Annotated in this window: 53 protein-coding genes (1 of these 53 running past the window's edge); 35 read left to right on the forward strand and 18 right to left on the reverse strand. The window is 42.5% G+C overall.

Annotation, left to right across the window (positions count from 1 at the left end; genetic code table 11):
• Positions 1 to 501: 501 nt before the first annotated feature.
• The 3 genes from LZG71_RS27975 to LZG71_RS27985 form a co-directional block, all read right to left on the reverse strand.
• A complete protein-coding gene (locus LZG71_RS27975) occupies positions 502 to 1,674 on the reverse strand; it encodes a PQQ-binding-like beta-propeller repeat protein (RefSeq protein WP_233826117.1) in 1,173 nt (390 codons plus the stop codon).
• A 133-nt stretch (positions 1,675 to 1,807) separates the two neighbouring features.
• Positions 1,808 to 2,155: a hypothetical protein gene (locus LZG71_RS27980; RefSeq protein WP_233826120.1), complete on the reverse strand. Its 348-nt coding sequence runs from the start codon at positions 2,153 to 2,155 to the stop codon at positions 1,808 to 1,810.
• 127 nt (positions 2,156 to 2,282) lie between these two features.
• A complete protein-coding gene (locus LZG71_RS27985; protein WP_233826123.1) occupies positions 2,283 to 2,579 on the reverse strand; it encodes a hypothetical protein in 297 nt (98 codons plus the stop codon).
• Positions 2,580 to 2,621: 42 nt separating this feature from the next.
• On the opposite strand from LZG71_RS27985, the gene LZG71_RS27990 reads away from it, so the two are divergent.
• Together LZG71_RS27990 and LZG71_RS27995 are read left to right on the forward strand one after the other, a co-directional pair.
• The gene (locus LZG71_RS27990; RefSeq protein ID WP_233826125.1) at positions 2,622 to 4,913 is read left to right on the forward strand and encodes an ATP-dependent helicase; all 2,292 of its coding nucleotides are present in this window, start codon (positions 2,622 to 2,624) and stop codon (positions 4,911 to 4,913) included.
• Positions 4,914 to 5,044: 131 nt separating this feature from the next.
• Complete coding sequence (locus LZG71_RS27995) at positions 5,045 to 6,541, forward strand: DUF4301 family protein (protein WP_233826127.1); 1,497 nt, start codon at positions 5,045 to 5,047, stop codon at positions 6,539 to 6,541.
• A 118-nt stretch (positions 6,542 to 6,659) separates the two neighbouring features.
• Here the strand turns inward: LZG71_RS27995 and LZG71_RS28000 are convergent, their stop codons facing one another.
• Together LZG71_RS28000 and LZG71_RS28005 are read right to left on the reverse strand one after the other, a co-directional pair.
• A complete protein-coding gene (locus LZG71_RS28000) occupies positions 6,660 to 7,133 on the reverse strand; it encodes an Lrp/AsnC family transcriptional regulator (protein WP_115834344.1) in 474 nt (157 codons plus the stop codon).
• Positions 7,134 to 7,313: 180 nt separating this feature from the next.
• Positions 7,314 to 8,255, reverse strand: a complete 942-nt coding sequence (locus LZG71_RS28005) for a GDP-L-fucose synthase (protein WP_310587798.1) — start codon at positions 8,253 to 8,255, stop codon at positions 7,314 to 7,316.
• Between the two features lie 93 nt (positions 8,256 to 8,348).
• On the opposite strand from LZG71_RS28005, the gene LZG71_RS28010 reads away from it, so the two are divergent.
• Both LZG71_RS28010 and LZG71_RS28015 read left to right on the forward strand, forming a co-directional pair.
• Positions 8,349 to 9,380 (forward strand): toxin-antitoxin system YwqK family antitoxin, encoded by a 1,032-nt coding sequence (locus LZG71_RS28010; protein ID WP_233826133.1) that lies wholly within the window; start codon positions 8,349 to 8,351, stop codon positions 9,378 to 9,380.
• Between the two features lie 64 nt (positions 9,381 to 9,444).
• Entirely contained in the window at positions 9,445 to 11,142 is a 1,698-nt protein-coding gene (locus LZG71_RS28015) for a hypothetical protein (protein ID WP_233826135.1), read from the forward strand.
• A 6-nt stretch (positions 11,143 to 11,148) separates the two neighbouring features.
• Here LZG71_RS28015 and LZG71_RS28020 read toward each other — a convergent pair whose 3' ends face one another.
• A complete protein-coding gene (locus LZG71_RS28020; protein WP_233826137.1) occupies positions 11,149 to 12,501 on the reverse strand; it encodes a D-alanyl-D-alanine carboxypeptidase/D-alanyl-D-alanine-endopeptidase in 1,353 nt (450 codons plus the stop codon).
• A gap of 177 nt (positions 12,502 to 12,678) precedes the next feature.
• On the opposite strand from LZG71_RS28020, the gene LZG71_RS28025 reads away from it, so the two are divergent.
• Positions 12,679 to 14,589: an ATP-dependent DNA helicase RecQ gene (locus LZG71_RS28025; RefSeq protein WP_233826139.1), complete on the forward strand. Its 1,911-nt coding sequence runs from the start codon at positions 12,679 to 12,681 to the stop codon at positions 14,587 to 14,589.
• 5 nt (positions 14,590 to 14,594) lie between these two features.
• Complete coding sequence (locus tag LZG71_RS28030) at positions 14,595 to 16,025, forward strand: DUF5723 family protein (protein ID WP_233826141.1); 1,431 nt, start codon at positions 14,595 to 14,597, stop codon at positions 16,023 to 16,025.
• 30 nt (positions 16,026 to 16,055) lie between these two features.
• Here LZG71_RS28030 and LZG71_RS28035 read toward each other — a convergent pair whose 3' ends face one another.
• From LZG71_RS28035 to LZG71_RS28070, 8 genes are all read right to left on the reverse strand, one after another.
• Positions 16,056 to 16,370: a DUF6787 family protein gene (locus tag LZG71_RS28035; protein WP_233826143.1), complete on the reverse strand. Its 315-nt coding sequence runs from the start codon at positions 16,368 to 16,370 to the stop codon at positions 16,056 to 16,058.
• A 6-nt stretch (positions 16,371 to 16,376) separates the two neighbouring features.
• On the reverse strand, positions 16,377 to 17,108 hold the full coding sequence (locus LZG71_RS28040) for an RluA family pseudouridine synthase (protein WP_233826145.1): 732 nt from the start codon (positions 17,106 to 17,108) through the stop codon (positions 16,377 to 16,379).
• Between the two features lie 27 nt (positions 17,109 to 17,135).
• Positions 17,136 to 17,954 (reverse strand): 3-methyl-2-oxobutanoate hydroxymethyltransferase, encoded by an 819-nt coding sequence (gene panB, locus LZG71_RS28045; protein ID WP_233826149.1) that lies wholly within the window; start codon positions 17,952 to 17,954, stop codon positions 17,136 to 17,138.
• Positions 17,955 to 18,015: 61 nt separating this feature from the next.
• Positions 18,016 to 19,356 carry a murein hydrolase activator EnvC gene (locus LZG71_RS28050; protein WP_233826151.1) on the reverse strand — a complete coding sequence of 447 codons (1,341 nt, stop codon included), beginning with the start codon at positions 19,354 to 19,356 and terminating at the stop codon, positions 18,016 to 18,018.
• A gap of 93 nt (positions 19,357 to 19,449) precedes the next feature.
• The gene (locus LZG71_RS28055; protein WP_233826153.1) at positions 19,450 to 20,283 is read right to left on the reverse strand and encodes a DUF4292 domain-containing protein; all 834 of its coding nucleotides are present in this window, start codon (positions 20,281 to 20,283) and stop codon (positions 19,450 to 19,452) included.
• Positions 20,273 to 22,027 carry a tetratricopeptide repeat protein gene (locus LZG71_RS28060; RefSeq protein ID WP_233826157.1) on the reverse strand — a complete coding sequence of 585 codons (1,755 nt, stop codon included), beginning with the start codon at positions 22,025 to 22,027 and terminating at the stop codon, positions 20,273 to 20,275. The genes LZG71_RS28055 and LZG71_RS28060 overlap by 11 nt, the downstream gene beginning before the upstream one ends.
• A 152-nt stretch (positions 22,028 to 22,179) precedes the next feature.
• Positions 22,180 to 24,609, reverse strand: coding sequence for a TonB-dependent receptor plug domain-containing protein (locus LZG71_RS28065; protein ID WP_233826161.1), 2,430 nt, complete (start codon positions 24,607 to 24,609; stop codon positions 22,180 to 22,182).
• A 108-nt stretch (positions 24,610 to 24,717) separates the two neighbouring features.
• Complete coding sequence (locus tag LZG71_RS28070) at positions 24,718 to 26,052, reverse strand: APC family permease (protein WP_233826164.1); 1,335 nt, start codon at positions 26,050 to 26,052, stop codon at positions 24,718 to 24,720.
• Between the two features lie 107 nt (positions 26,053 to 26,159).
• Here LZG71_RS28070 and LZG71_RS28075 point away from each other — a divergent pair, with 107 nt between their 5' ends.
• The 5 genes from LZG71_RS28075 (at position 26,160) to LZG71_RS28095 (ending at position 30,178) form a co-directional block, all read left to right on the forward strand.
• Positions 26,160 to 27,305, forward strand: a complete 1,146-nt coding sequence (locus LZG71_RS28075) for a sensor histidine kinase (RefSeq protein WP_233826165.1) — start codon at positions 26,160 to 26,162, stop codon at positions 27,303 to 27,305.
• A 4-nt stretch (positions 27,306 to 27,309) separates the two neighbouring features.
• Complete coding sequence (locus LZG71_RS28080; protein ID WP_233826167.1) at positions 27,310 to 28,005, forward strand: LytTR family DNA-binding domain-containing protein; 696 nt, start codon at positions 27,310 to 27,312, stop codon at positions 28,003 to 28,005.
• A 114-nt stretch (positions 28,006 to 28,119) separates the two neighbouring features.
• On the forward strand, positions 28,120 to 28,833 hold the full coding sequence (locus LZG71_RS28085) for an intradiol ring-cleavage dioxygenase (RefSeq protein WP_233826169.1): 714 nt from the start codon (positions 28,120 to 28,122) through the stop codon (positions 28,831 to 28,833).
• A 99-nt stretch (positions 28,834 to 28,932) separates the two neighbouring features.
• A complete protein-coding gene (locus LZG71_RS28090) occupies positions 28,933 to 29,457 on the forward strand; it encodes a hypothetical protein (RefSeq protein WP_233826171.1) in 525 nt (174 codons plus the stop codon).
• Positions 29,458 to 29,464: 7 nt separating this feature from the next.
• Complete coding sequence (locus tag LZG71_RS28095) at positions 29,465 to 30,178, forward strand: hypothetical protein (RefSeq protein WP_233826175.1); 714 nt, start codon at positions 29,465 to 29,467, stop codon at positions 30,176 to 30,178.
• A gap of 82 nt (positions 30,179 to 30,260) precedes the next feature.
• Here the strand turns inward: LZG71_RS28095 and atpC are convergent, their stop codons facing one another.
• Together atpC and atpD are read right to left on the reverse strand one after the other, a co-directional pair.
• A complete protein-coding gene (gene atpC / locus LZG71_RS28100) occupies positions 30,261 to 30,503 on the reverse strand; it encodes an ATP synthase F1 subunit epsilon (protein WP_233826177.1) in 243 nt (80 codons plus the stop codon).
• 76 nt (positions 30,504 to 30,579) lie between these two features.
• Positions 30,580 to 32,103 carry a F0F1 ATP synthase subunit beta gene (gene atpD, locus LZG71_RS28105; RefSeq protein ID WP_233826179.1) on the reverse strand — a complete coding sequence of 508 codons (1,524 nt, stop codon included), beginning with the start codon at positions 32,101 to 32,103 and terminating at the stop codon, positions 30,580 to 30,582.
• A gap of 351 nt (positions 32,104 to 32,454) precedes the next feature.
• On the opposite strand from atpD, the gene LZG71_RS28110 reads away from it, so the two are divergent.
• The 6 genes from LZG71_RS28110 to LZG71_RS28135 all read left to right on the forward strand — a co-directional run bounded on the left by LZG71_RS28110 (position 32,455) and on the right by LZG71_RS28135 (position 38,906).
• Positions 32,455 to 35,118: a tetratricopeptide repeat protein gene (locus LZG71_RS28110; protein WP_233826182.1), complete on the forward strand. Its 2,664-nt coding sequence runs from the start codon at positions 32,455 to 32,457 to the stop codon at positions 35,116 to 35,118.
• 72 nt (positions 35,119 to 35,190) lie between these two features.
• Positions 35,191 to 35,649: a hypothetical protein gene (locus tag LZG71_RS28115; protein WP_233826185.1), complete on the forward strand. Its 459-nt coding sequence runs from the start codon at positions 35,191 to 35,193 to the stop codon at positions 35,647 to 35,649.
• Positions 35,650 to 35,712: 63 nt separating this feature from the next.
• Positions 35,713 to 36,423, forward strand: a complete 711-nt coding sequence (locus LZG71_RS28120) for an ABC transporter ATP-binding protein (protein ID WP_233826186.1) — start codon at positions 35,713 to 35,715, stop codon at positions 36,421 to 36,423.
• Between the two features lie 146 nt (positions 36,424 to 36,569).
• Positions 36,570 to 37,292 (forward strand): RluA family pseudouridine synthase, encoded by a 723-nt coding sequence (locus LZG71_RS28125; RefSeq protein ID WP_233826187.1) that lies wholly within the window; start codon positions 36,570 to 36,572, stop codon positions 37,290 to 37,292.
• A gap of 66 nt (positions 37,293 to 37,358) precedes the next feature.
• On the forward strand, positions 37,359 to 38,090 hold the full coding sequence (locus tag LZG71_RS28130; RefSeq protein WP_233826190.1) for a hypothetical protein: 732 nt from the start codon (positions 37,359 to 37,361) through the stop codon (positions 38,088 to 38,090).
• Positions 38,091 to 38,141: 51 nt separating this feature from the next.
• Entirely contained in the window at positions 38,142 to 38,906 is a 765-nt protein-coding gene (locus LZG71_RS28135; protein ID WP_233826192.1) for a hypothetical protein, read from the forward strand.
• 71 nt (positions 38,907 to 38,977) lie between these two features.
• Here the strand turns inward: LZG71_RS28135 and LZG71_RS28140 are convergent, their stop codons facing one another.
• Together LZG71_RS28140 and msrA are read right to left on the reverse strand one after the other, a co-directional pair.
• On the reverse strand, positions 38,978 to 39,520 hold the full coding sequence (locus LZG71_RS28140; protein WP_233826195.1) for a hypothetical protein: 543 nt from the start codon (positions 39,518 to 39,520) through the stop codon (positions 38,978 to 38,980).
• A 144-nt stretch (positions 39,521 to 39,664) separates the two neighbouring features.
• Positions 39,665 to 40,345, reverse strand: a complete 681-nt coding sequence (gene msrA, locus LZG71_RS28145) for a peptide-methionine (S)-S-oxide reductase MsrA (protein ID WP_233826197.1) — start codon at positions 40,343 to 40,345, stop codon at positions 39,665 to 39,667.
• 147 nt (positions 40,346 to 40,492) lie between these two features.
• Here msrA and LZG71_RS28150 point away from each other — a divergent pair, with 147 nt between their 5' ends.
• The 18 genes from LZG71_RS28150 to LZG71_RS28235 form a co-directional block, all read left to right on the forward strand.
• Positions 40,493 to 41,050, forward strand: a complete 558-nt coding sequence (locus LZG71_RS28150; protein WP_233826200.1) for a CopD family protein — start codon at positions 40,493 to 40,495, stop codon at positions 41,048 to 41,050.
• Positions 41,051 to 41,297: 247 nt separating this feature from the next.
• Positions 41,298 to 42,719 carry an anthranilate synthase component I family protein gene (locus LZG71_RS28155; protein WP_233826202.1) on the forward strand — a complete coding sequence of 474 codons (1,422 nt, stop codon included), beginning with the start codon at positions 41,298 to 41,300 and terminating at the stop codon, positions 42,717 to 42,719.
• 45 nt (positions 42,720 to 42,764) lie between these two features.
• The gene (locus LZG71_RS28160) at positions 42,765 to 43,154 is read left to right on the forward strand and encodes a tautomerase family protein (RefSeq protein ID WP_233826206.1); all 390 of its coding nucleotides are present in this window, start codon (positions 42,765 to 42,767) and stop codon (positions 43,152 to 43,154) included.
• Positions 43,155 to 43,218: 64 nt separating this feature from the next.
• On the forward strand, positions 43,219 to 43,785 hold the full coding sequence (locus LZG71_RS28165) for an aminodeoxychorismate/anthranilate synthase component II (RefSeq protein WP_233826212.1): 567 nt from the start codon (positions 43,219 to 43,221) through the stop codon (positions 43,783 to 43,785).
• A gap of 80 nt (positions 43,786 to 43,865) precedes the next feature.
• Positions 43,866 to 44,855: an anthranilate phosphoribosyltransferase gene (trpD, locus tag LZG71_RS28170; protein WP_233826214.1), complete on the forward strand. Its 990-nt coding sequence runs from the start codon at positions 43,866 to 43,868 to the stop codon at positions 44,853 to 44,855.
• Entirely contained in the window at positions 44,852 to 45,442 is a 591-nt protein-coding gene (locus tag LZG71_RS28175; protein WP_233826216.1) for a Uma2 family endonuclease, read from the forward strand. The genes trpD and LZG71_RS28175 overlap by 4 nt, the downstream gene beginning before the upstream one ends.
• A 6-nt stretch (positions 45,443 to 45,448) precedes the next feature.
• Complete coding sequence (locus tag LZG71_RS28180; protein ID WP_233826217.1) at positions 45,449 to 46,174, forward strand: alpha/beta hydrolase-fold protein; 726 nt, start codon at positions 45,449 to 45,451, stop codon at positions 46,172 to 46,174.
• Complete coding sequence (gene trpC, locus LZG71_RS28185; RefSeq protein ID WP_233826218.1) at positions 46,171 to 46,989, forward strand: indole-3-glycerol phosphate synthase TrpC; 819 nt, start codon at positions 46,171 to 46,173, stop codon at positions 46,987 to 46,989. The genes LZG71_RS28180 and trpC overlap by 4 nt, the downstream gene beginning before the upstream one ends.
• Positions 46,986 to 47,636, forward strand: coding sequence for a phosphoribosylanthranilate isomerase (locus tag LZG71_RS28190; protein ID WP_233826219.1), 651 nt, complete (start codon positions 46,986 to 46,988; stop codon positions 47,634 to 47,636). The genes trpC and LZG71_RS28190 overlap by 4 nt, the downstream gene beginning before the upstream one ends.
• A gap of 9 nt (positions 47,637 to 47,645) precedes the next feature.
• Entirely contained in the window at positions 47,646 to 48,845 is a 1,200-nt protein-coding gene (trpB, locus tag LZG71_RS28195) for a tryptophan synthase subunit beta (RefSeq protein WP_233826220.1), read from the forward strand.
• 21 nt (positions 48,846 to 48,866) lie between these two features.
• On the forward strand, positions 48,867 to 49,067 hold the full coding sequence (locus LZG71_RS28200; protein ID WP_233826221.1) for a hypothetical protein: 201 nt from the start codon (positions 48,867 to 48,869) through the stop codon (positions 49,065 to 49,067).
• A 44-nt stretch (positions 49,068 to 49,111) separates the two neighbouring features.
• Complete coding sequence (locus LZG71_RS28205; protein ID WP_409013689.1) at positions 49,112 to 49,501, forward strand: Dabb family protein; 390 nt, start codon at positions 49,112 to 49,114, stop codon at positions 49,499 to 49,501.
• Positions 49,498 to 50,301 carry a tryptophan synthase subunit alpha gene (trpA, locus tag LZG71_RS28210; RefSeq protein ID WP_233826223.1) on the forward strand — a complete coding sequence of 268 codons (804 nt, stop codon included), beginning with the start codon at positions 49,498 to 49,500 and terminating at the stop codon, positions 50,299 to 50,301. The genes LZG71_RS28205 and trpA overlap by 4 nt, the downstream gene beginning before the upstream one ends.
• Positions 50,302 to 50,395: 94 nt before the next feature.
• On the forward strand, positions 50,396 to 51,133 hold the full coding sequence (locus LZG71_RS28215; RefSeq protein WP_233826225.1) for a hypothetical protein: 738 nt from the start codon (positions 50,396 to 50,398) through the stop codon (positions 51,131 to 51,133).
• A 189-nt stretch (positions 51,134 to 51,322) separates the two neighbouring features.
• Positions 51,323 to 54,646, forward strand: coding sequence for a DUF4175 family protein (locus LZG71_RS28220; protein WP_233826242.1), 3,324 nt, complete (start codon positions 51,323 to 51,325; stop codon positions 54,644 to 54,646).
• Between the two features lie 204 nt (positions 54,647 to 54,850).
• Positions 54,851 to 55,264 carry an rRNA maturation RNase YbeY gene (gene ybeY, locus LZG71_RS28225; protein ID WP_233826227.1) on the forward strand — a complete coding sequence of 138 codons (414 nt, stop codon included), beginning with the start codon at positions 54,851 to 54,853 and terminating at the stop codon, positions 55,262 to 55,264.
• A gap of 68 nt (positions 55,265 to 55,332) precedes the next feature.
• Positions 55,333 to 57,195 (forward strand): tRNA uridine-5-carboxymethylaminomethyl(34) synthesis enzyme MnmG, encoded by a 1,863-nt coding sequence (gene mnmG / locus LZG71_RS28230; protein ID WP_233826229.1) that lies wholly within the window; start codon positions 55,333 to 55,335, stop codon positions 57,193 to 57,195.
• Positions 57,196 to 57,671 carry the 5' portion of a class I SAM-dependent methyltransferase gene (locus LZG71_RS28235; RefSeq protein ID WP_233826231.1) on the forward strand. Its footprint extends 427 nt past the window's final position, so 476 of the gene's 903 nt are visible here — the first part of the coding sequence; its start codon is at positions 57,196 to 57,198; its stop codon lies off the right edge, out of view.

The raw sequence follows: 57,671 nt of genomic DNA on the forward strand, positions 1-57,671 counted from the left end.
TCAGAACTCGTTGTAGCGATCGTTTTCGCTACCGTTGTTCCCGATTGGGAGTGCAAAAGTGCAGCCTTTATTTTTAATACGCAAGTACAAGGCAAAAGTATTTTTAACTTTTTTTTAAATTAATTTTCAAAGTGCTGAAAACCAATAATGTAATGCAGAAAGTTTTTTACAAGTTTTTTTAACCCCATAACTCAACAGCGCTGATTGTGCCGAAAAACGCTGTAAAGACTGCTTCCCGGATTCTAGTCCAGACTGAATCAACAGATCGTGACATCTTATTAGTAGAACATAAATCGATGCATTCATTTATAATCCCGCCTAAAGCTACATCTCGGCGCTGAATTCCTCCTATTATATATGGTAAAGAGTTTGTCAGGTGCTAAGAAGATAAGGGATGCACATTACTTTTAAATCTGTCAAACGAAACACATCAAATAGTTTTTAAATGCAAAAAGCACAGCTCTTGATAGAAACTGTGCTTTTTTGAGAATGTGTCAATTATTATTTAGCTCCACTAGTACTAGGAAGAAACACCTTACCCGCCTTAGTAATAACAGTAGGAGAAGACATGTATTCTTTACTATCCGATTTAAATGTCCATTTGGTAGTTCCGGTTTCTCCATCGAGTGCAAACAACGAGCCATCTGGTTCATTGCAACTTGTATAAACTACATCGTTGACGGCAACTGGTGCATTAAACCTCGCCTTAAGACTTTTAGATTCAAAAACCCATTTTTCTCTACCCGCAGCTATATCGAACGCCCTTAACGACCACACAGTATTTGAAAATACACTACCATTGCTCACAATTGGGGATTCTATGGTATAGTTAACAGGAACTTTCCACTTCTCTTTTCCAGACGCCAAGTCAATAGCGTATAAGTAATCCTCGAAACTACCATGATCCACCCCCAGATAAAGAATACCATTGTTAATAGCCGGCGTGTATTCAAATGATTCCCCTGCTTCAAATATCCATTTTGTCTGTCCTGTTGCGGCATTAAGTGAATATAATTTATTTGCGTTTGTTGAAGGAATCAACAGCGCTCCATCTACATAAGCAGGTTTAAGATCATGGCCTACTGGTATGGAAACCGCCCATTTTTCTTTGCCTGTTAGCGCATCAACTGCATAGAACTTTCCATTCAAGGTTCCAAAATACACAGTACCTTCAACTACTGTCATTTTTGATATAATTAAACCATAATACTTAGCCCATTTTTCTGCGCCAGTATTAGCATCCATAGCATACAACCCGGAATTATCTGCTGCAAACACTGTCTTGTCCGCAACCGTTACAGCATCAAAGCCTGTAAATTCATTCGGAGTTTTTCTTTCCCATTTTTTTATTCCTGTGGTAGCGTCAATCGCTTGTACAACATCGACTCCCCAAACATAAACTATCCCATCACTAACTTCGGGTGCATTTTTTGCTGCATAACTAATTGGAAACTCCCACTTTTTGACACCGGTTTTGGCATCAATGGAATAAAGTTTTCCGGTGTAAGTCATGTATGCAACCCGTTTATAATCGGTAACATAAATACTTTCTGCCTCGTCTTTGACCACCTCAGGTTCTGGCTCTTTTTCTGAATCTTTCGAACATGAAAGCATACCTATGGTCATTACTGCCAAGGTCAGCTTTAAAATCTTACTGTAAAAATTGATAAGCATAATTTGTAGAGGGTAAAATGGTTTTGTAACATTTGATACACGATATAGAATTAATACGTATAAAATCGTTTAAGTCACCCAAAACCAAAATTTTTAACCTCCCCTTCCAAATTTTATGGCTCACAATCAACAATTACACCCCTTTAAAATACTCAATCACATGCATCTTCAACAATGCTTCCTGTTTTTCGATGCCGCCTTGTGGTAAGGCACGGTTTAGTGTGTAATGTGGCCAGCCGTCTTTGTCACGGCGTTCGAAGAGGTAATAGGAAGAAAGGCTCAGGACTTTACATATGCCTATATGCATGAGATCCTGCTTTTGTTCTTTGGTAAATCGCTTGGCTCCCTGGCCGAGCTCCTGTACACCTATGAGGAACAGGACGCCGTTGAGATCGGCGGGGCGTTTGCCTATTGTGTCTTCCAGGGATTGCAGCAGGTGCTCCCATTGTATATCTAGTGGTTGGTCTTCTATATCAATCATGATTTTTAGCGATTGGCTGTTTGGCTTTCGGCTAACAGCTGCATTACTTCTATTTTAAAATCTGCTTTTAACAGCATGAAAACTATACGATGTACTTTGGCCATTGGCTGCCGCTTTTGTTTTGTTTTTATTCTTCATCTGGTAATACCTCCTTACAAGTCAAACGCTGCGTGAGGGATAGAAACGGAAAGCCCGCAGCGCCGCTTTTCGCGGTGCGAGGACTTGTAGTGAATAGCCCGGCCCGCAGGGACACGCCCAAATTACAAGCTGCTAACAATAAGTCAAAAGCAGCACTATTGTTTGCTGCTACATTATATATAGTGTACAAACCAATAAGCCCGGCGGGGCGTTCTGTGTACCTCCCTTTAAATTTTTGTAAAATAACAAACATCCCATCAGGATATGGCCATTGAGGGAAAAGCATTTGAGGGTTTTTCCTAACTTTGGCTTTTGCCCCGAATGTATAATGATAGTAGAAGAGAATAAATCAGAGCGATTGAAAAAGAACGATTATTTATCGACCCTTAATGAGCCGCAACGGGCGGCAGTGCTGTATGGTGATGGTCCTTTGATGATTATTGCGGGTGCGGGATCCGGGAAAACCAGGGTGCTTACATATAGAATAGCGCATTTGATAGAAAACGGTGTTGATCCTTTCCGGATTTTGTCGCTGACTTTTACCAACAAGGCTTCGGGAGAGATGCGGCATCGTATTGAAACTACGGTGGGAACAGAGGCTCGGAATATCTGGATGGGTACTTTTCACTCCGTATTTGCCAAGATACTTCGGATAGAAGCGCGCTTTCTGGGTTATACGAGTGATTTTTCTATATATGACACTGACGATTCGAAGTCGTTGCTGAGAAGTATTATCAAGGAATACAACCTGGATGATAAGGTATATAAGGCCAATGTGGTTTTTAACAGGATTTCCGGAGCCAAAAACCGGCTTATCTCTGCGGACGATTACCTTAAAAATCCGACGATACAGGCGGATGACGATGCTGCTAAAATGAAGGAGATTGGCAGGATATACAAAACATATGCAGTGCGCTGTTTTCAGGCGAATGCGATGGACTTTGATGATCTGCTTTTTAATACCAATGTGCTTTTCCGCGATTTCCCGGATGTACTCTATAAGTATCAGCAGAAATTTCAGCACGTGATGGTGGATGAGTTTCAGGATACGAACGTTTCGCAGTACCTTATTACAAGAAAACTGTCGGCTGTGCACCGCAATATTGTGGTGGTGGGCGACGACGCGCAAAGTATATATGCTTTCAGGGGTGCCAATATTGAGAACATTCTGAATTTCTCGAAGGATTTTCCTGATGTACAAACTATAAAACTGGAACAGAATTACCGGTCGACGAGCACAATTGTGAATGCGGCGAATTCGGTAATTGCACGAAATAAATCTCAGCTCGAAAAACATACGTTTACGGCGAATGATGAAGGTTCGCTGATCGACGTGATTAAGGCGGGGTCTGACAATGAAGAAGGACGGCTAGTTGCTTCGGCGATTCTGGATGAAAAAATGCAGAAAGCGTTGCGAAATGAAAACTTTGCTATTTTGTATCGTACCAATGCGCAGTCCCGCTCTTTTGAAGAAGCGCTGCGTAAACTGGGAATCAAATACAGGATTATTGGCGGGCAGTCGTTTTATCAACGAAAGGAGATTAAAGATCTGTTGGGTTACCTTCGGTTTACAGTTAATCAACGGGATGAGGAAGCCTTTAAGCGGATTATAAACTTACCCAAACGTGGAATTGGTGACACAACCGTTGCCCGCATCACAGTAACGGCTTCGGAAAACAATGTGCCGATATGGGAAGTAGTATCCAATATTAGCAAATATGCCACCGGCAGAACCTCCACTCCTATTGAGCAATTCGCGACATTGATCAAAAGCTTCAAGATTATGTTTGAAGAAGGAAAAGATGCTTACGAGGTTGCATCTCACATTGCCAAAGTTTCGGGGATTCTCCGTGAATTGTATGAAGACAAAACCGTAGAAGGTCTTTCCAGATACGAAAACGTGCAGGAATTGCTGAACGGGATCAAGGAATTTGTAGATAACGAGGAAAATGAAGATAAAACGCTGAGTGCATTCCTGCAATCGGTATCGCTGCTTACCAACGCTGACGAACCCGATGACAGTGAGGACCACGACCGCGTGACCATGATGACCATCCACTCTGCAAAGGGTCTGGAATTCAGGAATGTGTTCATCGTGGGGTTGGAAGAGGATCTTTTCCCAAGCCAGATGATGCTTGAAAGCCGTCAGGATCTGGAAGAAGAAAGAAGATTATTTTATGTGGCGATTACGAGAGCCGAACAAAAGCTCTCTTTCTCTTATGCAGAAAGCCGGTATCAGTGGGGGCGCCTCAAAATGTGTGAACCGAGCCGTTTCCTGCTGGAAGTTGACCAGAAATATCTAAATATCTCCAATGCTTTGCGACGAGACAGTGAGCCTTCAAGCTCGCCTATGTCATTTGTAAGGAACCTGGGGCCAAGAAAACCAACCGAACCGAAACCTGTACTGGCTGCTGCTGCACATACGCCTACTGGGGATTTTGTACCAAGTGATACGCGTGACCTTGCCGAGGGAGATAAGGTGGAGCATATGAAGTTTGGGTTTGGCACGGTTTTGAAAATGGAGGTGAACGGCAATGACAGGAAAGCGACTGTAAAATTTGACAAGGTTGGCGAAAAAACACTTTTACTGAGTTTTGCCAAGTTACGAATCATAAAATAATTTCTTTATTATAGTTATAGTATGTTTCTTCACAGCTTTATCAATTGTAACTAAAATGCATCCCCGGGACTCTTGGAAACTCCAACATTCCCGGGGATGTGTAATTTCTTATTTTTTTAAACAAACTATCTATGTTTCTTGAAGCAGATCTTACGCGGATAAAAGAGCGTGGCAGTGACCCCACCGTGGTGGAACAGCAAATAGCATATTTCGTTGATGGCTTTCCGTTCCTGCAACTATCCAAAGCAGCAACTGTTGGCGACGGTATCATCAGCCTGACGGATGAGCAGATTAAAGAAGTTGTGAGTGAATTTGATAAAAGTGCAGCCGAGGGAGAAATTGCTCTTCTTAAGTTTGTACCTGCTTCTGGTGCCGCAACACGTATGTTCAAATCTCTTTTTGGCTTTTTGCAGGAAGGTAAAAAGGATAAGTCCGTAGATGAGTTCTTTGCGAGGTTGCGTGAATTTGCTTTTTACGAAGATCTGAAAACTGCCATGGCAGCCGACGGACAGAATATAGAAACTGCTGACGAAAATACCATAGCCTCCTATTACCTTACCAACAAAGGACTCGGATATGGCGAACTTCCAAAAGGACTGTTGAAATTTCACAACTATCCGGAACGCTCCCGTACTCCATTGGAAGAACATTTGGTTGAAGGTGCCAGATATGCGAATGCGGGTGGACAGGTAAAAATACATTTTACAGTTTCACCGGAGCATCGCGACAAATTTGAAAAACTTGTTGTGGAAGCGCTCCCGGGTTATCAGAGCAAGTTTGGGGTTAAGTATTTTGTTTCTTTTTCTGAACAGAAAAGCTCCACCGATACCATTGCTGTCAACCTGGACAACACTCCGTTCCGTGAGAAAGACAACAGCATTCTTTTCAGACCGGCGGGACATGGCGCTCTGTTAGAAAACCTTGCTCAGTTGGATGCTGATGTGATCTTTATTAAAAACATCGATAACGTTGTACCTGATAACATTAAGGAAGAGACAATCACTTACAAAAAGGCGTTGGCAGGAATTGTTTTGAAATATCAGAAACGCATTTTTGATTACCTCAACCAACTTACTGACTCGACAGACGAAACATTATTGGAAGAACTTGACACATTTTTCAAGGAAGAGCTTTGTGTGGTTCCGCCAGCCAGCTTCAAAACCTGGGGTGCCGCAGAGAAAAAAGCATATTTTCTTAAAAAACTTGACCGGCCATTGCGTGCGTGCGGTATGGTGAAAAATCAGGGTGAACCTGGTGGCGGACCGTTCTGGGCAGAAAATGCAGATGGTTCTTCTTCATTGCAAATAGTAGAATCTGCTCAGGTGGATGTAGATGATGCAGAGCAAAACAGTATTTTCAAGAACTCGACACACTTCAATCCGGTAGATTTGGTATGTGCTGTGAAAAATAACCTGGGTGAGCTTTATGATCTGAAACAGTTCAGGGATCCACTTACAGGATTTATTACAGGAAAATCAAAAGATGGTAAAGAACTGAAAGCGCAGGAATTGCCGGGATTGTGGAATGGCGCCATGGCCGACTGGAATACCCTTTTTGTAGAGGTTCCATTGATTACTTTCAACCCTGTGAAAACAGTAAATGACTTGCTGCGCGAACAGCATCAATAGCTCTTGGCTGTTAGCTTATAGCTATTAGCCTTTTACTTCTGAAATTACAAGTAACAAAAAAGGTCGGTTCCATTTCGGTTCCGACCTTTTTAATGTTTTTTAAGCTTCAATATTATTCTCAAGGAATTGGCAAAACCTTCGTTTCCTTGAACGTAGAGAGGATTACCATCGTTTGCGTACTGGCAACTTCTTCAATTTCATTGATTTTTTCCAGCATTAGCTTTTGATAGGTGCTAATATCTTTGGAAATAACCCGTAGAAGAAAATCTCCTGTGCCTGTAATATGGTGGCATTCTATAATTTCTGGTATTGCATGTACCTTCTCTACAAATGACTCGGTTACTGCTTTTCTGTGTCCAACCAAAGATATCTGAACAAAAGTACTTACACCCAAGCCTACTTTATCCGGCTCCAACTGGGCGTGGTAACTTTTAATGATTCCCGACTGTTCCAGTTTTTTAACCCTTTCCAAAGTTGGAGCAGGTGACAGTCCTATTTCCTTAGATAGTTGAGCGTTGGTTATTTTGGCATTTGTTTGTAAAATCTCCAGTACTTTACGGTCTATCTGGTCTAATTTTATTATCGACGACATTTTTTGTGACAAGTTTATAGTATAGCCATTAAGGCGCTGCAAAACTAATTAGAATCCCGAAGATTCTGTTAATAATATACTGAAATTTTGTCAAAAAAAAGAATTATCGTAGGTCAAACGAGAATTTAGTATGGAAATATTAGGTTTTAGCCAATTTGTAACCCATTCATCACACAAAGTTTATACTGCGTAGGATTCAATTTTTTGCAAAAAATCCTGATAAGTTACTTTGATTCCCTCTTCCAATTCCATGCTGTGTTTCCAACCCAGCGCATGTAATTTGCTTACATCCATCAGTTTGCGGGGTGTACCGTCAGGCTTCTCCACATTCCAGTTAATGCGTCCGGTATAACCCACTATACGCTGTATCATTTCCGCAAGCTCTTTAATTGTAACGTCATGCCCCACACCCACGTTAAGAAACTCAGGACTGCTGTAATTTTCCATCAGGAAATAACATGCATCGGCCAGGTCGTCGGCATGTAGAAATTCACGCAAAGGAGATCCGGTGCCCCACAGCTCTACAAATGCTTTATTTTCCTCTTTGGCTTCATGAAACTTACGGATCATGGCTGGAAGCACGTGAGACTTATTCAGATCGTAATTGTCGTTTGGTCCGTATAGGTTGGTTGGCATTACAGATATAAAATCACAGCCATATTGACTTCTGTAAGCTTCACACATTTTTATACCAGCAATTTTCGCAATTGCATAAGGCTCGTTTGTCGATTCCAGCAGGCCGGTTAGCAAAGAATCTTCATGTAAAGGTTGCGGTGCCAGTTTTGGATAAATGCAGGAAGAACCCAAAAACATTAATTTTTTGACATCATTCCTGTAAGCAGAGTCGATTACGTTATTTTGTATCTGAAGATTTTCATATAGAAATTCAGCACGATAAATGTTGTTGGCCATGATGCCCCCTACCTTAGCCGCTGCAAGAAAAACATAATCAGGGCGTTCGCTTGCAAAGAATTCACGTACGGCATCCTGCTCACGTAAATCCAGCTCAGACGATGTACGAACAACAAAATTTGTGTAGCCTTCCTTAACGAGCTTACGATGAATTGCCGAGCCAACCATTCCTCTGTGTCCGGCAATGTAAATTTTAGCGCTTTTTTCCACTGTGATTGTCTAAATTTGTAGGTTCAAAATCAATAACGTTGAGACGAATTCGTTACAAAAGTAACAATCTTGCGCTTAAGAAAATCTATATACATGCAAAGTGTTATTCTGATCCTGTGCTTTTTAACGGTTTTTTTACCGGCGGTAGCTCTCGGACAGTCCGAACAAAAAGAAACGCCACCTGCCTGGCTTCCTAAGGAGACAGTAAAAACAGATACAGCCGGTGCGCGCAAAGGCCGTTCCAATGATCTGAAATCTTTTATTTCCGGGCTGGATCCCGTTGTTGGAGCTTCGTTACCCGGCGGTAATGGCAAATCCGGCACGCTTTCCAGTTTGTTTGGAGAAACTATTCCGGACCTTGGTCTCCGGGTGAAAGATTATAAAGACCAAAAGGAAGAAAGAAAGCAGAAGAAAGAAAAAAAGAAATTATCCAAAGTACAGTACGAAGGCATCCAGATGGAAGCCATGTCGATAAAGTTTGGAAGCGGCGACAGGGCAACCATCGAAAACTTCCACGTTCTGAAGGAAATCAAGCCATTAAATCCTTATGTAAGAGCTGCTGAAACGAGATATTATGATAAAAAAACGAAACGTCTGAGTTCCTCTTTAATCAAAGAAAAACAAAATGCGCTTCTTCTTCATGGCTCTTACCGGAAGTATAGTGGGGAAAATCTCATAGAAGAGGGTTTTTATTACATGGGTACAAAAGATGGCCGCTGGGTGAAATACGATTCTAAATTTAACCTGATCGATAAGTCTGTCTGGAATAGAGGATTCCCTGCGGAGTCACGCATCACCTATTATGACTCAGCGTATACACAGGTAAAGGAAGTTCTTCCGGTCACGTTCGGGAAAGTCGAAGGCGAGTATCTTGAATATTACAAAGAAGGTCAGCTTATGGCCAATGGAAAATATGAAGCTGGTAAAAAAGTGGGTCGCTGGATCGAATATTACCAATTCAGACGTCAGCGTAAAAAGGAGATTCAATACCCTAAAAGCAGCTGGGATGAAGAATTTGAGCCATTTGTACTGAGAGAATGGGACGACAAAGGCAAGTTGCTTTATGATTATACCAAAGATCCCCGTGCATCGGTTGAAGAAGAAACCGAAGTTGAAAATCCCTGAAGTTGAAAATCACCTTCTGCCAATACTTTAGCGTGTTTATCTTCAAACACGAATTTATCCGCTTATGAGTCAATCTATATCAGGCTTTTTTAAGAACAATACTTTTCTAGCAGTTCTATTATCGTTTATTCCCCTCATTTTATATATTCTGGCATTCAACACCATTGCACTGAATGTCAATTATGTTGCTTTCGACGATATTCTCATTCTTGGGGTTATTCCGGGATTCGGAGAAGCTTCATTGCTTGAAAAATGGCAACGGCTCACTGACCTGTTTCCTGAGCACCGTCTGGTTTTTTCCAGATCCATCATTTTGCTACTTCATTCGATATTCGGGCGGCTCAATCTGGTGTGGGCAATGGTTATTGCCAACTTGTGCTGGGCTGGTTGTGCGTTTGTTTTTTACAAAGCTTTCAAAAAGTTAGACTTATCGCTTTGGTATTTTGTTCCGATCATGTGGTTGTGGTTCAATTTCCAGTCCTTCGAAAACATTTTTTGGGGGGTAAGCTCTCTTTGTAATTTCGGTGTACTGCTGTTTGTAATTACATCATTTTATTTTGCGGCATACCATCCTACTCGCATTGTTTATGCACTTCCTTTCGCTCTGATTGCCACCTTTACATACGGAAATGGGCTCATGTCATTCCCCGTTATAGCCGTTTTGAGCTTACTTTCCGGCCAAAGAAAAGCATTCTTTATTACATTGGCTATGATGGCCATTGTTGCTTTTATCTACTTCATTGATTTTACACCTATTACCCAAAATCTTGATTTCTCAGATCCGAAAGAAGTAAAAGAAGGTTTTATGGGGTTTTTCGGATTCATCGGATCCATTACAACGCTAGCTGCCTATACAGCCGATCCGATAAAACTCTCAATTGCAGTAGCGACAGGAATCATTATGCCAGTCGGTCTGCTATTGTTTTTTAAAAATCAATGGACTGCTTTGTGGCAGGCAGTCTGGTGTAACAAGCCTTATCCAAACAAAACTGCATTATTTGCCATTGCGCTGGCTATGTTTATCGCCATCACATCGCTGGCACTGACTTACAAGCGTATCCCGACAGATCATTTTGAAGGAATGTTTAAAGGCCGGTACAGAATGTACTCAACGCTCGCCTGCATTGCCCTTTATTTCTGCTTTCTTTCTCTTACCCGTCACACACGCAGGGAGAAAAGCTTGCCATTCATTATCGGTCTGACAGTAGTTCTAAATCTGGTTATATTACACAGCAATTTTGCGGATGCGGTTACAAACCGTCGCAGTGCTGTTACTCAGGAGTTCAATGCCCGTTATAACGCTGACTGGCTGGGAACCAAGATGTTTTCAATGGATAGAACACATCTTGAAAAGATCAGATCCTATTATTCGTCCGAAGACCCGCTGGCTACCAATTGGCATCCTGCTGCGCTGTCGGTTTCGGTTGCATGCGATAGTACCTATAATCCCGATCTGATTGTCTTGGAAAACGATCATTTAAGAATCAGTTATAGCGAGGATTTCTTCCCTGCGACCAAAGATTATACAGACGGAGGATATGTTATACTAAAATCAGATGGACACACTTATACTGCTCCTCTTAATCAACAGCCTGTTCCGCTGAAAACAACACTTAGAAGACAAATGTATTTTGCCAAAGGCGGACTTGCAGATTTCCATGTGGCTAACATAGAACCGGGTAATTATTCAATTTATTTGCTCAAACGGCAAAATGGTGTAAACCGGATTTATTGCACCCAAAAAACCTGGAAAGAACAGTAGTACTTTTTAGAACTTATCGTGAATTCCTGTTAAAATACGCTCCACTTCCTTTCTTACTTCGGAAGTTGGTCTGGTAAAATTGTTATTCATAAAACTAAATACCAGCGTTTTTCCCTTCTTTGTTAACAGATAACCGCTCAGATTGTAGGTATTGCTCATGCTACCGGTCTTAGCAAACACAAAAGGGACTTCTGATTTGAAAGAATTTTTAATCGTACCCGATTTCCCCCCCGCAGGAAATATCTTAAACAGCCTTTCGCGAGGAACTTTCTTATAGGTCTTTTGCAAAAGTGCCACTATGGATCTCGGAGTAAAAAGGTTGTAACGGCTTAATCCTGAACCGTCTTTCCATATCGGCTTGTCGGGCAAGTCGGCTAAATGTTGGGTGATAGCATGCCCGATTGCCTTTTCTGTATTCAATGGCAAACCATTCGCCGAAGCATAAATGAGCATCAGTTGCTCGGCAAGCATGTTATCGCTCACCTGCATCATCAGTGTATATAAGGAATCCGAAGGGATACTATAAACCTTTTGCAGCTCAATGTTAAGCGGAATTTGAATGGTTTTAATCTCCTTCTTTAATGTATCGCTCAATAATTCCACCAGGAGCTGATCCGACATCCTAACCGGTAGATCCTGATTTAAGCCCTCAGGAATTACAAACTGAGAATGGTGGAAGACATTTTGAAACTCATCCCGCACAATACCTGATGTAACTGTATCTTTCACCAAAAACTGCGACCAGTGCTTTGGCGACACAGTGAAACGCTGAGATGCCTGACCCGAAAATCTTGCTATATTTCCATATACAGGCATCGGACTGACCTCTGGCTGATAGTAATCGTTATAATCGTCCCAGGCCCATCCGGGACCAAACCTTTTATTTTCGAAATGCGCCGGCGTATAAAATATCTGTTCCTTTCTTCCTTTCAAAAAGTCATATACCCGGCTGTGAGGCAGGTCAGGATGCAACAGAGACGGATCTCCCGTTCCTCTTATCAAGAGTAGTTCTCCCCATTCCAGATACTCCAGCCCGGGAATAGAATCTCCCAAAGCACTTATTCCTGCATAAAAACTAAAAAGTTTTGTGTTGGAGGCCGGGTTGAAATATTGCTTCTCATTGTAAGCTGCCAATGTCTTTTCCTCCCCTACCTTTTGCAACGCAATACCAGTATGTTGCTGAGTTAAAACCTGCGAATTTTTTATCTCACGATTCAGATAATGAGAAACAGAACATCCGGATAAACTGATAACTCCGGCAAGCAACAATAGTGTGCGCATAAAATTAATTGGCATTATGTAAAGGTCGTAGTGCGTGCTCATCTCCACAGGATCGTGTTTGTTTTCCCTTAATAACATCCTGTTTTGTAGTCATATATCAGGCATCAAAAGCAGATTATGAGCACTTCCGTAAAGTTAATAGTTTCGTTTTAAAAGTAAGAAATTGAAGTGCTGTTTTCCATAATTGAACATCAGATCACATTTTCCCCAGCCAGAATGCGTTATTTTACATTCTGTTTACCACATTAATCTGAAATGAGCGATTTGCATGCTGTACTGAAACAATATTGGGGCTATGACCATTTCAGGCCTTTTCAGGAAGATGCTATCCGTTGTGTTTTAGGTGGTATTGATACGCTGGTTCTGCTTCCTACGGGCGGAGGAAAATCGATCTGTTTCCAGGTACCCGTCATGGCCATGGAGGGCGTTTGTATCGTGGTAACTCCACTCATTGCGCTTATGAAAGATCAGGTTGAGCAGCTGAAACGGCGACACATTCCTGCGGCGGCGATCCATTCCGGCATGAACAAGCACGAAATTGATATCACGCTTGATAATTGTATTCATGGCATAACGAAGTTCCTTTACGTTTCCCCGGAAAGGCTCCGTACCGATATCATGATTCAGCGTGCCAAACAGATGAAAATCTGCCTTTTGGCTGTTGACGAGGCGCATTGTATTTCTGCTTGGGGGTACGACTTCCGTCCGTCCTATTTACTTATTTCCGATTTCAGGGATATACTTCCCGGTGTTCCGGTAATGGCGCTCACCGCTACCGCTACCGAGGAAGTAAGGGCAGATATTCTGGATAAGCTTAAAATGAAGTCTGCACGGGTTTTCAAACAATCCTTTGCAAGGGCCAATCTCTCCTACTCTGCCTTTTTGGAGGAAAACAAAGAGCGAAAACTTGTTCAAATATTAAAAAATGTACCGGGAACGGCCATCGTATACGTTCGTACCAGAAAACGGACAAAGGATATTGCTGACTCGCTCGGAAGGAATGGCATAAAGGCGCTCAGCTACCATGCGGGATTGCCATTTAAAGACAGAAGTGACCGACAAATGGGCTGGATTAAAAACCAAACCCGTGTTGTGGTTGCTACCAATGCTTTTGGAATGGGAATTGACAAGCCGGACGTTCGCTCAGTAATTCACTTTGACCTGCCAGAAAACCTTGAAGCGTACTATCAGGAAGCAGGAAGAGCCGGAAGGGATGAGAAAAAAGCTTATGCTGTTGCCCTATTCAATAAAATCGATCTGGAAGAGCTGGCTGAAAGTGTTGAAAGAAAATATCCATCTTTTGAAATCATCCGAGGAGTTTATCAGGCGTTAGCCAATTATTATAAAATTCCTGTTGGCGGTGCAGAGTTTGCAAGCTTCAGTTTTGACATACAGGATTTTACAGGAATTTTCGGTTTACCTGCAAGCGAGACACATTATGCACTCAAATTGCTTGAAGAAGAAGGCTTTATTCAGTTAAGCGAAAGCTTCAACGAGCCCTCCAAACTACATTTTATTGTTGACAACCGGCAATTGTACGATTTCCAGATACGCTACAAGGAGCTGGATTCGTTTATCAAAGTGTTGCTGCGCTTATACGGTGGAGAACTTTTTACTGAGTATGTAAGAATATCTGAAAGTGAACTGGCGCAAATATACTTTGCCCCTCAACAAGAGGTAGTTAAAAAACTACTTTTTATGAAGGAACGTGACATTCTGGAGTACGAGCCAAGGAGAGACAAGCCTCAGCTAACCTTTCTGACTCCCCGATACGATGCGGCTCTGCTTCCACTTAACGTTGTGGAAATTGAAAAAAAGAAAGACCGGGACAGGCAAAAGGCAAAAGCAGTGGTAAATTATGCTTCGCATACACAGCGTTGCCGCACCTTACTCCTTTTGGAATATTTTAATGAATTCGATGCTGATCCTTGCGGAGTATGTGATATATGTATAGCAAACAAAAAGCGGGAGCACAGCATAGATGAGGAGCTCGGTAAGGCAATTTTAAGTTATGTAAAACAGCAGAGTGCGGTTTCGCCCAGAGAATTGAGCATTGCATTTGAAAATGTAGCGGAAAAGATCCTGTTGGAAACGCTGAAAGATCTGATTATAGAAGAAAAAATAGAGTACGACGCCTCAGGGCTACTAACAATAACACACGCATAAATATTTTGAAAAAAGTAAAATACATCACCGCGCTATTATTATCAATTTATGCTGTTTCTGCGTATTCACAGCAAATTCCTGGCTTGCAGAGCAGCAATTATGGAGGATTGTACAGAGCAACTTATAACCCTTCCGTTATAGGCGGATCCAAGCACAAGTGGCAGATCAACATTGGTACCCTTGGTGGAAGCATCAACTACCGTTATTTTGTCTTTCTGGGTAAAAATTCATTGTTATATCCACTACTGGCTTCTCATTCCACCAAGGAGTTATATGGTCGCTCCCGTACGATGGGTTCGCTAACTGAAAAACCGCTCTATCTGGTGAGTGAAATCCGCTGGCCTTCTGCCATGTTTTCCATTGACGACAGGCAGGGTGTTGCTCTGCAATTCAGAACACGGGGTTTTGTAACTGGCAATAATCTTCCCGACCCGATCCGAAACATGTATTTCCGGCGCCTCGACACGGGTGAAACGCCACCAATGAGCGCTCAGCCATGGGGACAATTTAATCTTGTACAACAAAATTTCTCCGAAGTAAGCTTTACCTATGGTATACAACTTCTGGATACAGATGCCCATAAACTTCGTGTTGGTGTGACAGGAAAAAGAGTTTTTGGTGCCAGAATAGGCTATATCAATGCATCCGTAGATCAATTTTCTATTTCGCCCGAGACGGCGAATACTGAAATGAGTGAGTTGCATTTATCCAATTTCACATACGAAAGCGGATATAGCCGACCAACCGAAAAACTGAAACTTGGAAGCCTGTTTGATGCTGATGTAAGTGGAACAGGATGGGGTTATGATCTTGGGGTGACCTATGAACTCGGGAAGTTCTGGAAGAACACCACAGAGCAGTTTGATGAGAACCCACAATATATTTTAAGAGTTGGAGCATCCCTGACTGACGTAGGTAATATACGTTACAAAACAACCGATAGCAGAGTTGTGAGTGGGTTTCAGGAAAAATATATGATGAATCAAGCTGCTTTGGAGGTCATAAGTGACCATGGTCCGCAAGGATTTATGGAACTTTTACCGGCACAGACAGACACTACTTTTAACACTACTGTAAGGCTTCCTCAGGCACTACATCTGGAAGCGGATATTCAGCTTGTAAAAGGTTTTTTCCTTAATTTGTCACAAACCAAACGGTACAAACCCAGGAACAACGAGATCTTTGACATATATCAGCCGGATGTATTTACAATTACACCGAGATTTGAAGACGAGGATTCCGATTTTGCCTTCCCCATTTCCTTCATTCAAGGCAACAAACGTCCTTCCATCGGAGCTGTCGCGCATTTTGGTCCGGTGTTCCTTGGATTTAGTAATATCAATGGGTTGATCAAAAAGACAGGTGCCCGGGGAAGTATGGTCTACTTAGGCTTCACTGCATGGAAACTGAATAGGACGAAGGATAAAAAGCAATAGGTTCTAAAAGGATTTAGCCTGAGTTCCCAATCAAACCTCTTTGCTCTTCTTGCTGAACATAGAGCCTATGCGCGAAAACAGTCGCTTTTCGAACTCCCAGAAGAAAGTAAATTTGCCCGAGATCCAACCCCAAATAAGCAAAACGACCTGATAAAGAGGTAGGATAATGAGGATATTGGCCGTCCAACGCAGCCAGGCAGGAGAAGTATCTGTGAGCCCTACAAAACCGAATAAGGCGCGTTTTATATAAAGAATAGAAAAACCGGTACAGGCAAAAACAATCAAAATGATTAGAACATCCCAACCATTTTTCACATTCCAACGCTGTTTCAGTTTTTCTATCATTGGGTCTTACTCATAAAGAAAACCAAGATTCTCCGGCTTAATTTCCTCCTTATCCAGCGTCAAAAATTCCTCCCAGAAAGGGTCATTAGGAAGTCCGGCCTTACAAATGATAGGCTCTTTTTTTACAGGATGTTCAAAAAATAAGCGTCTTGCATGAAGGTTTATACTTCCGTCCGGATTACCCTTGGGAAAGCCGTATTTGACATCGCCACGGATAGGGCAGTCCATCGAAGCAAGTTGCACCCGAATTTGATGCGGTCGACCGGTTACAGGCGTTACCTCAAGCAGATGAAACTTGTTTATTTCACCCATCCAACGGTAGGAAAGCTCAGCTCTTTGGGAACCAGGCACTTCATAATCATGAGCGGTGGTCACATTTCTTCGCTCGTCTTTGGTAAGCCAGTGCACCAGTTTGCCTTTTTTCTCAGCAGGTTTGTGCCTTACCACTGCCCAATACGTCTTCTGCACGTCCCGCTTACGGAATATCTCATTCATACGCTCCAAAGCTTTGGAAGTGCGCGCAAACACCACTAAACCACTTACCGGACGGTCAAGACGGTGAACTGTTCCCAGGAAAACTGCTCCTGGTTTGTCATATTCCTCTTTGATATAGTCTTTCACCATATCCAAAAGACATTTGTCGCCCGTGGAATCACCCTGAACCAGAATCCCGGGTTCTTTATTGACAATAATGAGGTGATTGTCTTCGTATATAATTTGAAATGGACGCTTCGCCATATTATTAGTTTTATACTTTTTAAAAGGTCAATAAGATTCATCCTTATTAGGAAATGACTTGCTCTTCACATCCTTGATGTAATTTCCTATTGCGTCATGCATGATATCATTCAGCTCAGCATATCGTCTTAAAAACCTCGGTTTAAATTCTTTATTGATTCCCAACAGGTCATGAAGGACCAGAATCTGACCATCTGCATCCGGACCGGCACCAATTCCAACGGTGGGAATACTTATACTTTCCGATACCAGCTTGGTTAGTTTAGAGGGGATCTTTTCCAATACAACAGAAAAGCAGCCCACTTCTTCCAGCATACGCGCGTCTTCTAGTAATTTGGCCGCCTCAGCCTCTTCTTTTGCCCGCACGGTATAGGTGCCAAACTTATAGATTGATTGCGGTGTGAGCCCTAAATGACCCATTACCGGGACGCCCGCGCTCAAAATCCGGGTAATCGAATCCTTTATCTCCAAGCCACCTTCCAGCTTCACTGCATGAGCCCCGGATTCCTTCATAATCCGGATAGCCGAACTAAGCGCTTCCCGTGAATTTCCCTGATAGGAGCCGAATGGCAAATCCACCACAACCAGCGCGCGCTTCACAGCTCTCACCACGGATGTTGCGTGGTAAATCATCTGATCAATGGTGATGGGTAGGGTAGTCTCGTGGCCCGCCATCACGTTGGAAGCGGAGTCGCCCACCAAAATCAGTTCCACACCAGCCGCATCCACAATGCCTGCCATGGAGTAATCGTATGCTGTAAGACAAGAAATCTTCTCTCCGCGAGTTTTCATTTCCTGAATCACATGGGTTGTAACTCGCTTAATATCAGTTTTATGTACAGACATGTTTCGCTTTAAATAATTGTAGAATACAACTTAGATCGAAATCTCAGCTTCGCGCCGAACGCTATCTTCTTATCAACCAGCTTTCCGGGTTTAGACGGGAAGTATTTTTCCAGATCTGGAACTGGAGTTCAGAGGTTCCGTCGCCATCAGTAGCCACACGGCCAATATTCTCACGGGCCTTCACTTTCTGTCCGGGACGTACCGTTACACCGCTCATTTTGGCATAAATCGTCATGTAATTACCATGTTGGATCGCTACAACACTTCCCATGCCCGGCATTTGCGTTACATCCAGTACAACCCCGTCATAAACAGACCTGACAGGATCGCCCGCAGATGTCTGTATATCAACACCCAGATTATCAACCATTACGCCTTTTAAAACAGGGTGGGGGCGTTGCCCGAAGTGTCCTGAAACGAATCCATTTACAGGCCACGGCAGTCTTGCTTGCGAAGCCATAAACGATGACGCCAATGTCGATTCTTCCTCGCTCATACCTCCCGAGGATACAATTGGCGCTTCTTCTTTCGGTTCTTCTGCCACAGCAGCTTCACCTTTCTTTTCCCTCTCTGCGTTTTCACGTGCAATCCGTTCACGTTCTGCCTTTCTTCTTGCCTCTCTTTCTTCACGTTCCCTGCGCTCACGTTCCAGCCTTTCACGCCTTTCTCTTTCTGCAATTCTTCTGATATTGGCTTCAAGCAAATCTGTCGCACGCTTGTTCTCGGCAATTTGCTTTCTCAACTCCACTTCTTTTTGCGAAAGCTCCTTAATTACCTCATTCTGCTTGGTTTTGAGCCCTTCCAACTTGGTATTTTCAGTTACCCGGGTATCCAGAACCGTTTTCTGTTGTGTCTTTTTAGAAGTGATTCTCTGGCGTTCTGCACGAAGTTTGTCTTCAAGCACTTCCATCTCCTTAACCTGGCCCTGCCTTGCCTCCGTGTATTGTTTCAGGTATTTATATCTCAAAACAAACTGGTTAAAAGTACCAGCTGAGAACAGAAACACCAATTGATTCATATAGGCATTTCTTTTGGACGCCTCGTAGATCATGTGTCCGTATTCTTGTTTTACCTTGGCCAGACTTGCAGCAAGTTCCTGCTGTTTCTTTTGCAGCACTCCCAGTTCCTTATCAAGCAACGCAAGGTCATCCGAAAGCAGGTCTATTTGCTTCTTGTAGGTATTGATCTGTTGATTAAGGGCTCTCAATTGACCCAAATTGACATTTTTCTGTGATGAAGTCTGCTTAAGAATGTTTTGAATCTCTCTGATCTTTCCCTGGTTTTCGGATTTTTCACGTTCCAGCTGCTCACGGGATTTTTGTGCAAAAACACTAAAAACCGTACAGAACGAGAAGATCAGTACTAAAATTAAACGACGATAGTGTGATTTATAAAGGGGCATATTTTTTTTTCTTGCGACCTAAAATACCTGAACGGCGGGCAAAGTTAAACAGACTTAACGTTTTGCCCTATTATTTGGGAAGACAATATGGATTTACATCTTGCGGGTATAACCCGAAGGTACGCTGAAAGGGAATCCCGGACTCTGTGACACGAGATCAACTTTGGAATGTTTCAGTGTAATTTTGGTTTCTGAGTTTTGCTGATCTTGGGGTAACTTCACATTCAAGGTAACCAGACTTGTAAATGGGAAAAGCGCATCGCTAATGGTTCGAAAGTCGGCATATTGCAACGTAAAAGTATTTTCCTTACCCGTTTCAATAGCTTTCAGGCTGGAAAGTTTCAGATTGTCGGAAGCGATGTAATTGTTGACACCAATTCGACCCGCATTTTGATTCAGTACATAGAAATTATCCTCCTTTGTAAAAGTATCGCCCACTCCCGGCGGAAAAGGCAGATTCCCGATAATAATCGATTGGAGCAAGGAAAAGTTAAGTTCAAAGTTGAACCTCTTACTCAATTGCTCATAAGTAAATACAAAGTAGTTCTTGTGAAATTTATCCATGAATACAATCGAATCCCGTGTGATCAGTCCGCGCGCCACTTCAAATCCTACGCCTGTCACTGAAATCCAGATCAGGCTGTCCTTTTTCATCCGGATGTTGACATTGGTATTGTCAAAATTCTGCTTTTTACTATCAAATGAAAACTTTGACTTCGCTGTCAGGTATTCAAATGAAACTTCATTCACCTTCACCGGCTCCACTGTTTCTGCCACTGCAACAGAATCTCTGCGGGAAGAGTCGACAGCAACAACTGTTGAATCTTTAACAATCAGACCTGCCGTTTTTGAAGTACGGTTTTTATGACATGCCGAAAGCGAAATGACGCTTAACAACATAAACCATACCGTTATTTTATTGCTCATGTAGTGCTCCGGTTGCTATTTTTTTATCAAGAAGTTCGGTGGTTTCACCCATCTTTTTGGCCTTTCTCCACTGAGCCACGGCATTTTCCCGTTCGCCAAGTTTAAAAAGCACATCGCCATAATGCTCAACAATTGTACCACTCACAGCAGCACTGTCAGTCAGCATTGCCTTTTCCAGATAAGTCTTTGCCTTTTTATAATCTTTAAGAATATACAACACCCATGCATGCGTATCCAGATAAGTAGGATTGTCTTCATGCATTTGAACCAGCTTCGACGACATTTTCAGAGCCAGATCCAGTTTTTCTTTACGTAACGACAGGAAATAACTATAATTATTCAGCACATGGTCGTTATCGGGATTTGCTTTTAATGACAACTCATAGGCTTCATCAGACTTGGCGTGATTTCCCAAACCATTGTAAGCGTCGCCCATTTGAGCATGTATAAAAGGCACCATATCCGGTTTGTCTGTGATCAATTTCAGGCTTTCTTCAAGCGATGAGATCGCTTTGGCATAATCCTTCTTCATCAGATGTGCGGTACCGTTGGAATACCACAGCATTCCCTGATTCGGAAAGACTTCCAGCGCCTGTTCTGAGTGTACAAGCAGGCTGTCAACCTGGTTAAGTTCGCCATCCAGCTGCAACACCGCTCCCCATATTTCGTATACGGATCCATCGAGCCTGGTTGCTTTGGCATACATGTCACGTGCCTCCGCTTTTTTGCCGGTACGCATGAGCATATCCGCATAAATAACATTGGTTTTAGACTCGTTAGGGTGTGTCTCAACCAGCTGTCGGGCCAGTTGCAGCGCATCCTTCATTTCCTCCTCGGTTTTAAGCATTTTCAGATAGCCCGACAGAACTCTGATTTTTGGTTCAGCCTCTAAGTTCGAATTTGCAAAAACCAGTTTCAGCTCCCTATTGCACTTTTCAACATCTCCGTTTCTGCGATAGATATCGGCAAGCAGCACATGCGCCTGAGCCTCATCCGGATTAATTTTCAGAGCTTCTTCAAGCGGAACAATTGCCTCTGCCAACCGATCATTGGCGATCAGTATTTCGGCCATTTCAACCCTGTAACTTACTTCGCTTGGCTCCGCCGCAATCAGCTTTTTGGATTCGGAAAGAGCCTTTTCCAAATTGTTTTGTCGTAAATAAAGTTGCTGTTTCTGCCGCGTAATTTCTTCGGTAACACCTATTGATTTTTCCAGACGGTCATACGTAGCAATGGCTTTATCAAACTGGTCATTAAACACATAAATTGCCGCAAGCTCAATTCCGTATTGCAGATTTTCAGGACTCTTCCCTGCCAGAAATTCATATATCTGAGCAGCTTCCGCATATTTTCTCTTTTTGGCGTACAATTCAGCAAGTTGCTGCGCGTAAAATATGTTTGTTTTATCAAGATCATATGCCTTTTTCGACGCCACAATGGCATCATCCGCTCTTTCAAGTTTTATCAAAGCGGTGGCAAGCATGTAATGACCTGCACCTTTACCAGGTGTCTTTTCTATGAGTTTTTCGAATATTGGGAGGGCCTTGGCCGGTTCATCTTTCATCATGAACTTCATCCCTTCGGTGGCAAGAGACTCTTCTTCTAAAAGCTGCTCCATACTCCCGGAAGTTTCAGGCTGCTTTTCCTTTTCTTTGCCACGCCGTTGCGCACTGGCAATCTGATCGATTCCGGAGGCGATAAACAAGCCGGTCAGTAGGAATATTTTAAAGAGTTCTGTCCTCATAATTTATCTTATCGCCAATCAGATAGTGAGACAGATCGGCCGTTTTCTGGTAAACAGCAAAGGTATCAATTTTTGTTCTGTTTGATCCGTAAACGGACTCATAAACAAGAATAGTAACGACAAAATATGCCTTATTCTTGTACTATAATCCACTATTGGACAGAATACTCGTACCGGACAGCCCCAACACGTCCATCGCTGCTCAGCACATTCGCTCTTACATCCATGGGCGCCACCGCGTCGCTGCCGAAATAAGAAACCTTCACCTTGCCGTCTTTGCCGGTGCGAAGCATAGGCGCCCAAAACACAGTTGAACGGAAATCAGGGCGGGCATCTTCCTGCCGGGTTACATCATACCGAGGCATATAAAACACCCTGGGCGTATTGTATCCAGCAATGGAGGTGACCAGTACACCCGGGACAACTTCCTGTGAATAGTCGTAATTGACGTTGCCTCTTTTTGTGTAGATGGCAATGACACCGTTTCCGCCGCGACTACCATAAATAGCCGCCGATGCTCCCTTTAACACATCTATTGATTCTATATCATTAACATTCAGCGAAGTAACCAGATCCTTTTCGACAGGCATTCCGTCCAGTACAAATTGTGGTTCTCCCTGATTACCCCGAATAGATACCGAGGCATTCATGCCCTGCCCGGTTACCTGCACACCGGCAACTCGCCCGGCAAGCATATCGAGCACGCTAAATGCACTGGAAGCCATCTGTTGGGTCACTTTAATTGTGGCGTCCGCATTGCTGTATAGTTTTCGGGTATCCCTTTCAACCTCTTTTTTACCTTTGATTGTCACTTCATTCAGAAGCTTTTCCCTGTTGGCTCTCACCTTTCTGACAATTTCCTGATATTCCTCTGCTCTTTTCAGATAAGCCTTCAACTGCTCGGCTTCTACCGTTACCGGATAAAAAGGAACTTTTACAATTGTGGTTTTGGGTGGCTCAAAAAGATTTATCAAAAACGATAGATTTTGGTTTCCCTTTTTATTCATTCCCTGCAAACGTGCAGATAATGAATCAGTAAAGATCATATTGTGAATTTCGAAAAATCCCATTTCGTTGGTTTCCTGTGCAAGCATGGTGCTCACGCTATCGCTGTATAAGAATATGGACAGCATCACTTTTTCAGAAACTGCCCGATTATTCCGTTTCACTTGTCCGGCCAGTGTGATTCCCTGTTCCACATATCTTTTTGGTGCCGGGAGCGAGTCCCGCATCACATCCTGCCAGGTAAAACGGCTCCATCCCTGCGTCATCATCAGATAGTCCATATGGAGCTTACGCTCCGTTTTGGTTTGGTCGAAATAATAGGAGGGTTGTTCCACAAACCCCTTAAGGTCCGAAGTGAGCAGCAAGTAAGAAACCAGGTCGTTGCTGAACGGCTGCTGCGCAATTTGTCCGGCATCCGTTACGGCAACAGAAAGGTTTGCCTCCACCGGATTGCCCGACGTATCCGTAACCATAATTTCCATTTCGGTTTTCTCACGTGGTTTGTATGATTTTTTATCCATATTCACCTTGACCTGTAAACGGCTGTTGTGATCTATGAAAACCAGCCTTTCGCACACGGGCCTGTTCTGATCGTCAAACAGCGTGAGATGGGTAATACCTTCGGGCAGGTCTTTTTTATTGAGATTTAAACGCAGACTTTTTGATGAAACCTTTCCTTTCGCCACAAAAGCAACGATACCTCTGGAATGGCCAACCACGTGCACATTCCGTTCTTTTCCGTCAGGAGCATTGTTATAGACCAAAATGCGCATAGCAGATGGGCTTGAACTATTGTCCACCAAAAGCGCGTACCCATTGTCGGAAACCTGCGGGAGCTCAAATTGCTGTAATTGACCACCTTTTTTTCGAACATAGGCGGTATATTTCTTTCCCTTTTCCGGCGTAAACTGGATCCTGCCCAATCCCAGATGTTCGCTCTTAAAAGAAACAATGGTATCCTTATTCTGGTCAAAAATAAAGCCATTCACGTCCGCCCCAAGTCCATTGCCATTGACAGCCTTAAAAGCCAGTCGACTGCTTATACCCGACAAAAGCTGCCCTCCCTCAGGGAAAAACTGTACATCAAGTACTTCATTCGAGACAGGTTCAGGATGAATTTCATTGTCGAAAATGTAGATGTCTTTTTCAAAAAAATAATCTTCCGAAAAGTTGCGCATCCAGTTGGTGTAAGCACGAATGGTATAGGCGCCGTAGGGCAGGGGAGCAGCCAATGTGATGTCTCCATAACCAACTCCTCCATCCAGCCTCACTCTTCTCTGCGCTACATTTTTACCCGTACGTTGTTCGATCAGATCTACATATAAAACCTGGCTCGCGCTATCGGATTGATGCAAGGCACCATCCACAAGATATCCTTTAAACCAAAGCGTATCGCCTAGTGTATAATAGGGTTTGTCGAGATGCAGATACGCTTTTTCCTGAGGATAAACAGCTCGAAACTTTTGAAGCTGTTCTGTAATTCGCCGTCCGAAGTCTTCATCAGCATATTGAAATGCAGTGAATAACAATGCAACGATTGGTATAAACCAAAGCTTTTTAAGGCGGAGGAATGACATATTTTTCTGGCTATCTAAACTATTTTATGCATTCATACAAATATCAGCACTCATGCATTTTCCAGTAAAGTAATTGAAATCCTGATGATACTCCTGGTTACTTCACTTTTATCTATTCAACTTCCTCACCAACAAATACACCGGATAACTCACAATAAGAAACAGCAATGCGTACTGACTGCTGGGCAAATCCTGCACTACTGCGCTTACGAGAAATGCTATGGATAAAATAAGCATAATAACGGGCAGTATAGGATAAGCCGGAACTTTCCACGGACGTGGAAGCAATGGTTCTTTTTTGCGCAAAGCCAAAAGTGATGCAAACCCGGATGTATAACCCAACACGAAAAAGAAAGTAGCAATATCAGAAAGCTTTTCACAAGCTTCTTTCCCTACCAAAATCAGCGCAATAGCAACGCAGGAAGTAATTAACATCGCTTGCGAAGGCGTACCACCTTTGTTGACTTTGGTGCCTCCTTTCAGGAAAAGTCCGTCGCGGCTCATGGAATACAAAACCCTCGGATTAAAGAGCAATTGCGCATTCACAATACCAAGTATGGAAATCATCAGAAACAAGGTAACGATCTTACCAGAACCTTCACCAAAAATCAGCCTGATTGCATCCGCCGCTGCCAGTTTAGACTGTGAAAGTTCATTCATGGGCAGTACATATAAAATCGCCAGGTTACAAAGCAGGTAAATCACGATGATTAGCAAAACCCCGCCAATCATGGATTTCGGTAGATTTTTGGACGGATCCCGGTCTTCCTCAGTAAAATAGGCCGCTGTATGCCAACCATCGTAAGTGTAAAAAATGGCTTGAAGAGAAAACACAACGGGCGCAATCCAGCTTCCGCTCTGAATAATCCGGCTGGTAGTGAGCTGCGCTTCTTCTGGTGAAATTTCTTTGCCGTAGATGTAACAGATCGCTACAAAAGCAAATAATCCCACACCTTTCAAAACGCTCATTACATTTTGAAACGTACTTGCCAGCGCCAGTCCGAGCCAGTGTACACCGGAAAGTGTCGTTAAAATTCCTGCTGCTACATAAGGTTCGTATCCAACGAGCGACGGAATGAGCAAAGCCAGATATTCACTCATGGTATAAACGCCAAAACCCAAGGCAGAACAGGTACCGAGCCAGCTATTAATACCTACAACAAATCCGGCATAATTGCCAAATGCGCGCTGAGCATAAACATACCATGCACCAGCTTTTGGCACCGAAGTCCCCAATTCAATGGTACATAGTGTTCCTAAAAATGCATACAGACTCACAAGCAACCACAAACCCATAATGAGCCACGGATCGCCAAGTTGTTCAGCAATGGGACCTGGTTTACGGAGTATACCGGTTCCGATGGTGCCACCCACAGTTACGGCAATACCGAAACCCACACCTAAGATTTTGAATAATTCAGTTTTTGCAGAAGGTTGTGACATTTAAAGGGCGTGATTGTGCTTTCCGAAAATAGCAAAACTTTTTGTTTTTGTAACCCCTATATTCGTCAGCAGATCAGCAACTCAAAATAGAAATTAAAAATAAGCAGATGTTCCGGCAAAAAAATCCCTGGATGCTTCATGTAATCGGATGGTTTTTGTTTATCATCCTGCCACTCACAATTATTTCCCGTGAGCCCGACGCTGACCTCATTGCGTTGCTTCTCAGGTCAGGATGGTTCTGGACGTTCTTTCTGATCTATCTGATCGTTTTTTACGGGAACATTTTTGTACTGATTCCAAAGCTGTTTTTCAGAGGTAAATACATTGCTTACATCAGTCTGTTTTTATCCGGAATTTTGTTCGTATTCTATTTCCAACCTTTTGAAAATCTAATATTTAAACGATTTCATCAGTCGACGTTCGAGAACTTCAAAAATGATGGTGAACAACGGCCAAAACCTCCGCCACCTTTCGAAAGTGCCCCGGGAGAATTGCGTAAACGACCTCCACGCGCAGAAAGACCTGAAAGAGACGATTCTCCGGCAGTTGATTTTGTCAGTCTGATCCTATTCATTTTCGTATGGGCGGTGGCGATGGCTACCAAAATTTCTGAGCAATGGAGACTTTCAGAAAAAAGAGTCATTCTGTCGGAAGCAGACAAAGCGCAGGCAGAACTAGCTTTTTTCAAAGCACAGATTAATCCACATTTTTTATTCAACACGCTTAACAATCTATATTCACTTGCCATAACCAAAAGTGATCACACCGCTCCGGGTATTCTGAAACTTTCGCAACTCATGCGGTACATCACCGAAGAGGCAACCGCAGACTTTGTTGCTCTGGAAGATGAGATAAAATGTCTGGAAAATTATATCGATCTCCAAAAACTCAGACTGAACGCAAAAACAACTGTAAGTTTTTTGGTCGAAGGAAAAATAACAAACCAGCGCATTGCACCACTGGTATTTATGACTTTTGTAGAAAATGCATTTAAATACGGAATAAGCAGTAGGTTCGATAACCTGATCGAAATCAAAGTTAGGGTAGGGGAGAGCCAGATTTTCTTCTCCAGCAAAAATCAGATTTTCGACAGAAACCAGGAAGCGGAAAGAGAAGGAATTGGTATTGCCAATACCAGAAAGCGACTCAACTTCCTATATCATGATCGGTACGACCTAAAAATAACAGACAAGGAGAATCGTTTTGAGGTCGGGTTAAATCTAAGGTCAGATGTTGTAACAGATAAAAGCTAATCTCATGAAATGTATAGCCATAGACGACGAACCGCTGGCTTTGGAATTACTGAAAACATACATTTCCGGGTATCCCGAACTTAATTTGTTGCAAACCTTTGACGACGCTTTTGAAGGTGCCGATTATTTGAAAAACAACGCAATAGACTTGCTTTTCATTGATATCAATATGCCGGATATTTCCGGAATTGAGCTTGTTACAGCACTTGATAAAAAACCGCTTATCATTTTCACAACAGCCTATAAGAAGTTCGCCCACCAAGGATTTGAGCTGGAAGCGATAGATTATTTACTCAAACCCATTACTCCTGAACGATTTCAAAAGGCAGTAAGCCGCGCAACGCAGCAATATCATTTCCAAAATCTGGAAAAACCAGTGGTTTGGGAGCCATTTATCGTCCGGTCTGAATATAAGATGATCAAGATTGAACCGGCTCAGGTTGAGTACATTGAAGCCATGCAGGATTATATCAAAATTTTCCTGAAAGGTGTCACACATCCCGTTCTGACTTTGATGTCACTTAAAATTATACTTGAAAAGCTCCCACAAGAAGGTTTCAGCAGGGTACACCGCAGTTTTATTGTAGCCGATAGCCAGGTAAAGTCTATTCTGAACAAAAAAATACGAATGATAACTGGCAAAGAGATCCCGATCAGCGATAGTTATCTCGATTTTATTGACAGGTGGAAAAGCCATTAATTTGATGTTTCGCCGATACATAGCTGCTATTCACCGATACATCGGTTCACAGCAGCAACATAAAGCACGTTTGTTTCGATAAGGTAAGTAAATACACCTTGAACACGAAAACAGATGGAACGCAAAGAATTTTTAAAGAGAGGTTTTTCAGCACTGGGCTTTGCTGCAATTGTGAGTTGCTCCAATAACTCCATAGATCCGGTCGAAACCGCAGAAACAGCCACTGGCTCAACAGGATCTGGCGGAAGTTGTACAATAACGGCCTCGGAAACGGCAGGACCATTTCCAACAATTGTTCCGGGAAATTATGTTCTGAATGACATCACTTCTGACCGCACGGGGAATAAATTAACGGTAAAAATTACCATCCAGAACAAAAACAACAGCTGTACGGCTTTGGCTGCTGCCCTGGTTGATATCTGGCATTGCGATGCAACAGGAAACTATTCTCAATACGGCGGGAGCGGAATGCAGTCTACCAATTATCAAAAAGTCAATTTTCTGAGAGGTCGCCAAACGACCGATGCGAACGGATTGGTTACTTTCACAAGTATTTATCCTGGCTGGTATTCTGGTCGTGCTCCGCACATTCATGTACACATTTACAATGCGAGCGGGAAGTCGTTATTGGTAACGCAAATCGCATTTCCGGAAGCCACAAGTGCACTGGTTTATGCGCAGGGCGTGTACAAAAGTCACGGACAAGCCGACACCACCAATGCACGCGACAACGTGTTCGGAGATGGCGTTTCTACCGAAATGGCAACAGTTACAGGAAGTGTTACAACAGAATTTGAACTGACGCACACCATTGTGGTGAGCGCTTAATCAGGCGTTAGCTACACGCAATTGGCTTAAAGCTTATTCTATCATTGTCCAACATAAAGGAGTTCACAGCTAAAAGCCAGTGGCTCATCGCTAAAAGCTATGCATCGCATAATTCGTCTCTGTTACCGCAAAATCATTGACAGCAACTCCCGGCAACCCTGGGATGTAGCGGTTTTTAATGCGACCCATCTGGAATTTTATATGCAGGCACAGCGTATGGATCCGGATGGGATGTTCACCACTTTTCAGGAATTCAGCACAGACGAGCAACAAGCAGAACAACTGCAATATCTTACCAGTGCAGGTGCAATAGGGTATATACGGCAGTTAAATGACATTATGCCTGATATCGCCAATACCTATGAGAAACTCTGTTTACCATTCAGAAATTTTAAATTCGAGATCATCCAGTCTCACATTGAAAACAAATCACAGCACCGTGTTGCGATCTGGTTTTACAGCGAACCCATTACCTGGATTGATACCGTAGGAAGCCAATTGCTCATCGCATACGGCGATCACTCCGAATCTTTTCGTAGTGGCAAAGAAATTGAAACCGAAATGATAGAATTAGTGCCCTATTTAAGTATTTCCCACATAAATCCGGTAGGAACAGAATCCTGAAACGAATATGCTAGTCCAAACAGAAGCACAGATTTATCTCGCAAACCGGCGAGGAACGACCAAACACGAAGGATTTCGTAGTTTTCACACACTTAATTTGGGGGAGTATTTGACCGAAGGAAGGGAGCCCGTTGGCCGGCTGATCGCATTCAATGATGAAGTCTTGACGTCCGGACATAGTACCCAAGTTAAGGTGGACAACCCAACCGAAATTATCCTGCTACCGACCGTCGGCGGACTGGAACTGATTGATAATTCTCAGGAATCAATCTTTGTCAGCGCAGGAGAATCATTCCGGTTTATTGCTTTTCCAGAGAGTGCTTTTAAAATAGTGAACCCCTACCCGACTGAAACCATTGGCTATTTACAGATTCACCTCAAACCGGATCTTTCCCGCGAAGTCTTAAACAACCTGATGGACGAGACTCCATTGAATTCGTTTTCTTTGGACGAAAAGAATCACCTTGTCCCGGCATTTACCAGCACCGCAAAATCTGTTTCGGCTTGGGTAGGACAATATGATGGCAGAGTGGAAGGTATATATTCTACGATAATGCCCGAAAACGCTATATTCACTTACGTCATCAGCGGCGCATTTGAAGTGCAAAACAGACTGCTTGAAACTGGGGACGCGCTTACTTTGTGGAACGCAGAGGAATTGGAATTTGAGGCGTTATCGAACGGTGCGGTGATATTGGTGATGGAGGTGGAAGCAAGTTGATTATCTGTTAGAATTGCCACACATAAAAAAAACAGAGACCACTTTCGCAGTCTCTGTTCTCAAAAAAACAAAAATTTATTCGCTACAACACGGCCTCAGCAAGAACCAATACTTTGTTGTTCAGCACTTCTACAACGCCGCCGTCGATGGTGTAAGTTTGCTTTACGCCGCTTACCTCTACCACCACGTCGCCTTTGCCCAGGGTGCTTACCAACGGTGCATGACGGTTCAATATCTGAAACTGTCCTTCGCTACCCGGTAGTGTAACAGCAGTTGCTTCGCCGTTGAATACCTTTTTATCGGGTGTAATGATATCTAAATGCATATTCGTTAGCTTTTAGCTGTCAGGCATGAGCTGTTAGCTACGCGCCAACTGCTTACTGTCAACTGTTTACTTAAAACTATGACCTGTTGCTAGCTTCTGCAAGCATTTTCTCTCCTTTTGCCTGTGCATCATCAATGGTTCCAACAAGGTTGAACGCCATTTCAGGAAGATGGTCATAATTACCATCCATGATCAGGTTAAAGCCTTTGATTGTATCAGCGATATCAACCAATGTACCTTTCAAACCTGTGAATTGCTCTGCAACAAAGAAAGGTTGTGACAAGAAACGTTCAACGCGACGAGCACGTGAAACCACAAGCTTATCATCATCAGAAAGTTCTTCCATACCAAGAATCGCAATGATATCCTGCAATTCTTTGTAACGCTGCAAAATATTTTTTACACGCTGTGCGCAATCGTAATGAGCATCACCAAGTGTTTCTGCATTCAGGATTCGTGAAGATGAATCCAATGGATCCACAGCAGGGTAAATACCTTTTTCAGAAACTTTACGGCTAAGTACAGTCGTTGCATCTAAGTGAGCAAACGTTGTAGCAGGAGCCGGGTCAGTCAAGTCATCCGCAGGTACGTAAACAGCCTGTACAGAAGTAATAGATCCACGTTTTGTAGATGTAATCCTTTCCTGCATCTGACCCATTTCAGTAGCCAGCGTTGGCTGGTAACCTACCGCCGAAGGCATACGTCCCAAAAGAGCGGATACCTCAGAACCCGCTTGTGTAAAGCGGAAAATGTTATCGATAAAGAAAAGAATATCACGACCCTGACCTTCGCCATCACCATCACGGAAGTATTCCGCCATAGTAAGTCCCGAAAGAGCCACACGAGCACGTGCGCCAGGAGGTTCGTTCATTTGTCCGAAAACGAAAGTTGCCTGAGATTCTTTCAAAGTGTTGTAATCAACTTTTGAAATATCCCAACCGCCTTCTTCCATGCTGTGTTTGAACTCGTCGCCGTATCTGATGATACCTGCTTCGATCATTTCACGCATCAGGTCATTTCCTTCACGGGTACGCTCTCCAACACCTGCAAATACAGAAAGACCTGCATAAGCTTTCGCGATGTTGTTAATCAGTTCCTGAATCAATACCGTTTTACCTACACCGGCACCACCAAACAAACCGATTTTACCACCCTTTACATAAGGAGCAAGCAAATCGATCACTTTGATACCTGTGAAAAGAATTTCAGTAGAAGTTGCAAGATCTTCGAATTTCGGAGCTGCACGGTGAATGGAAATACCATTGCCGGTTTTATCAATAGGAGCAAGGCCGTCAATTGCCTCACCGATTACGTTGAACAAACGCCCTTTGATGGCTTCTCCCGTTGGCATCTGGATAGGAGCCCCCAATGGAGTAACTACCATACCACGCTGCATACCTTCGGTACTATCCATAGCGATCGTACGAACTCTGTCTTCACCCAAGTGCTGCTGGCACTCAAGAACTACTCTTTGACCGTTTGTTTTGATGACTTCTAACGCATCAAGAATAGCAGGGATGCGTCCGCTGTCTTCAAACGATACGTCTACAACTGGTCCAATTACCTGGGTAATTTTTCCTGTATTTGTTGCGTTTGCCATTAATATGATTTAGATTATCTTCGATGAGGTTATTTTCAGACCGCAAAAGTAGGAGATAATTTGGTCAGTACCAATAGTTGCCCTATTGATTTATAGGATATTTTTTAGAAAAATGCCGTTTTTTGCAGAAAACTGTATTCTAATTTTCAGAAAACGCAGTTCTAAAAAGAATGCGGGGAACTTTTTTGATCAAACTATCCATCATTCCCCGTGTTTCGGGACACGTTACCCCCTCAAAAGCGCCCCATTTTATAAAGGATTGATGTCTATAAATATTTATAATCAGAAACTTTATAGAAAAACGCTGTATTCTTGCGTTGCTTATTTTCAAATCCGGTCTTAACAAACTTTATGAAGGAATATTTTTTCTGGAAAGTATGGTCTCTTTCAGAACGCCGCACCACCATTGCGGCTCTTGTTCTTATATTTTTAGCGCTTGTCTTTTTTGTTTTTAACAGCATTGATCCCCTTTCCAATGTAATACAATGGAACGTGCTCAGCGAAGTCGCCGAGATACCCACCGTTGTTGACATTCTCCGGATTGACCAATGGCAATATGGCGTTTCCGTTCCTTCTCAGCTCGTTACAGAAAGTTTTATAGCATCTGTAATGGAAACTGATCTGAAAATGGTCGCAATATTCTGGGTTTTCGCGCTTACGGGACTTTCCTTTCTTCTGGCATCTCTCACCACTTTACCCCGGTTCTGGTATCTGGCCGGAATGATTCTGTTTATCCTGCTATTGGCTTTTTCAAGACTTGAAGCGCTGGGTGTATTTGGGGAAGGAAATAAAACCCTGTTTTTACTAACAGCCATTCTTTATGGCGGAGCCAGCTATTACTTCCACGCTTTCCGGCAAGACATCGGTATGAGTATTCGTGTACTCGCTATGGTTGGGATTTCGGCTCTGCTTTCAATTCTGATCATTTCAGCATCGCCTTTACCATATCCCGGTTTGGCGGCTGCCGCTTATTCCATGCCATTTTGGTTATTGCTGACTATCGTCTTTCTGTTTGTCATTTCAACTGAGATTATGGCAATGTTTGTCTGGATCAGCACAACCGGATCCGGTAAAAAAGGAAAACCGGGACTTATAAACTTTTTGGTAATAAGCATCTTATACCTTTTGATGCTCACATTGCAATACCTGCGTAACACAAAACAAATAGACTGGAACCTTACGCTAATCGGCCCGGCTTATCTGGCATTAATCGCAGCGATTGCAGGTATATGGGGTTTTAAAAAGAGGGCCAATTCTACGGACGGACTGATGCCTTTCCGAAGCACTGGCTTTTGGTTTTATGCTGGCTTGTTTATCATTGCCTTGTCATTCACCGCTTTTGTCTCCGGCACGGCCAATGATCCTTTATTGGAAGTGTTGGAAGACGTTGTCGTACAAGGACAACTGGGCATGAGCCTGCTCTTTTTTTTCTATATCCTTGTCAATTTTTATCCCCTCTTTAAACAAGGGTTGGAAGTTCACAAGGTATTGTACAAACCTTTGCGTTTCGGTCTGACACAAACGCGACTTTTCGGAGTCGTTGCCGTTTTTGTTCTCTTCTCAATACAGAGATTACTTCCCCTTAACCAGGGCATTGCAGGTTATTTTAATGGTTTGGGTGATTTGTATAGCCATACCGGCGAGTACACGCTCGCTGAACAATATTACAAGATGGCTTTGCAGCAGGAGTTTCAAAATCATAAATCCAATTATGCGCTGGCCTCGCTGGCATTGCGACAAGGCGATAACAACGCAGCTGCCTATTATTTCCGTCAGGCGCTGCTCAAAAACCCATCAACTCAGGCATATGCCGGACTTGGCTCTATTCTCGTTCAGGAAAATCTGTTTTTTGATGCAGTACATAGTCTTCAGGAAGGATTAGGCCAGTTCCCTGAAAGCGGTGAATTACTTAATAATCTCGGAATGTTATATTCCAAAACGAATGTGGCGGATTCGGCTTACTATTATCTCGAAAAAGCAGAAAGAAATACACCACGCCACGACGTTCCGGCAACGAATCTACTTGCGATTTTTGCCAAAAACACTGATCCTCGTCTGCTTGACTCACTAACCCAGAAATCTGATGAACGCGCCTACATTTCCTGGCAGGCAAACTGGCTGGCTGTTCAAAATCTAAGACAGGATTTCTCCAAAAGATCATTTTCTTCAAAAGCTATTCCGTCAGATTCTCTGTTAAGCGTTTCATCATTCGCATATCTTCAAAATTATGCGCTCAATCAGGCCAGAACAGATAGTATGCCTGCTCAGCTTTTGCCCAAACTTGCCGTAAAAAATCCGCTATTATCTCAGGATCTCTCGTTTGCTGCTTTTTACCCGGAATTTTACAGCGGAAATAAACTAAGAAGTATAGAAACGATATCAGCGTGGGCAGAGGAAGATGGTGACAAAAAGAATTTGTACGAAAAAGTGGTCGGGCACTGGTTATTGCAGCTTGGGTTATATCAAAAAGCAATAGAACACCTTTCGCTTGTGGAGGGAATTGAAGGAACGCTTGGCATGGCTGTTGCCAATGCACTATCCGGAAACGAAGCAGTGGCAGGAATTTTACTGGAAAAAATTCAGGAAAAAGAACCCGTCACCGCCATTGAGCAACTGCGCAAAACCTTATTTTCCGGTACCAAGCCGAAAATGAAAGCCGACAGTTTGTTTCAGGTTGCTCAAAAATCTCCTTCGGACCGCAACTTTGATCTTGCCGTACGTGAAAATCCTTTCAGTGGAACTATCGTTTCTGCCGCCGCAGATTGGTACAGACAGAAAAAGCAAACTGCCAAAGCTTACAATATGGTGATTACTGCCCTCCGTTTCAATGATTATTCACCAGAACTTTGGGAACAATACACCTATCTGAGCCTTGACCAGGGACTGACAGAACAGGCAGATGCAGGAGAAGCCAAGGTGCAGCAATATGCGTTGCCTGCCGGTTATCAGCAATTTATGAATCGCTATCAGCCTATGCGTGCTCTCATCGAAAAACAAAGGGCAGAGTTTAAATGATTTTTTAGTTTAGCAGAATAAAGCTGGCTGTATTAAATTTTCGCCATCCATTCCTGAATTCCATAAGCCAAAATGATGACATTGACCTGGAAGAAATCGTTTGCCGGAAATGAAATTCGAATTTTTCGTGAAAAACTGATTGCAGGCATATTAAAAACCAATACCTGGAATGCAGGTGCCTACGGTGAGCTAAATGGATACATGCTTACTTTCAAGTCGCTGGGGTTTTGGAAAACAGGTACTAAAATTCTGGATATAGAAGGTAAAACAGAACTTGGCAATATCTCATATAAAGTTTGGAAGCAAAAAGCTGAAATTACCTATTCAGGACAAAGTTATATATTCAGTTATTCTTCCTGGATGCACCAGAAATGGGAAGTGAAGGACTCTCAAGAAACCGCAATATTTGAATCGAAAGGATTTTGGAAAACAGAGGGAGCTATCACTTATGACGATATTCCGGGAGCTGTAATATTGAGTGCTTTATATGTTCACAATTACTTTTCGCGCATGAACTCCGCTGCCATGTAGTGGGGGGAATTGTTTACAACCATATTATTTTAGTATACCATTGAGTTTCATACGAATTGTACCATGAGAATTATAGAAACTACTGACATTTCGCGACGTTATGTGATGGGCAGCGAAGTGATTCAGGCACTTAAATCTGTTACCATTTCTGTGAATAAGGGAGAATATGTCGCATTTATGGGACCGTCCGGTTCAGGAAAATCGACTTTGATGAACATCATTGGTTGCCTTGATACACCTTCCACAGGCCGCTACATTCTTAATAACAAGGATGTGAGTGACATGACTGAAAGTGAGCTTGCAGAGATACGGAATAAAGAAATTGGCTTCGTATTTCAGACGTTTAACCTCCTTCCACGTATGTCGTCACTGGATAATGTGGCGTTGCCGCTCATCTATGCCGGACTGAGCAAAGCGGACAGAACTGAAAAAGCCATGCTTTCGCTCAAGAACGTAGGTCTTGAAAACAGGGCAGGACACCGTCCCAATGAACTTTCAGGGGGGCAGCGGCAGCGTGTGGCCATTGCCCGTGCACTTGTGAACGACCCGAGTATATTACTTGCCGATGAACCAACAGGTAACCTCGACTCGAAAACATCATACGAAATTATGGATCTTTTTGACCAGCTATATAGCAAAGGGAACACAATCGTAATGGTTACCCACGAAGAAGATATAGCACATTACGCGCACCGTATCGTACGTCTGCGGGATGGTCTTGTAGAATCGGACACGATCAATCCAAATCCTACGAAGGTGAGTCAGTTGGTGTAAAAGAGGAGGTTAACAGCCAAAAGAATTAACTATTCCCTACCTTTGCACCAGAAAAACCGTCAGAGGTAAAACAGATAACAAATAAGTGAATCCGGATAAATTACTGATGCAGGTAATTTATCCGGATTATTTTTGGTTAAAGATTTATGAAAATCAATTTTAAAGACATCATATTATTTGAAGACGACGATTTTCTTCTCGTCAACAAACCTCCTCACCTGGCAACACTGGACGAACGGACGGCAGACAGGGGAGGAAGCTTATTGCGGCTTGCAAAAGAATATAATCCGGAACTACAGGCTGCACACCGACTGGATAAAGAGACATCGGGCGTGCTGGCATTTGCCAAAAACCCCGAAGCGTACCGGCACCTCGCCATGCAATTTGAACACAGGGAAGTGACAAAACGCTACCACGCTGTGGCTAACGGAATTCACAATCTGGATAGTATTTCGGTATATCTTCCTATTCTGGCACTTAAAAACGGAACCGCGGTGAAGATTGACCGGGCGGAAGGAAAAGTGGCAGAAACCATTTTTAATTCACTCAAAGTGTATCGTGGCTACACACTTATCGAATGCATTCCGATAACCGGCAGAATGCACCAGATTCGGATTCACCTTTCCTGCCTGAAAGCTCCGATCGTGTGTGATCCGCAATACGGAGGCGAACCAATATTCCTGTCGAGCCTGAAACGCAAATTCAATCTTAAAAAGGATACAGAAGAACAACCTCTGATTCAGCGGGTTGCGCTTCATGCTTTTTCTCTTTCATTTGCCTTGATGAATGGCGAACCAGTACGCGTGGAAGCACCTTATCCGAAGGATTTTGAAGTGCTTGTGAAGCAACTAAATAAGTTTGGTGTGTAGTGTTAGCATGATTTTAGTAGAGATTGGCTGTAAAATCAGCCAATTTTTTTACTTAAAATTATCGCTATGCAATCAAGAAAACTGCTCATTATATCCTTTTTCTCAATTTTTACTCCGCTGTTATTATGTGGAGTACTACACGCCCAGAATGCTCCCAAAAATGATGTGATTTTGAAGCGTGACAGTACCAGAATTCAGGCACTGATTACGCAGATGACCAATGAAAAGATCAACTATCGTGACCTGGGAACGGCAGATAGTGCCAAATCTTACATCTACATGGATTTGGTAGCAAAGGTTTATCTGAAAAGCGGGAAGATTCTGACTGTTCGCGATTCTGTTTTAGCAGGCCCTACACCACCTGATTCAGTTGGTCAGTATGCCGACATGGCCAATTTACCAACTAATGAGTTTGAAAGAAGCGTTGTAATGGCCAATTCGGATCAGTTGAGAGATAAATTCCGCTACTACAATGACAAAGCGATAGACGGAAAAAGAGGTGCAATCATATTTACTTCCATTGGTGCCGCTTCTCTGATTTCGGGGCTAATCATCGCAAATTCCGGCTCGGAAATCGATAACAAAAAAATAGGTAACTCATTGGCGATTGCCGGAACTGTTGTTGGAGGGGGATTGGGACTTCTGACCTTCAAAAACCACAAAAAAAATAGCCGTAAGGCGAAGGTGGTGCAAACGGAACTGGAAAGGAGAAATCAACCGCTTACCAGTATAAAATTGAGTCCTTCATACAATCCATTCAACAATTCAGGAATGCTGGCATTAAGGTTATCTTTTTAATTCTTGTTATTTTTACAAAAACCAAAAATTTATCCTTCTTATCAGATTTTCATGAAAAACCTCTTTAATCAACTGTTTTTGAGTGCTTTCCTATTAGTTTCCATTCTTTCATCAGTTTGTAATGCGCAGAACTTGCGTAAAAATGATGTGATCAAATTGCGGGACAATACCAAACTGGAGGTTGTGATTAAGGAAGTTCAGGAAAATGTGATCAAGTATAAAAAAATATCGGACGTTGACGGACCACTGTTTTCAGTGAACAAATCTGAAATATCGTCGATTGAATATGGTAATGGAGAGGTGCAAAATTTTGAAGTTGCCGTGGAAGTGCCTAACTATTATTCTCCTAATCAAAAGACTCCTCCTGCGGCTGTAAGTCGGGCTCCCATACCTAGAAATAAGTTTGAAGAGGATATTCAAAAAGCGACGCCTGAGAAACTGAGAGTCATTTATAACTATCATAAGGTCAAGTCCAAAAATGGCTTGGCGATAGGTATTGCGGGAGTTACGGTAGGCGTACTGGTTGCAGGAATTGGAACAGGGATAGTCGTTGGAGCAACTGACCCAAACGGTCAATTTAAATCTTATCAAGATGAACTCAGGGCAAGAAACGGGGCATGGATGATGATTGGGGGTTTTGTTGGCGCTACTACATTCGGCACAATCGGCTTCGTAAAAGCTGGTAAAAACGGCTCCAAAGCAACCAGAGTCAAAAGAGAATTGACCAGGAGAGGAGAATCATTATCGTTCAATATCAACCCTGGGTTTAACGCTGTGAGTAGAGCAGGTTATTTAACATTGAATATGAAATTCTAGAACAACACATAAAAACAACGAGGCCGTAAGAAAATCTTACGGCCTCGTTGTTTTGTAATCTATGTGAGCAATTAGAATTTGAAGCTCACCCCAATTTTAAGCGGGACAAAAGATCTGTTACCTCCTCCAACTTCAGCAAACACTGCCGTAGTTGGTTTGAAATAGTAACGAGCTCCAGCAAATACTCCAACTGTTACACCACTGCCATAGTCATCTACATATGAACCAGTATAACCGGAATTGTCTTTATAATTTGCAATGGTATAGCCCAAAACTGGTCCAGCATATAGATCCAGGTTATCCATTTTTAAGAAATGCTTACCGTAGTGGTACGAACCCCTTGCGGCGATCGTAAAGAAGTTATATTTCCATTTATAACCCCATGCTTTGTTACTCCAGGTAACAAAATCTGCCTGACCACCAACACTGATAAAATCGTGTATTCCTTGCTCATAAGAGGCTCCAACACCAAAACCACCACCAAAACCATTACCACCACCAAGGTTGATACCTGCATTCAATAATTTATCCCCTTTTTCATACTGGGCAAAAGCTTTGTCCGATGTTACGCTCAGTACAGCAGCAACAAAAAGCATTAATAGAGTCTTTTTCATGTTAATGGATTGGTTAATTTAATAAATAACGGCACAAATTAAAGTCATTTATTTCAATGTCTCAAAACTTGTGCCATTCTTACTTATTATTCGGGGATATTTTATGATGAACGGCAAGACTTCATTTAGCTCTGACCCGTGTAATCAAATATTTTTCCTCAGTTTTTCCTTAAAAACCTTTTTGAACTTATCCAGTTTTGGAGCGATCACAAAGGCACAATAGCCCTGATCGGGATTGTTTGCGAAATAATTTTGGTGATAATCCTCAGCAACAAAGAACTTTACAGCCGGGGTTATTTCGGTCACAATTGGTTTTCCGTAAGCCTGCGACTTGTCCAGTTCCAGTTTTGCTTGCTCCGCTTCTCTCTTCTGCTCTTCGTTATGATAAAAGATCACGGATCGATATTGGGTGCCCACATCATTTCCCTGGCGATTGAGCGAAGTAGGGTCATGACTGCGGAAAAATGCTTCAAGCAAGTCCGTGTAAGTAATCACTTTGGGGTCATAAGTCACTTCCACGCACTCGGCATGGCCTGTTTCTCCTGTGCAAACTGCCTTGTATGTTGGATTAGGATCGTGCCCACCCGAATATCCGGAAACCACTTTTTTGACTCCATCCAGAGATTCCAAAACGGCTTCCGTGCACCAGAAACAACCTGTGCCAAAAGTCGCTATCTCCATACCAGCTGTTTTTACGTTGGTCTCATCGAGCGTAACTGTTTCCTTACTCATTTTATTCTTTTGTTTTTTGTCCGACTGTGCGCAGGAAATGACAACCATGCAACACAAAAATAAGAACGTGAAAACCGGAATGGTCGTTTTCATTGCTTTATAAATTGAATTTTATAATGATTAACGCCCGCAGATCAAAGAAAGTTTATTCTGCTGGTGACGGATTATTTACGAAATTTGGCCCAGAAACGATCAATACCGGCTCCGACTGGCAACAGGCGACCCATCTTTACCCATAATATGACTTATCTTCATTTCAAGGCGCTTCACATCATATTTGTAGTCAGCTGGTTTGCCGGCTTGTTTTATATTCCAAGGCTATTTGTTTACCACACCGAAGCAAGGGACAAACCTGAACCTGAGCGTAAGATATTGACCTCTCAGTTTGTAAAAATGGAGATGCTGCTTTGGAAAGCCATTATGGTACCGGCTTGCTGGCTTGCTTTGATCTTTGGCGGTATTCTGATTTACATCACTCCTTCCTGGCTGCAACAAGACTGGATGCAGCTCAAATTACTTTTCGTGGCAGGATTACTTGGTTATCATTTCTTCACAGGAAAAATACGGAATGAATTGAAGGAAGGAAAGTTTCGGTTTACCTCATTTCAACTTAGGCTTTTTAATGAAGTTGCCACCATATTCCTGTTCTCAATCGTGTTTCTGGTTGTTTTAAAGAATACGGTTGACTGGCTGTGGGGAGTATTAGGGCTCGTTATTTTTGCCGTTCTGATGATGACAGCGGTGAAAATGGTAAAACGGATCAGAGAGAAGAAAAAAGATAATTCTATTGAGGGCTAAAAATTTAGCAGTTCTTTCTTGAAATTCTCAAATCGGTTTACCTATCTTTGTAACCATAAGAAAAACCCGTCAAAAGGGTATTTATACAAACATGAAATTCACATTTAATACTATTGGTTGGTGGCGCGGACGTCTTAACAGGATGGACCGATAACGCTATTGCATGGTATAAAATATACTTTCCTTGCGGCTCGCTGTCCTTCCGACAGCGAGCCGTTTTTTTGTTATTTATAATTCAAATTGCGAGATGAAACCTTTGACAAAAACCTATCAGATATCAACCAGTTACAAAAAACTGCTGGCTGATACACTTACCCCGGTTTCCATTTATCTAAAACTTCGAGACCGTTTCGTGAACACCATTCTTTTGGAAAGTTCGGATTACCACGGTAACGAAAACTCATTTACATATATCTGCTGCGATCCGGTGGCGTCCTTCAAGCTGAACAACAGCGTTGTAAACCTGCATTTTCCGGATAATCGCAATGAAGAATTTACACTGGAAAACCCCAAAGACGCTGTACAGGCATTGTATGGTTTTGCTCAAAGTTTTGTATCAGAAAAGAACAAATTCCCTTTTATCACCAACGGGCTTTTCGGGCATATGACTTACGATGCGGTGTCTTATTTTGAAGATATCGAAATCCAACCTTCCAGTCCCGAAACAGAAATTGATCAGATCGTATATCAGGTTTACCGCTATGTGATTGCTATAAACCATTTTAAAAACGAACTGTACATATTTGAGCACCACTACGAAGGTGGCGATGAAGGAACGGGACTTGAACAAATTGAAATTCTGATCAAAAACAGAAATTTCCCTAAATATGATTTCAAAATTACCTCGGACGAGACTTCGAATGTGACTGACGATGAAATGCGAACCGTAATTCAAAAGGGAATTGATTACTGCCTCCGCGGCGATGTGTTCCAAATCGTACCTTCACGACGTTTCAGCAGAGATTTTCAGGGCGACGAATTTAATGTGTACCGCGCTCTGCGGTCAATCAACCCTTCTCCATATTTGTTTTATTTCGATTACGGCAATTATAAAATATTCGGTTCTTCTCCTGAAAAACAGATATTTATTAAAAACGGGCAGGCAGAAATTCACCCGATTGCCGGTACATTCCGCCGCACCGGCGACGACCAGGCTGATGCCGAAGCAGCTCAGAATTTGTTAAACGATCCAAAAGAAACAGCAGAACACGTTATGCTGGTAGATTTGGCCCGTAACGACCTCAGCAGGAGTTGCGATGCAGTAAAAGTAACCAACTACAAAGAGGTTCAATATTACTCTCACGTGATCCATTTGGTGTCGAAAGTAGTCGGAAAAATGAACGAAAATGTGAATCCATTACAGCTTGTAGCGGATACTTTCCCGGCCGGAACACTATCTGGTGCCCCCAAACACAACGCCATGAAACTGATTGACGGAATGGAAACCACCAACCGCAGTATTTACGGAGGAGCAATCGGATTCATGGATTTCAATGGAGATTTCAACCACGCTATTGCCATCAGAACTTTTCTTAGCAAAGACAATACGTTGTTTTACCGTGCCGGAATGGGCGTTGTGGCCAAATCCGTTGTAGAAAGTGAATTACAGGAAATCAATAGCAAGCTGGCCGCGCTTCGCAAAGCGATAGATTTCGCGGAAGAAATCTAGAAAAGTAATGAGCTTCTAGCTGTCAACTATTTCAAATGAATAACAATGTCACAGATCAAAATATACGGTTTAAGCTCACATTTGAAACCTTTGCGAGAAGCGCTTTCTGATGTACTACACTCATGCATTGTAGATGCTTTTAAGTATCCGGAAAACAAAAGGGCGCATCGCTTTTTTTATCTTGATCAGGAAGATTTCTATTATCCGGCAGGTAGAAGTGAACAATATACAATCATCGAGATCTCACTGTTTGAAGGTCGTTCGGTTGAGTCAAAAAAGACATTGTATCAATTTATCTTTCAAAGGTTTGAAACCAATTTGGGAATTTCAAAAAACGATGTGGAAATCACATTAACCGAAACACCACTTCACAATTGGGGTATTCGGGGAAAATCAGCAGATGAATTAGTATTGGATTACAAAGTTCAGATCTAAGTAATTGAGGTAAAAAATTATCAATCAAGAATAACACAGGCTGACAGCCAATAGCTTACTAAATATGAAAATCCTTGTTATTGACAATTACGATTCTTTCACCTATAATCTCGTGTACATCCTGCGGGAACTGCACGACCAGGTCGATATTTTCCGTAACGACAAAATCACGCTTGAAGAGGTAGGAGAATACGATAAAATCCTGCTTTCTCCCGGACCAGGGATACCATCCGAGGCCGGCATTTTGCAGGATGTGGTACGTATGTACGGACCAACAAAAAGCATTTTGGGCATCTGCCTTGGTCATCAGGGAATAGGTGAAGTGTACGGAGCGGAACTCGAGAACATGACCGACGTACTGCATGGAATTAGCGACACTGCCTTTGTTACGGATCCTACGGACAGGATTTTCAAAGGTCTTCCGACGGAAATTAAGGTAGGTCGCTACCATTCCTGGACGGTAATTCCTGAAACATTTACAGAAGATATGAAGATAACTGCTCTGGATGACAAAGGCAGGGTGATGGGGCTTTCTCATAAAACTTATGATGTGAAAGGCCTGCAATTCCATCCTGAATCGGTATTGACAGAGCATGGTAAGGAAATGTTACAAAACTGGTTAAGCATATAAAAACGGAGTGCGGCGAATATCAAAGAATAATTATTCGTAAAAATCCGTGTATCCGTGGCAAAAAACATTACATACAATAAATGAAAGCGATTCTTAGTCACCTTTTTGAATATAAAGTTTTAACCAAACAACAATCCAAGGAAATCCTTATTGGGATTAGTTCAGGCCAATATTCCAATTCTGAAATCGCGTCTTTTTTGACGATCTACGCCATGCGCAGCATCACAGTAGAGGAACTGGAAGGCTTTCGCGATGCCATGCTGGAAATGTGCCTTGCCGTGGATCTCTCCGGATATGATCCTATTGACGTCTGCGGAACAGGTGGAGATGGAAAGGACACTTTTAATATCTCCACGCTTTCTTGTTTTGTGGTAGCTGGTGCAGGACAAAATGTTGCCAAACATGGGAATCATGGTGTGTCATCGCTTTGCGGCTCCTCCACGGTACTGGAATATCTGGGTGCAAAGTTTACCAATGAAAAAGATATACTGGAACGCCAGATTGCTACTGCGGGCGTGTGTTTTTTACACGCCCCTTTGTTCCACCCGGCCATGAAAAACGTTGCTCCTGTGCGCAGGGAATTGGGCGTTAAAACCTTCTTCAATATGCTTGGGCCGATGGTGAATCCTGTATCCCCCAAAAAACAGTTGGTAGGGGTATTCAGCCTTGAATTAGCACGCCTTTTTGCATATCTTTACCAACAGACTGACAAGCAATTTTTGGTTCTCCACGCATTAGACGGGTACGACGAGGTGTCATTAACAGGAGCATTTAAGATCATTACAGCTCATTCCGAGCAGGTTTTGACTCCATCTCATTTGGGGCTGGATACGCTGCGCGCCGAACAGCTTTCCGGAGGAGAAACGGTTGAAGCTTCTGCGAAAATTTTTATGAATGTTTTGAATAATGAGGCAACCGATGCGCAGAAACAAGCCGTGCTTGCTAATGCATCGCTGGCTCTGTATTGCGCCAATCCGAAACAGTCGCTGACCGACGCTGTGGCTATGGCACGGGAATCGCTGGAAAGCGGAAAAGCACTGCACAGTTTCAAAAAATTGATTGAACTATGATAACAAGCCTGGATCAACTGGATATTAACAAAACTTACAGCTACGCCGACTACCTCAAATGGCAGTTCGAAGAGCGTGTGGAGTTGATAAAAGGGAAAATCTTTAAAATGTCGCCGGCTCCTGCAAGGAGACATCAGCGTATTTCAGGCGTTTTTCAGGGAGAACTATACAAATTTCTTGATAACAAAAGCTGTCAGGTATATTCTGCTCCATTCGATGTAAGACTTACACCGCTGAAAGGCGATCAGAAGAATAAGATTTATACCGTTGTCCAGCCGGATATTTGTGTGGTTTGTGATCAATCAAAACTGGATGATAAGGGTTGTGTGGGAGCTCCCGACTGGATTATTGAAATTCTTTCTCCGGGAAACTCTCAAACCGAAATGAAAAACAAATTTGAGGTTTATCAGGAAAACGGAGTAAAAGAATACTGGATCGCAGATCCTACAAGCGAAGTGATTTTTTCATATGTTCTGAATGAAGTAGGAAAATATGTTGGTTTACAGCCATTTGTCTTGGAAGACAATGCGACAAGCCATGTTTTCCCCGATTTTAAACTGAGTGTTGCCGATATTTTTAAAGATTGAGTGTTTATGATAATCCGTTTTATTGCCTTTTTCTTTTTTGCCTTCACTTTATCTTTTGTATCAAAAGCAGAAGAAACAACCGCTGACGGCACCAGGAAGGAAAGGAAAAATTACGGTTACCTGTTGTATCTGCCCAAAGATTACCAGACATCCAACAAAAAATATCCGCTTGTAATTTACCTGCATGGAGGCTCTCAGAAGGGTAAAGATCTTAACAAACTAAAAGCATATGGCCTGCCTCAGCTGGTAGAACAGGGTGCCAATTTTGATTTTATCATTGCTTCGCCACAATGCCCTTCGGAAGCGTCACTTTGGTCAACAGAAAACTGGTTTGATCCTCTTTTTGAAGAACTTACCTCAAAGCTCAAAATTGATACGGATCGGGTATATCTTACCGGGATAAGCATGGGAGGCGGCGGAACATTTGAAGTTGCCAAAGAAAATCCGGATAAATTTGCTGCATTGGTTCCTTTATGTGCCTGGCAAAGCGCTGCAACTGATATTTGCAAACTTAAAAGCATCCCTATATGGACATTCCATGGTGTAGCAGATGACATAGTACCCATTTCTCAGACAACTGAGAAGGTGGACAAATTGAACGACTGCCAGGGAAATATAAAATTCACTCAACTGGATAACGAAGGACATGCCATTCAGTGGTTATATGGGGATAAGGATAAATACCGCATTTTGGACTGGATGTTAAGCCATAAGAAAAAACAAGGCAAATGAATATTTTAGAAAAAATTGTTGCCCGTAAAAGGGAAGAAATAGCAGAAGCAAAAAAGGTAAGGACAATTTCCGACCTGGAAAAAGAGCCATTATTTGCTCGTAAAACCGTTTCTCTTGCTGCTTCACTAAAAGCTGCTGACAAACCTAAGATCATCTCCGAATTCAAAAGAAAGTCTCCTTCCAAGGGTATTATCAATGATTCTGTCGATCCCGCTTTGGTAACCGCCTCTTATGTACAGGCCGATGCCGCGGCACTTTCTGTACTTACAGACGTCGATTTTTTTGGTGGCTCCTTTGATGATTTTGCAAAAGCACGTGAAGCCAATCCGCACATTCCTATGCTGCGAAAAGATTTTATGGTTGACCCGTATCAGCTTTATGAAGCAAAAGCAATTGGTGCAGACGTGATCCTGCTTATTGCAGCCTGTCTTACTCCTGAAGAGGTAAAATCATTGAGTGAAAAAGCGCACGAACTCGGACTTGAAGTTTTACTGGAAGTACACAATGCAGAAGAATTGAAAGAAAGTCTATGTGAAAGCGTTGATATAGTTGGAGTTAATAACAGGAACCTGAAAACGTTTGAAACGTCTATCGAAACTTCCGTCGCGTTAAGTGAACAGATCCCTGATTCTTTTGTTAAGATATCAGAAAGCGGGTTAAAAGATGCTGAAACAATTAATCGTCTGTTTCAGCATGGTTACAAAGGTTTTTTAATTGGCGAAACATTTATGAAAACAGTAAATCCGGGAGCCGCACTTGCAGATTTACAAAATGATCTATCTCAGTTTAGTAATCCAAACCCACTGGTTCTATGAAAATAAAAGTTTGCGGAATGCGCCAGCAAGGCAACATTGAAGAATTAGTGACACTAAGGCCTAATTTTATCGGGTTTATTTTCTACGAAAAATCACCCCGCTTTGCCGGAGAAGAATTGAATGAAGAGTATATCAAAACAATTCCCAATGACATTAAAAAAGTAGGTGTATTCGTAAACGCCAACCCAGGATATATACTGGACATGGTTAAAAAATACAATCTGCAATATGCTCAGCTGCATGGCAACGAAATGCCTGATATTTGCAGAAGTCTGCGTCAGAAGGGTGTAAGTATCATCAAGGCTTTTTCGATTGATGAAAATTTCAACTTCGCTATGCTGAACAATTACAAATCTGTTTGTGACTTGTTTTTGTTTGATACCAAAGGAGATCAGCCTGGGGGCAATGGCATGCCATTTGATTGGAAGTTGCTTAGCAAATACGATAATGAAAAGCCATTTTTCCTAAGTGGTGGTATCGGTCTTGATAACATTGATGACATCATAGCCCTATCAAAAAAACTCCCGATTTACGGCATTGATGTAAATAGCAAATTTGAAGTTGAGCCAGGTTTAAAAGACATACCAAAGCTTGAAGAATTGTTCGGTTTGGTGAGAGTACAAGAGCAGGAGGAAGCAGAAGTTTAAAAACATAAAATGGAAGCAGTAGCAGAAAAAAACTCGTTTCAGGTTAACAACCGCGGATATTACGGAACATTTGGAGGTGCATTCATTCCTGAAATGCTGTATCCAAACGTTGAAGAATTGCGTGAAAACTATCTTCAGATTATCGCGGAGCCTGCATTTCAAAAAGAGTACAACGATCTTCTTCGTAATTACGTGGGAAGGCCAACTCCGCTTTACAGAGCAAACAGGCTTTCTGAAAAATATAAAACCAATGTTTTCCTGAAAAGGGAAGATTTGTGCCACACCGGAGCGCACAAGGTGAACAATACCATCGGGCAGATATTACTTGCCAAAAGGCTTGGAAAACAGCGCGTGGTGGCAGAAACCGGTGCAGGACAACACGGAGTGGCTACCGCAACTGTATGTGCCCTGATGAACATTGAATGCATTGTGTATATGGGCGAGCTGGATATCGAACGCCAGGCTCCCAATGTAGCTCGTATGAAAATGCTCGGCGCCGAAGTACGTGCAGCAACCTGTGGATCAAAAACGCTGAAAGATGCTACGAACGAAGCTATGCGTCACTGGATTAACAACCCGATTGATACGCATTACATCATCGGATCTGTGGTAGGACCGCATCCTTACCCGGATATGGTTGCTCGTTTTCAATCCATTATTTCGGAAGAAATGCGCTGGCAGTTGAAAGAGCAAACTGGTAGCGAAACACCGGATTACGTGGTTGCTTGCGTTGGCGGCGGAAGTAATGCAGCGGGAGCATTTTATCATTTTTTAGATGATGAAAACGTTAAACTCGTGGCAGTGGAAGCAGCTGGTCAGGGTGTTAATTCCGGTCATTCGGCAGCTACAACAGCTTTGGGTAAACCAGGTGTTTTACACGGAAGCCGCACCATATTGATGCAAACAGAAGATGGACAGGTAACTGAGCCATATTCTATTTCAGCTGGTCTGGATTATCCCGGCATTGGTCCGCAGCATGCTTATTTGTACGACAGCGGACGTGGGACTTTCCTTTCTGCAACAGATGAGGAATCTGTACAGGCGGCTTTTGAACTGACGCGCCTTGAAGGTATCATCCCTGCTTTGGAATCGTCTCATGCGCTGGCTGTTTTAGGACGTCTGGGAGCTTCTGAGAATGAAACCGTAGTCTTGAATCTTTCCGGTCGAGGAGATAAGGACATGGCCACTTACATGAAATATATTGATTGATCACATATAAACGATTACCGCATGGCCACACTAACATTACCTGAGGTATTTGATGTCCGCCTTAAAATTCAGGAATTGGAAGCAAAAGTAAATTCTGGTGAGCTATCGCTTTTTGAAAGATGCGACATGGAGGATGAAATTCTTGAACTGAAGGAAAAACTGGGTGAATTTGACCGTTTGAAATTCAGTGATGAAGGTGAATGTCTCAATTGCTCCGCCTAGTATCAAAACCACATTTCTTTTAAACCATAATCCTTACCTACAGCATGAGAATAAAAATGCTTTTCCTTGCCGGCCTTGTTCTGATGGGCTCAATGGCTTTTGTTTCACCTAAAAATACGCCCCCAAAGAAAATGTTACGCCACGTTGTTTTATTTAAGTTTAAAGATTCAGCTACGCCTGCACAGGTAAAAGAAGTGGAAGATGCTTTCCGCGCGCTTCCTTCCAAAATTAAAGAAGTGAAAGGATTTGAATGGGGCAACGAAAATAGCCCGGAAGGACTGTCTCAAGGCTTTACACACATTTTCTTTGTGACTTTTAACAGTGAAGAAGATCGCGCTGTGTATCTGCCTCATCCTGAACACAAAGCATTTGTAAAGGTACTTGAACCCCATTTGGATAAAGTATTGGTTGTTGATTACTGGACTAAAGAATGAACCGGATAACAAGTCTTTTTAAAAATAAAACGAGTGACGAAGGCCTGCTCAATGTGTATTTCACAGCAGGGTTTCCGAAGCTTAATGATACCCTTAACGTGCTTACTGCGCTTCAGGAAGGCGGTGCCGACCTTGTAGAAATTGGCATGCCTTACTCGGATCCTGTTGCAGATGGCGAAACCATTCAGAAAAGCAATGACCAGGCTCTTGAAAATGGCATGACAGTGCGTATTCTTTTTGATCAGCTTAAAGACATGCGTAATACCATTCATGTGCCTGTTTTACTGATGGGTTACGTGAATCCGGTACTCCAATATGGTATCGAAAATTTCTGTAAAAAGTGTGCAGAGGTGGGTGTAGACGGTCTTATTTTGCCTGATATGCCTATGGATGTATATGAAACAGAGTACAAGCAAATTTTTGATACCTACGGCATTCTTAACATTTTTCTGGTTACGCCGCAAACTTCGGAAAAGCGAATCAGACAGATTGACGAGGTGAGTGAAGGTTTCATTTACACCGTATCTTCTGCAAGTGTTACAGGCTCAAAAAGTGGTGTTAGCGGAGATATGGAATCCTATTTCAATCGCTTAAATGCAATGAATCTTAAAAATCCAAGGCTGATCGGTTTTGGAATCAAAGACCATGCGACCTACAAAAAAGCATCTGACTATGCTGCTGGTGCAATTATAGGAAGTGCTTTTATACGTGTTCTGGAACAGAGTACAGACCTTTCCAATGATATAAAAACATTTGTGAGGGAGGTTAAGAACGAACCGTTGGAGGTATTATCTGCTTAGAAATACATTTTCTTCAAAGAAAATATTCCTGGCATCAATTTTGTGAGAGCAACCCATCAACGGGTTGCTTTTTTCATTCAGAAACTTGATTGTTATGATTCACAAAATAACTTTTACACTTGTCTTTCTTGTTATTTCAATATCAGCGCTAGCTCAATTTACACTTGACCTGGAAGGAGGATTGGTTTTTGGTACAAATTATAACAAGGTGAGAATACCCAATACCGGCGGAACACTTGTTAATCTGGCAAACGAACTTGAAGTTTCCCCAAAGGTCTTTTATAGATTGAGAGCGGGTTACACCATTGCAAAAAGACACAATATATCGGTGTTATATGCTCCACTTTCCGTATCATACAATGGATCTTTTAATAGAGACATCAATTTCAATAACCTGATTTACAATGCCAATGAACCATTGGAAGTAATTTATAAATTTAACTCGTACCGGCTGACCTACCGTTATGATTTTATTTCAACAGGCAGATGGAAAGTGGGAGCCGGCCTCACCGGAAAGATCAGAGATGCGGATGTTCGTTTCAAACAACCGGGTAAGGACACCCATTACGATGATCTTGGTTTTGTTCCTCTCGTTAATTTCTACGCAGCATACAAACCGTCTTATCATTGGTCATTCATCCTGGAAGGAGATGCACTTGCGTCTAAATTCGGGAGGGCAGAAGACATATTTGCCGGTGCCGCATATCAGATCAATTCCCGCCTTGCTGTAAAACTTGGCTACCGTGTAGTAGAAGGAGGTGCCGACGTGGACAAAATCTATAACTTCAACTGGATTAATTACGCTTCCACTGGAGTACTGATTAACTTTTAGTTGTATCCTGAGGTGAAAAGATCGATCATTTTAGCGAAACTGAAAACCAAATGGTGAGGTAAAAACATAAAAATTGCTTAAATTACTTCGTTTTAAGCATGATTGGTACATCGTACTTTTTCATAAAGCTTAACGTTATAAAAGCAATCAGGATTTAGCTAAACCACTATGACACCTTTCACCCCGGCGATGGAAGGCCTGCTTCTACGAATTCAGGAATACCGTCAGAAATACTATCAGAACAAGTTAATGAAAGGCACCATATTTTCGGTGGCTTTATTGCTTACCGTATTCTTGTTTTTCAATACACTTGAATATTTCGGGAGGTTTAGCTCCACGGTTCGCGGAATGCTTTTCTTTGGTTTTCTGGCCATACTGGTGTTTTCTTTTATCCAATGGGTAATTCAGCCACTCATTCACTTAACGGGTCTTAAAAAGCCGATTTCTGACGAAGAAGCTGCTACACAGATAGGCGAATACTTCCCTGAGGTTGGAGACAAACTGGTAAATACTTTGCAACTGCGAAATCTTACCGGAACACAATCGGACTTGATAGAAGCAAGTATACAGCAGAAATCCGGGCAGTTGCTGATCGTAAAATTCTCGGATGCGATACGCTTCAATGAAAACAAAAAGTGGCTTCGTTATGCCATTTACCCTGTTGCAGCTATTGCCGTCATCTTACTTTTCAATCCTTCATTTTTTACTTCCAGTTCTGATCGTATCATACACTTTCAGAAAAATTATACTTACGCGCCATTTTCATTTATCCTGGAAAACAAAAAACTTAAAGCATTCCGGAATGAAGACTTTGTACTGAAATTAAAACTAAAGGGCGAAGCTTTACCCCAGGCAGTGTATCTGGTGCAAAATGGAAGCCGCTTTAAGCTTAATTCAGAAGGAAACGAAAACTATTCCTATACATTCAAAAACCTTCAACGTGGAGTAGCATTCTCGTTTGATGCCGCTGGTTTTACCTCAGATGAGTACAAAATTGATGTTGTAGAAAGGCCGTCATTGCTTTCATTTGACGTAAACCTGCATTACCCGGCATATCTCAACAAACCTTCGGAGGGACTTAGCAATGTAGGTAACCTGTCGGTACCGGAAGGCACAACCATAGAGTGGAATTTCAATACCTCCTCTGCAAAATCACTTGGTATAAAGTTTGAGAACGATTCGGCGCTTTATAAAGCCAAAGAGAGTGGGGGAGACCATTTTGAAATCCGGCGGTCTGCCAGGAATTCGGCACAATACCAGGTTTTAATGCAAAATGACGAAGCGGAAAATGCTGATAAGATCGGTTATTACATCAATGTCATACCTGATAAATCCCCGGTTTTAAACATTGAAAACTTTCAGGATACAACGCTGTTCAATTACCTTGTTTTAGGTGGTTCTATCAGCGACGATTACGGATTTTCGCAGTTGAAACTGTTTTATTCTGTTCAGCGTGAGAAGGACAAAGCGCCTGCACCTCCGAAGGGTATCGCGATTCCATTTAACAAAACTGTGAATACACAGAGCTTTTACTTTCAGTGGTATGTAGATAGTCTCAGGCTGGCTCCTGGTGATAAAATTGAATACTATGCCCAGGTTTGGGATAATGATGGCGTAAACGGACCTAAAAGCGCACGTTCACGTTCAATCCAGTTTACCGTACCATCCAAAGAAAAGATGGAGGCTGAGCTAAAAAAATCGGAACAGGAAACGGAGAATCAGATGCAGTCGGCAATGAAAAAAGCCCAAAGCCTGCAAAAGGACCTGAATAATCTTGACAATAAACTTAAAACCAATAAAGAACTTGATTTCAAGGAGCAAAAGCAGATTGAGGAAGTACTGAAAAAACGGGAGGAACTGATGAAGGAACTCCAGGCTTTGCAGGAAAAGCATCAGAACCAGAATGAAAAGTCGAAGCAATTCAATAAACAAAGTCCAGAGTTACAATCCAAAATTGAACAGCTTCAGAAGCTGATGAATGAGCTGAACGACAAGCAAACAAACAAGCTTTACGAAGAATTGAAAAAACTTCTTGAGCAAAAGCAAAGCGAGCGGATGAACTCCATGATGGAGAAACTCAAGAACAAAGAACATAACCTTGAAAAGGAGCTGGAAAGAACCATGAAACTTTTCAAACAAATGCAGCTTGAGCAAAAAATGGAAAACCTTACTGAAAAGCTTGACGAGCTGGCGGAAAAGGAAGATGAACTGTCTGAAAAGTCTCAGGAAAATGATAAAAATAAAGATGGCGACGATAAAAAAAGCAAGAATGAGGATATAAAAAAAGAGCAGGAAAATATTCAGAAAGAATTTGAAAAGGTAAAAGAAGAGTCGAAAGAGGTAGAAGAACTCAGTGAAGAACTCGAACAGCCGGTAGATACTGAAAAGGAAGAGCAAAAAAGCGCTTCTGAGCAGATGGAACAAAGCAAGAAGGATTTAGACAAGCAGCAAAACAAGAAAGCCTCAGAGGCTCAAAAAAAGGCGGCTAAATCGATGAAACAAATGTCGAAGTCTATGGCGGAAGCTATGGCAGCAGCAGAAATGGAGCAGATGCAGGAAGATATGGACGCTCTAAGGGATATTCTTGAAAATCTCATTACGCTTTCCTTCGATCAGGAAGCGCTTATGAAAGATTTTAGAGGTGTAAATCTCCAGGATCCAAGGTTCGTAAAACTGGGACAGCAGCAGCTGAAACTAAAAGATGATGCAAAGGTGGTTGAAGACAGCTTGTATGCACTGGCAAATCGTGTGGTTCAGATACAGTCTTTCATCACCCGTGAGCTTACCGACATGAAATCCTACATGGATGAAAGTGTAAAGGGAATCAAGGATCGTCAGATCAATGTGGCTACATCCAAGCAACAGTTTGCTATGACCTCCATGAATAACCTTGCACTCATGCTAAGCGACGTGTTCAAACAAATGCAGGAACAGATGGCCATGGCAATGCCTGGCGCCGGAAAAGGCAAAAAAGGAAAACAGAAGGGAGACTCGCCGGGCATGGGAGAACGTCAGGAAAAGCTCAATGGACAGATGAAACAGCTAGGGCAGGGGGGGAAAGAAGGACAGGGAAACAACTCCGAGCAAATCGCAAGAATGGCAGCAGAGCAAGCGGCTATCAGAGAACTTGTTAAAAAGCTGGAAGAATCGCTTAAAGGGACTGAAGCCGGAAAACAGTTCGGAGAAGAGTTACAGGAGATTTCAGAAAAAATGGATGAAACCGAAACGGATCTGGTAAACAAAAGAATTACTCCAGAATTGATCAAACGAAATCAGGAGATTACTACACGGTTGTTGGAATCGGAGAAAGCGATGAAGGAACAGGATGAGGACGACCAGCGCAAGGCGCACACAGCAAAACAACAACCAAGGCAGCCACCGGCAGCCTTTGAGAAATACATCAGAGAAAAAGAAAAGCAAACCGAATTACTTCGCACCATCCCACCGACATTCTCGCCATTCTATAAGCGGGAAGTCGATACTTACTTCAAAAAGTATCAGGCTAAAAACTAATTCTCTGCTTCAACGTTAAATAAACTTAATGTTGAAGCAGGTTTTTGTACACTGATTAACTTGCATAAACTCTTACCGAAAAGACCTGTTGGATATCTTATTCAGATACTTAGTATCTTTGCGGGTTATTTACAACGCTGAACATAAATATTGCCTAAACAATCTTTATGTATCTATTGGTTACATAATTATTATCATTGAAGTATGCTCAAGTTCTTCCCTGAGGAAATCGATTTTAAGGTTCCACAATCTTTAAAAACGTCGAAATGGATTAAAACTATCTCACAATCAGAAGGTTACAAAGTTGGAGATCTTAATTATATCTTTTGTTCGGACGATTATTTACTGGAAATCAATCGCCAATACCTGGAACACGATTACTATACTGACATTATCACGTTCGATAATAGCGAAGAAGAAGGTAAACTTGAAGGAGATATTTATGTTAGTGTAGATAGAGTTAAGGACAATGCAGAAAGCTTAAACGTACCTTTTGACACAGAATTGCGTCGTGTTTTGATACACGGCTTGCTGCATTTGATTGGTTTTGAAGATTCGGATGACGAGTTAAAAAAACAAATGAGGGCTAAGGAAGATGAATGTCTTCTCTTATTTTAAAATATTTCCACGTGGAACACTTTAATTAAAGTACTTCAACGTGGTTCACAGAGAATAAAGATCAAATTATGTTTCCAGAATATGATGTGATAGTAGTGGGTGCAGGACATGCAGGATGCGAAGCGGCGGCAGCAGCAGCAACCATGGGTTCGTCTGTACTGCTTATCACAATGAATATGCATACAATCGCCCAAATGTCGTGTAACCCTGCAATGGGGGGGGTGGCAAAAGGACAAATTGTGAGAGAAATCGACGCGCTCGGCGGACAGTCGGGAATTGTGAGCGACAAAACCATGATACAATTCCGTATGCTGAACCTCTCCAAAGGACCAGCGATGTGGAGCCCGCGCTGCCAGAGTGACCGCGTGCTTTTCGCTCAGGAATGGCGCAACATTTTAGAGAATAATCCTAATGTTGATTTTTGGCAAGATACCGCAAAAGAAATTTTAATAGAAAATGGCCAGGCTCGTGGTGTTAAAACCAGCCTGGGTGTTGAGATCAAATCAAAGTCTGTTGTACTTACTAATGGTACATTCCTAAATGGGCTGATCCACATTGGAGAAAAAAACTTTGGCGGCGGCAGAACAGGAGAGAAGGCAGCAACCGGTATTACCGAGCAATTGGTAACACTTGGATTTGAAGCTGGCAGAATGAAAACCGGAACACCACCAAGAGTGGACGGGCGATCACTTGATTATTCCAAAATGGAAGAGCAACCTGGCGATGAAAATCCAAGCAAATTCTCCTATACCGACACAGCACCTCTAACTAAACAAAGAAGCTGCTGGATTACCTATACCAATTCAGAGGTACACGAAGTGCTTAGAACGGGTTTTGAAAAGTCTCCCATGTTTTCTGGTCGAATCAAAGGAATAGGTCCCAGGTATTGCCCGTCTGTGGAGGATAAAATCAATCGTTTTGCTGATAAGGACCGTCACCAAATATTCGTTGAACCGGAAGGTTGGGATACTGTTGAGGTTTATGTAAACGGATTTTCAACCTCTCTTCCGGAAGATGTGCAGTACGCGGCACTCCGCAAAATACCTGGTTTTGAAAATGCAAAAATGTTTCGCCCTGGTTACGCAATAGAGTACGATTACTTCCCACCGACACAATTAAAGTCAACCCTGGAAACACACCTGATAAAAGATCTCTTTTTTGCAGGTCAGATTAATGGTACCACAGGCTATGAAGAAGCAGCGTGCCAAGGGCTAATGGCGGGTATAAATGCCCACCGGAATGTGAACGCACTTGAGCCGTTCACGCTTAAAAGATCCGAAGCTTACATCGGCGTTTTAATCGACGATCTCATTAACAAGGGAACAGAAGAGCCATACCGCATGTTTACGTCCCGAGCAGAATACAGAACGCTGTTGCGTCAGGATAACGCTGATATCCGGCTAACGGAAAAAGGATACAACATCGGCCTGGCCAGTGCAGAAAGATTAGCTAATGTTCAACAGAAGCAGAAAGAGGTTGAAGAAATAATCAACTCATTTTCCTCAACGAAAATTTCTCCCGAAGAAATTAACCCTGCATTGGAGGAAATAGGGACAGCACCAATACGCGAGAAAATAACCTTAACACAACTTCTTAAACGCCCGCAAATCTCAATTGAACAACTGGCCGCGGCCAGTCCGAAAGTTGTAGATATTATTCAACCTTTCACCACTGATTCGATACAACAAGCACAGATCCATCTGAAATATGATAGCTATATTGAAAAGGAAATGCTACTTGTTGAGAAAATGAATAGGCTGGAAGATCTTATGATCATTGAAAATTTCAATTATGATTCGGTAAGCTCTCTTTCATTTGAAGGAAGGGAAAAACTGAAACGGACAAAACCAGCCACAATTGGTCAAGCCTCCCGAATTAGTGGCGTAAGCCAATCCGATATATCCGTATTAATGCTTTTTATAGGTCGATAAATGCCATTAGAAACTCTCAAAAATTGCCCGGTATGCAATGCATCCAGTTTTAGTAATTATCTCAATGTGGAAGACTATACTGTTTCACATAAAGAATTTACAATACAACAATGTAATGCCTGCTACTTTCTTCTAACCAATCCTCGCCCACCGGCTGAAGAGATTGGCGCATATTATCAGTCAGAAGAATACATTTCGCATCACGATGAGTCCAAAACCATCATGAGCAGAGTGTACACCTCAGTTCGCAATCACACGATCAAAGGGAAAGTCAAACTGATCAACGAGCTGCAAAACAAGAAGGGCTCGCTGTTAGATATTGGTTGTGGTACAGGAAATTTTATTCAGGCTTGTAAAGAAAATGGTTGGCACGTAAACGCCACCGAACCAGATTCAGGAGCTCGTGCTGTGGCAGAGAAAAGGGTGGGGGAAACCGTTTCGGAAACAATTAATGCACCCGCATTGCACAACAAAAA

It is taken from the genome of Dyadobacter sp. CY312 (genome assembly GCF_021390535.1).
In the GTDB taxonomy this organism is placed as follows: Bacteria; Bacteroidota; Bacteroidia; order Cytophagales; family Spirosomataceae; genus Dyadobacter.

What these genes read in the sequence shown, in the direction of transcription:
- LZG71_RS28050 (WP_233826151.1), bottom strand. Translation starts at nt 19,356, where the DNA reads ATGCCCCTTTATAAATCACACTATCGTCGTTTAATTTTAGTACTGATC.
- ybeY (WP_233826227.1), top strand. Translation starts at nt 54,851, where the DNA reads ATGCTCAAGTTCTTCCCTGAGGAAATCGATTTTAAGGTTCCACAATCT.
- LZG71_RS28220 (WP_233826242.1), top strand. Translation starts at nt 51,323, where the DNA reads ATGGAAGGCCTGCTTCTACGAATTCAGGAATACCGTCAGAAATACTAT.
- LZG71_RS28155 (WP_233826202.1), top strand. Translation starts at nt 41,298, where the DNA reads ATGAAACCTTTGACAAAAACCTATCAGATATCAACCAGTTACAAAAAA.
- LZG71_RS28175 (WP_233826216.1), top strand. Translation starts at nt 44,852, where the DNA reads ATGATAACAAGCCTGGATCAACTGGATATTAACAAAACTTACAGCTAC.
- LZG71_RS28070 (WP_233826164.1), bottom strand. Translation starts at nt 26,052, where the DNA reads ATGTCACAACCTTCTGCAAAAACTGAATTATTCAAAATCTTAGGTGTG.
- LZG71_RS28120 (WP_233826186.1), top strand. Translation starts at nt 35,713, where the DNA reads ATGAGAATTATAGAAACTACTGACATTTCGCGACGTTATGTGATGGGC.
- LZG71_RS28200 (WP_233826221.1), top strand. Translation starts at nt 48,867, where the DNA reads ATGGCCACACTAACATTACCTGAGGTATTTGATGTCCGCCTTAAAATT.
- LZG71_RS28085 (WP_233826169.1), top strand. Translation starts at nt 28,120, where the DNA reads ATGGAACGCAAAGAATTTTTAAAGAGAGGTTTTTCAGCACTGGGCTTT.
- LZG71_RS28115 (WP_233826185.1), top strand. Translation starts at nt 35,191, where the DNA reads ATGATGACATTGACCTGGAAGAAATCGTTTGCCGGAAATGAAATTCGA.
- atpC (WP_233826177.1), bottom strand. Translation starts at nt 30,503, where the DNA reads ATGCATTTAGATATCATTACACCCGATAAAAAGGTATTCAACGGCGAA.
- LZG71_RS27975 (WP_233826117.1), bottom strand. Translation starts at nt 1,674, where the DNA reads ATGCTTATCAATTTTTACAGTAAGATTTTAAAGCTGACCTTGGCAGTA.
- LZG71_RS27990 (WP_233826125.1), top strand. Translation starts at nt 2,622, where the DNA reads ATGATAGTAGAAGAGAATAAATCAGAGCGATTGAAAAAGAACGATTAT.
- trpD (WP_233826214.1), top strand. Translation starts at nt 43,866, where the DNA reads ATGAAAGCGATTCTTAGTCACCTTTTTGAATATAAAGTTTTAACCAAA.
- LZG71_RS28035 (WP_233826143.1), bottom strand. Translation starts at nt 16,370, where the DNA reads ATGATAGAAAAACTGAAACAGCGTTGGAATGTGAAAAATGGTTGGGAT.
- LZG71_RS28025 (WP_233826139.1), top strand. Translation starts at nt 12,679, where the DNA reads ATGAGCGATTTGCATGCTGTACTGAAACAATATTGGGGCTATGACCAT.
- LZG71_RS28130 (WP_233826190.1), top strand. Translation starts at nt 37,359, where the DNA reads ATGCAATCAAGAAAACTGCTCATTATATCCTTTTTCTCAATTTTTACT.
- LZG71_RS28015 (WP_233826135.1), top strand. Translation starts at nt 9,445, where the DNA reads ATGAGTCAATCTATATCAGGCTTTTTTAAGAACAATACTTTTCTAGCA.
- LZG71_RS28055 (WP_233826153.1), bottom strand. Translation starts at nt 20,283, where the DNA reads ATGAGCAATAAAATAACGGTATGGTTTATGTTGTTAAGCGTCATTTCG.
- LZG71_RS28140 (WP_233826195.1), bottom strand. Translation starts at nt 39,520, where the DNA reads ATGAAAAAGACTCTATTAATGCTTTTTGTTGCTGCTGTACTGAGCGTA.
- LZG71_RS28000 (WP_115834344.1), bottom strand. Translation starts at nt 7,133, where the DNA reads ATGTCGTCGATAATAAAATTAGACCAGATAGACCGTAAAGTACTGGAG.
- LZG71_RS28060 (WP_233826157.1), bottom strand. Translation starts at nt 22,027, where the DNA reads ATGAGGACAGAACTCTTTAAAATATTCCTACTGACCGGCTTGTTTATC.
- mnmG (WP_233826229.1), top strand. Translation starts at nt 55,333, where the DNA reads ATGTTTCCAGAATATGATGTGATAGTAGTGGGTGCAGGACATGCAGGA.
- LZG71_RS28110 (WP_233826182.1), top strand. Translation starts at nt 32,455, where the DNA reads ATGAAGGAATATTTTTTCTGGAAAGTATGGTCTCTTTCAGAACGCCGC.
- LZG71_RS28020 (WP_233826137.1), bottom strand. Translation starts at nt 12,501, where the DNA reads ATGTTATTAAGGGAAAACAAACACGATCCTGTGGAGATGAGCACGCAC.
- trpB (WP_233826220.1), top strand. Translation starts at nt 47,646, where the DNA reads ATGGAAGCAGTAGCAGAAAAAAACTCGTTTCAGGTTAACAACCGCGGA.
- LZG71_RS28160 (WP_233826206.1), top strand. Translation starts at nt 42,765, where the DNA reads ATGTCACAGATCAAAATATACGGTTTAAGCTCACATTTGAAACCTTTG.
- panB (WP_233826149.1), bottom strand. Translation starts at nt 17,954, where the DNA reads ATGTCTGTACATAAAACTGATATTAAGCGAGTTACAACCCATGTGATT.
- LZG71_RS28135 (WP_233826192.1), top strand. Translation starts at nt 38,142, where the DNA reads ATGAAAAACCTCTTTAATCAACTGTTTTTGAGTGCTTTCCTATTAGTT.
- LZG71_RS27995 (WP_233826127.1), top strand. Translation starts at nt 5,045, where the DNA reads ATGTTTCTTGAAGCAGATCTTACGCGGATAAAAGAGCGTGGCAGTGAC.
- LZG71_RS28095 (WP_233826175.1), top strand. Translation starts at nt 29,465, where the DNA reads ATGCTAGTCCAAACAGAAGCACAGATTTATCTCGCAAACCGGCGAGGA.
- LZG71_RS28125 (WP_233826187.1), top strand. Translation starts at nt 36,570, where the DNA reads ATGAAAATCAATTTTAAAGACATCATATTATTTGAAGACGACGATTTT.
- LZG71_RS27980 (WP_233826120.1), bottom strand. Translation starts at nt 2,155, where the DNA reads ATGATTGATATAGAAGACCAACCACTAGATATACAATGGGAGCACCTG.
- LZG71_RS28190 (WP_233826219.1), top strand. Translation starts at nt 46,986, where the DNA reads ATGAAAATAAAAGTTTGCGGAATGCGCCAGCAAGGCAACATTGAAGAA.
- atpD (WP_233826179.1), bottom strand. Translation starts at nt 32,103, where the DNA reads ATGGCAAACGCAACAAATACAGGAAAAATTACCCAGGTAATTGGACCA.
- LZG71_RS28040 (WP_233826145.1), bottom strand. Translation starts at nt 17,108, where the DNA reads ATGGCGAAGCGTCCATTTCAAATTATATACGAAGACAATCACCTCATT.
- LZG71_RS28065 (WP_233826161.1), bottom strand. Translation starts at nt 24,609, where the DNA reads ATGTCATTCCTCCGCCTTAAAAAGCTTTGGTTTATACCAATCGTTGCA.
- LZG71_RS27985 (WP_233826123.1), bottom strand. Translation starts at nt 2,579, where the DNA reads ATGCTTTTCCCTCAATGGCCATATCCTGATGGGATGTTTGTTATTTTA.
- trpC (WP_233826218.1), top strand. Translation starts at nt 46,171, where the DNA reads ATGAATATTTTAGAAAAAATTGTTGCCCGTAAAAGGGAAGAAATAGCA.
- LZG71_RS28205 (WP_409013689.1), top strand. Translation starts at nt 49,112, where the DNA reads ATGAGAATAAAAATGCTTTTCCTTGCCGGCCTTGTTCTGATGGGCTCA.
- LZG71_RS28150 (WP_233826200.1), top strand. Translation starts at nt 40,493, where the DNA reads ATGACTTATCTTCATTTCAAGGCGCTTCACATCATATTTGTAGTCAGC.
- msrA (WP_233826197.1), bottom strand. Translation starts at nt 40,345, where the DNA reads ATGAAAACGACCATTCCGGTTTTCACGTTCTTATTTTTGTGTTGCATG.
- LZG71_RS28215 (WP_233826225.1), top strand. Translation starts at nt 50,396, where the DNA reads ATGATTCACAAAATAACTTTTACACTTGTCTTTCTTGTTATTTCAATA.
- LZG71_RS28090 (WP_233826171.1), top strand. Translation starts at nt 28,933, where the DNA reads ATGCATCGCATAATTCGTCTCTGTTACCGCAAAATCATTGACAGCAAC.
- trpA (WP_233826223.1), top strand. Translation starts at nt 49,498, where the DNA reads ATGAACCGGATAACAAGTCTTTTTAAAAATAAAACGAGTGACGAAGGC.
- LZG71_RS28010 (WP_233826133.1), top strand. Translation starts at nt 8,349, where the DNA reads ATGCAAAGTGTTATTCTGATCCTGTGCTTTTTAACGGTTTTTTTACCG.
- LZG71_RS28165 (WP_233826212.1), top strand. Translation starts at nt 43,219, where the DNA reads ATGAAAATCCTTGTTATTGACAATTACGATTCTTTCACCTATAATCTC.
- LZG71_RS28080 (WP_233826167.1), top strand. Translation starts at nt 27,310, where the DNA reads ATGAAATGTATAGCCATAGACGACGAACCGCTGGCTTTGGAATTACTG.
- LZG71_RS28180 (WP_233826217.1), top strand. Translation starts at nt 45,449, where the DNA reads ATGATAATCCGTTTTATTGCCTTTTTCTTTTTTGCCTTCACTTTATCT.
- LZG71_RS28075 (WP_233826165.1), top strand. Translation starts at nt 26,160, where the DNA reads ATGTTCCGGCAAAAAAATCCCTGGATGCTTCATGTAATCGGATGGTTT.